The 57,437-nt window shown below is 38.4% G+C and carries 61 protein-coding genes (1 of these 61 running past the window's edge); 31 read left to right on the forward strand and 30 right to left on the reverse strand.

Going from position 1 to position 57,437, the window contains the following annotated elements; all coding sequences use genetic code 11:
* Positions 1 to 529, reverse strand: the 5' portion of a protein-coding gene (locus DV942_RS04485) for a sigma-70 family RNA polymerase sigma factor (RefSeq protein ID WP_145855631.1). 71 nt of this gene lie to the left of the window's left edge; only the first 529 of its 600 coding nucleotides appear in the window; it begins with the start codon at positions 527 to 529; its stop codon lies off the left edge, out of view.
* A 202-nt stretch (positions 530 to 731) separates the two neighbouring features.
* Between DV942_RS04485 and DV942_RS04490 the strand changes: the two genes are divergently transcribed.
* From DV942_RS04490 to DV942_RS04540, 11 genes are all read left to right on the forward strand, one after another.
* A complete protein-coding gene (locus DV942_RS04490) occupies positions 732 to 962 on the forward strand; it encodes a hypothetical protein (protein WP_090982290.1) in 231 nt (76 codons plus the stop codon).
* Positions 963 to 1,225: 263 nt separating this feature from the next.
* Positions 1,226 to 2,335 carry an XdhC family protein gene (locus DV942_RS04495; RefSeq protein WP_145855633.1) on the forward strand — a complete coding sequence of 370 codons (1,110 nt, stop codon included), beginning with the start codon at positions 1,226 to 1,228 and terminating at the stop codon, positions 2,333 to 2,335.
* 7 nt (positions 2,336 to 2,342) lie between these two features.
* Positions 2,343 to 2,933 (forward strand): nucleotidyltransferase family protein, encoded by a 591-nt coding sequence (locus DV942_RS04500; RefSeq protein WP_145855635.1) that lies wholly within the window; start codon positions 2,343 to 2,345, stop codon positions 2,931 to 2,933.
* Positions 2,930 to 3,910 carry a GTP 3',8-cyclase MoaA gene (gene moaA, locus DV942_RS04505; RefSeq protein WP_145855637.1) on the forward strand — a complete coding sequence of 327 codons (981 nt, stop codon included), beginning with the start codon at positions 2,930 to 2,932 and terminating at the stop codon, positions 3,908 to 3,910. Before DV942_RS04500 ends, moaA begins: the two co-directional genes overlap by 4 nt.
* Before the next feature lie 7 nt (positions 3,911 to 3,917).
* Complete coding sequence (locus DV942_RS04510) at positions 3,918 to 5,096, forward strand: molybdopterin molybdotransferase MoeA (protein WP_145855639.1); 1,179 nt, start codon at positions 3,918 to 3,920, stop codon at positions 5,094 to 5,096.
* A 3-nt stretch (positions 5,097 to 5,099) separates the two neighbouring features.
* Complete coding sequence (locus DV942_RS04515) at positions 5,100 to 5,840, forward strand: sulfite exporter TauE/SafE family protein (protein WP_145855640.1); 741 nt, start codon at positions 5,100 to 5,102, stop codon at positions 5,838 to 5,840.
* A gap of 198 nt (positions 5,841 to 6,038) precedes the next feature.
* Positions 6,039 to 6,272, forward strand: a complete 234-nt coding sequence (locus DV942_RS04520; protein WP_145855642.1) for a MoaD/ThiS family protein — start codon at positions 6,039 to 6,041, stop codon at positions 6,270 to 6,272.
* Positions 6,273 to 6,277: 5 nt separating this feature from the next.
* A complete protein-coding gene (locus DV942_RS04525) occupies positions 6,278 to 7,384 on the forward strand; it encodes a ThiF family adenylyltransferase (protein ID WP_145855644.1) in 1,107 nt (368 codons plus the stop codon).
* 1 nt (position 7,385) lies between these two features.
* Positions 7,386 to 7,829 carry a molybdenum cofactor biosynthesis protein MoaE gene (locus tag DV942_RS04530; protein ID WP_145855646.1) on the forward strand — a complete coding sequence of 148 codons (444 nt, stop codon included), beginning with the start codon at positions 7,386 to 7,388 and terminating at the stop codon, positions 7,827 to 7,829.
* 1 nt (position 7,830) lies between these two features.
* Positions 7,831 to 8,739: a bifunctional molybdenum cofactor biosynthesis protein MoaC/MoaB gene (gene moaCB / locus DV942_RS04535; RefSeq protein WP_145855648.1), complete on the forward strand. Its 909-nt coding sequence runs from the start codon at positions 7,831 to 7,833 to the stop codon at positions 8,737 to 8,739.
* Positions 8,740 to 8,920: 181 nt separating this feature from the next.
* Positions 8,921 to 9,280, forward strand: coding sequence for a hypothetical protein (locus tag DV942_RS04540; protein ID WP_139222284.1), 360 nt, complete (start codon positions 8,921 to 8,923; stop codon positions 9,278 to 9,280).
* 1 nt (position 9,281) lies between these two features.
* Here the strand turns inward: DV942_RS04540 and DV942_RS04545 are convergent, their stop codons facing one another.
* From DV942_RS04545 to DV942_RS04580, 8 genes are all read right to left on the reverse strand, one after another.
* Complete coding sequence (locus DV942_RS04545; protein WP_145855651.1) at positions 9,282 to 9,863, reverse strand: hypothetical protein; 582 nt, start codon at positions 9,861 to 9,863, stop codon at positions 9,282 to 9,284.
* 335 nt (positions 9,864 to 10,198) lie between these two features.
* Entirely contained in the window at positions 10,199 to 10,387 is a 189-nt protein-coding gene (locus DV942_RS04550) for a cold-shock protein (protein ID WP_090982267.1), read from the reverse strand.
* Between the two features lie 158 nt (positions 10,388 to 10,545).
* On the reverse strand, positions 10,546 to 10,821 hold the full coding sequence (locus DV942_RS04555; protein WP_090982380.1) for a hypothetical protein: 276 nt from the start codon (positions 10,819 to 10,821) through the stop codon (positions 10,546 to 10,548).
* Positions 10,822 to 11,390: 569 nt separating this feature from the next.
* The gene (locus tag DV942_RS04560) at positions 11,391 to 11,804 is read right to left on the reverse strand and encodes a luciferase domain-containing protein (protein WP_145855652.1); all 414 of its coding nucleotides are present in this window, start codon (positions 11,802 to 11,804) and stop codon (positions 11,391 to 11,393) included.
* Complete coding sequence (locus DV942_RS04565; RefSeq protein ID WP_145855654.1) at positions 11,804 to 12,712, reverse strand: hypothetical protein; 909 nt, start codon at positions 12,710 to 12,712, stop codon at positions 11,804 to 11,806. Before DV942_RS04565 ends, DV942_RS04560 begins: the two co-directional genes overlap by 1 nt.
* 72 nt (positions 12,713 to 12,784) lie before the next feature.
* Positions 12,785 to 13,675, reverse strand: a complete 891-nt coding sequence (locus DV942_RS04570) for an SMP-30/gluconolactonase/LRE family protein (protein ID WP_145855656.1) — start codon at positions 13,673 to 13,675, stop codon at positions 12,785 to 12,787.
* A 71-nt stretch (positions 13,676 to 13,746) separates the two neighbouring features.
* Positions 13,747 to 15,507: an ABC transporter ATP-binding protein gene (locus tag DV942_RS04575; RefSeq protein ID WP_145855658.1), complete on the reverse strand. Its 1,761-nt coding sequence runs from the start codon at positions 15,505 to 15,507 to the stop codon at positions 13,747 to 13,749.
* On the reverse strand, positions 15,491 to 17,227 hold the full coding sequence (locus tag DV942_RS04580) for an ABC transporter ATP-binding protein (RefSeq protein WP_145855660.1): 1,737 nt from the start codon (positions 17,225 to 17,227) through the stop codon (positions 15,491 to 15,493). The genes DV942_RS04575 and DV942_RS04580 overlap by 17 nt, the downstream gene beginning before the upstream one ends.
* Positions 17,228 to 17,427: 200 nt before the next feature.
* Here DV942_RS04580 and DV942_RS04585 point away from each other — a divergent pair, with 200 nt between their 5' ends.
* Positions 17,428 to 18,273, forward strand: coding sequence for a CvfB family protein (locus tag DV942_RS04585; protein ID WP_090982255.1), 846 nt, complete (start codon positions 17,428 to 17,430; stop codon positions 18,271 to 18,273).
* An 82-nt stretch (positions 18,274 to 18,355) separates the two neighbouring features.
* On the opposite strand, the gene DV942_RS04590 is transcribed toward DV942_RS04585, so the two are convergent.
* The 3 genes from DV942_RS04590 to DV942_RS04600 form a co-directional block, all read right to left on the reverse strand.
* Positions 18,356 to 19,030: an MCP four helix bundle domain-containing protein gene (locus tag DV942_RS04590; protein ID WP_145855662.1), complete on the reverse strand. Its 675-nt coding sequence runs from the start codon at positions 19,028 to 19,030 to the stop codon at positions 18,356 to 18,358.
* A 73-nt stretch (positions 19,031 to 19,103) separates the two neighbouring features.
* On the reverse strand, positions 19,104 to 20,537 hold the full coding sequence (locus DV942_RS04595; RefSeq protein WP_145855664.1) for an ATP-dependent DNA helicase: 1,434 nt from the start codon (positions 20,535 to 20,537) through the stop codon (positions 19,104 to 19,106).
* A 251-nt stretch (positions 20,538 to 20,788) separates the two neighbouring features.
* Positions 20,789 to 21,928: a putative sensor domain DACNV-containing protein gene (locus tag DV942_RS04600; RefSeq protein ID WP_090982249.1), complete on the reverse strand. Its 1,140-nt coding sequence runs from the start codon at positions 21,926 to 21,928 to the stop codon at positions 20,789 to 20,791.
* 552 nt (positions 21,929 to 22,480) lie between these two features.
* Here DV942_RS04600 and DV942_RS04605 point away from each other — a divergent pair.
* The 3 genes from DV942_RS04605 (at position 22,481) to coaD (ending at position 24,951) form a co-directional block, all read left to right on the forward strand.
* A complete protein-coding gene (locus tag DV942_RS04605) occupies positions 22,481 to 23,215 on the forward strand; it encodes a DUF3822 family protein (protein ID WP_244950827.1) in 735 nt (244 codons plus the stop codon).
* Positions 23,206 to 23,742 carry a 16S rRNA (guanine(966)-N(2))-methyltransferase RsmD gene (gene rsmD, locus DV942_RS04610; protein WP_145855669.1) on the forward strand — a complete coding sequence of 179 codons (537 nt, stop codon included), beginning with the start codon at positions 23,206 to 23,208 and terminating at the stop codon, positions 23,740 to 23,742. The genes DV942_RS04605 and rsmD overlap by 10 nt, the downstream gene beginning before the upstream one ends.
* A 747-nt stretch (positions 23,743 to 24,489) precedes the next feature.
* Positions 24,490 to 24,951 carry a pantetheine-phosphate adenylyltransferase gene (gene coaD, locus DV942_RS04615; RefSeq protein ID WP_090982243.1) on the forward strand — a complete coding sequence of 154 codons (462 nt, stop codon included), beginning with the start codon at positions 24,490 to 24,492 and terminating at the stop codon, positions 24,949 to 24,951.
* A 261-nt stretch (positions 24,952 to 25,212) separates the two neighbouring features.
* On the opposite strand, the gene DV942_RS04620 is transcribed toward coaD, so the two are convergent.
* Positions 25,213 to 25,824 (reverse strand): NUDIX hydrolase, encoded by a 612-nt coding sequence (locus DV942_RS04620; protein ID WP_090982238.1) that lies wholly within the window; start codon positions 25,822 to 25,824, stop codon positions 25,213 to 25,215.
* Between the two features lie 434 nt (positions 25,825 to 26,258).
* Between DV942_RS04620 and DV942_RS04625 the strand changes: the two genes are divergently transcribed.
* Complete coding sequence (locus DV942_RS04625; protein WP_145855671.1) at positions 26,259 to 27,134, forward strand: hypothetical protein; 876 nt, start codon at positions 26,259 to 26,261, stop codon at positions 27,132 to 27,134.
* 78 nt (positions 27,135 to 27,212) lie between these two features.
* On the opposite strand, the gene DV942_RS04630 is transcribed toward DV942_RS04625, so the two are convergent.
* Both DV942_RS04630 and nudK read right to left on the reverse strand, forming a co-directional pair.
* On the reverse strand, positions 27,213 to 28,256 hold the full coding sequence (locus DV942_RS04630) for an NAD(P)-dependent alcohol dehydrogenase (protein WP_145855673.1): 1,044 nt from the start codon (positions 28,254 to 28,256) through the stop codon (positions 27,213 to 27,215).
* A gap of 97 nt (positions 28,257 to 28,353) precedes the next feature.
* Complete coding sequence (gene nudK / locus DV942_RS04635) at positions 28,354 to 28,932, reverse strand: GDP-mannose pyrophosphatase NudK (RefSeq protein WP_186462427.1); 579 nt, start codon at positions 28,930 to 28,932, stop codon at positions 28,354 to 28,356.
* A 54-nt stretch (positions 28,933 to 28,986) separates the two neighbouring features.
* Here nudK and DV942_RS04640 point away from each other — a divergent pair, with 54 nt between their 5' ends.
* From DV942_RS04640 to DV942_RS04655, 4 genes are all read left to right on the forward strand, one after another.
* A complete protein-coding gene (locus tag DV942_RS04640) occupies positions 28,987 to 29,739 on the forward strand; it encodes a DeoR/GlpR family DNA-binding transcription regulator (protein ID WP_145855675.1) in 753 nt (250 codons plus the stop codon).
* A 285-nt stretch (positions 29,740 to 30,024) separates the two neighbouring features.
* Complete coding sequence (gene pyrE, locus DV942_RS04645) at positions 30,025 to 30,690, forward strand: orotate phosphoribosyltransferase (RefSeq protein ID WP_090982229.1); 666 nt, start codon at positions 30,025 to 30,027, stop codon at positions 30,688 to 30,690.
* Positions 30,691 to 30,723: 33 nt separating this feature from the next.
* Complete coding sequence (locus tag DV942_RS04650) at positions 30,724 to 31,122, forward strand: SRPBCC family protein (protein ID WP_090982227.1); 399 nt, start codon at positions 30,724 to 30,726, stop codon at positions 31,120 to 31,122.
* A 380-nt stretch (positions 31,123 to 31,502) separates the two neighbouring features.
* Complete coding sequence (locus DV942_RS04655) at positions 31,503 to 32,162, forward strand: ankyrin repeat domain-containing protein (RefSeq protein WP_317614797.1); 660 nt, start codon at positions 31,503 to 31,505, stop codon at positions 32,160 to 32,162.
* 95 nt (positions 32,163 to 32,257) lie between these two features.
* Here DV942_RS04655 and DV942_RS04660 read toward each other — a convergent pair whose 3' ends face one another.
* From DV942_RS04660 to pyrF, 6 genes are all read right to left on the reverse strand, one after another.
* Positions 32,258 to 32,476 (reverse strand): PspC domain-containing protein, encoded by a 219-nt coding sequence (locus DV942_RS04660; RefSeq protein ID WP_090982223.1) that lies wholly within the window; start codon positions 32,474 to 32,476, stop codon positions 32,258 to 32,260.
* A gap of 129 nt (positions 32,477 to 32,605) precedes the next feature.
* Entirely contained in the window at positions 32,606 to 32,821 is a 216-nt protein-coding gene (locus DV942_RS04665; protein WP_145855676.1) for a hypothetical protein, read from the reverse strand.
* 51 nt (positions 32,822 to 32,872) lie between these two features.
* On the reverse strand, positions 32,873 to 34,156 hold the full coding sequence (locus DV942_RS04670) for a DUF2851 family protein (protein WP_145855679.1): 1,284 nt from the start codon (positions 34,154 to 34,156) through the stop codon (positions 32,873 to 32,875).
* A 36-nt stretch (positions 34,157 to 34,192) separates the two neighbouring features.
* Positions 34,193 to 34,519, reverse strand: coding sequence for a hypothetical protein (locus tag DV942_RS04675; RefSeq protein WP_134203883.1), 327 nt, complete (start codon positions 34,517 to 34,519; stop codon positions 34,193 to 34,195).
* The gene (locus DV942_RS04680) at positions 34,510 to 34,764 is read right to left on the reverse strand and encodes a hypothetical protein (protein WP_090982215.1); all 255 of its coding nucleotides are present in this window, start codon (positions 34,762 to 34,764) and stop codon (positions 34,510 to 34,512) included. The genes DV942_RS04675 and DV942_RS04680 overlap by 10 nt, the downstream gene beginning before the upstream one ends.
* Positions 34,765 to 35,419: 655 nt before the next feature.
* A complete protein-coding gene (gene pyrF, locus DV942_RS04685) occupies positions 35,420 to 36,250 on the reverse strand; it encodes an orotidine-5'-phosphate decarboxylase (protein ID WP_145855681.1) in 831 nt (276 codons plus the stop codon).
* 424 nt (positions 36,251 to 36,674) lie between these two features.
* Here pyrF and rho point away from each other — a divergent pair, with 424 nt between their 5' ends.
* Together rho and pssA are read left to right on the forward strand one after the other, a co-directional pair.
* Entirely contained in the window at positions 36,675 to 38,420 is a 1,746-nt protein-coding gene (gene rho / locus DV942_RS04690; RefSeq protein WP_090982208.1) for a transcription termination factor Rho, read from the forward strand.
* Between the two features lie 65 nt (positions 38,421 to 38,485).
* On the forward strand, positions 38,486 to 39,181 hold the full coding sequence (gene pssA, locus DV942_RS04695) for a CDP-diacylglycerol--serine O-phosphatidyltransferase (protein ID WP_145855683.1): 696 nt from the start codon (positions 38,486 to 38,488) through the stop codon (positions 39,179 to 39,181).
* Between the two features lie 53 nt (positions 39,182 to 39,234).
* On the opposite strand, the gene folK is transcribed toward pssA, so the two are convergent.
* Entirely contained in the window at positions 39,235 to 39,741 is a 507-nt protein-coding gene (gene folK / locus DV942_RS04700; protein ID WP_145855685.1) for a 2-amino-4-hydroxy-6-hydroxymethyldihydropteridine diphosphokinase, read from the reverse strand.
* 38 nt (positions 39,742 to 39,779) lie between these two features.
* Between folK and sppA the strand changes: the two genes are divergently transcribed.
* A complete protein-coding gene (gene sppA / locus DV942_RS04705) occupies positions 39,780 to 41,546 on the forward strand; it encodes a signal peptide peptidase SppA (RefSeq protein ID WP_145855688.1) in 1,767 nt (588 codons plus the stop codon).
* Positions 41,547 to 41,630: 84 nt separating this feature from the next.
* Here sppA and DV942_RS04710 read toward each other — a convergent pair whose 3' ends face one another.
* Positions 41,631 to 42,260, reverse strand: coding sequence for a hypothetical protein (locus DV942_RS04710; protein ID WP_145855690.1), 630 nt, complete (start codon positions 42,258 to 42,260; stop codon positions 41,631 to 41,633).
* Between the two features lie 89 nt (positions 42,261 to 42,349).
* On the opposite strand from DV942_RS04710, the gene DV942_RS04715 reads away from it, so the two are divergent.
* The 6 genes from DV942_RS04715 to murA all read left to right on the forward strand — a co-directional run bounded on the left by DV942_RS04715 (position 42,350) and on the right by murA (position 49,030).
* Positions 42,350 to 44,026 carry a helix-hairpin-helix domain-containing protein gene (locus DV942_RS04715; RefSeq protein ID WP_145855692.1) on the forward strand — a complete coding sequence of 559 codons (1,677 nt, stop codon included), beginning with the start codon at positions 42,350 to 42,352 and terminating at the stop codon, positions 44,024 to 44,026.
* A gap of 208 nt (positions 44,027 to 44,234) precedes the next feature.
* Entirely contained in the window at positions 44,235 to 44,837 is a 603-nt protein-coding gene (locus DV942_RS04720) for a DUF4254 domain-containing protein (protein WP_145855694.1), read from the forward strand.
* A gap of 120 nt (positions 44,838 to 44,957) precedes the next feature.
* Positions 44,958 to 45,989 carry a glycosyltransferase family 9 protein gene (locus DV942_RS04725; protein ID WP_145855696.1) on the forward strand — a complete coding sequence of 344 codons (1,032 nt, stop codon included), beginning with the start codon at positions 44,958 to 44,960 and terminating at the stop codon, positions 45,987 to 45,989.
* A complete protein-coding gene (locus tag DV942_RS04730; protein ID WP_145855698.1) occupies positions 45,982 to 46,479 on the forward strand; it encodes a SixA phosphatase family protein in 498 nt (165 codons plus the stop codon). Before DV942_RS04725 ends, DV942_RS04730 begins: the two co-directional genes overlap by 8 nt.
* 446 nt (positions 46,480 to 46,925) lie before the next feature.
* Positions 46,926 to 47,612 carry a DUF4290 domain-containing protein gene (locus DV942_RS04735; protein ID WP_090982192.1) on the forward strand — a complete coding sequence of 229 codons (687 nt, stop codon included), beginning with the start codon at positions 46,926 to 46,928 and terminating at the stop codon, positions 47,610 to 47,612.
* Positions 47,613 to 47,704: 92 nt separating this feature from the next.
* A complete protein-coding gene (murA, locus tag DV942_RS04740) occupies positions 47,705 to 49,030 on the forward strand; it encodes a UDP-N-acetylglucosamine 1-carboxyvinyltransferase (RefSeq protein ID WP_090982190.1) in 1,326 nt (441 codons plus the stop codon).
* Positions 49,031 to 49,547: 517 nt separating this feature from the next.
* Here the strand turns inward: murA and DV942_RS04745 are convergent.
* From DV942_RS04745 to DV942_RS04775, 7 genes are all read right to left on the reverse strand, one after another.
* Positions 49,548 to 50,909, reverse strand: a complete 1,362-nt coding sequence (locus DV942_RS04745; RefSeq protein ID WP_090982186.1) for a pyridoxal-phosphate dependent enzyme — start codon at positions 50,907 to 50,909, stop codon at positions 49,548 to 49,550.
* A gap of 253 nt (positions 50,910 to 51,162) precedes the next feature.
* Positions 51,163 to 52,257 carry a DNA-processing protein DprA gene (gene dprA, locus DV942_RS04750; protein ID WP_145861602.1) on the reverse strand — a complete coding sequence of 365 codons (1,095 nt, stop codon included), beginning with the start codon at positions 52,255 to 52,257 and terminating at the stop codon, positions 51,163 to 51,165.
* Between the two features lie 52 nt (positions 52,258 to 52,309).
* On the reverse strand, positions 52,310 to 52,576 hold the full coding sequence (locus tag DV942_RS04755) for a hypothetical protein (RefSeq protein ID WP_090982182.1): 267 nt from the start codon (positions 52,574 to 52,576) through the stop codon (positions 52,310 to 52,312).
* A gap of 146 nt (positions 52,577 to 52,722) precedes the next feature.
* A complete protein-coding gene (locus tag DV942_RS04760) occupies positions 52,723 to 54,228 on the reverse strand; it encodes a S41 family peptidase (RefSeq protein ID WP_145855700.1) in 1,506 nt (501 codons plus the stop codon).
* Between the two features lies 1 nt (position 54,229).
* On the reverse strand, positions 54,230 to 54,838 hold the full coding sequence (locus tag DV942_RS04765; RefSeq protein WP_145855702.1) for an HAD family hydrolase: 609 nt from the start codon (positions 54,836 to 54,838) through the stop codon (positions 54,230 to 54,232).
* Position 54,839: 1 nt separating this feature from the next.
* Complete coding sequence (locus tag DV942_RS04770) at positions 54,840 to 55,319, reverse strand: ATP-grasp domain-containing protein (protein WP_145855704.1); 480 nt, start codon at positions 55,317 to 55,319, stop codon at positions 54,840 to 54,842.
* A 74-nt stretch (positions 55,320 to 55,393) separates the two neighbouring features.
* The gene (locus DV942_RS04775; protein WP_090982176.1) at positions 55,394 to 56,044 is read right to left on the reverse strand and encodes an ABC transporter ATP-binding protein; all 651 of its coding nucleotides are present in this window, start codon (positions 56,042 to 56,044) and stop codon (positions 55,394 to 55,396) included.
* Between the two features lie 311 nt (positions 56,045 to 56,355).
* On the opposite strand from DV942_RS04775, the gene DV942_RS04780 reads away from it, so the two are divergent.
* Both DV942_RS04780 and DV942_RS04785 read left to right on the forward strand, forming a co-directional pair.
* Entirely contained in the window at positions 56,356 to 56,991 is a 636-nt protein-coding gene (locus DV942_RS04780) for a hypothetical protein (RefSeq protein WP_145855706.1), read from the forward strand.
* Positions 56,992 to 56,993: 2 nt separating this feature from the next.
* The gene (locus tag DV942_RS04785) at positions 56,994 to 57,290 is read left to right on the forward strand and encodes a winged helix-turn-helix domain-containing protein (RefSeq protein ID WP_090982174.1); all 297 of its coding nucleotides are present in this window, start codon (positions 56,994 to 56,996) and stop codon (positions 57,288 to 57,290) included.
* The last annotated feature ends 147 nt before the right edge of the window (positions 57,291 to 57,437 follow it).

Below are 57,437 nucleotides of genomic sequence, written 5' to 3' on the forward strand. Positions count from 1 at the left end.
CATTTGTAAGCTTCAATTCGTTACAAATCTGCTCCGAAGCAAGATCGTCCATGTGTTTCATTGAAAACACTGAAAACCATAACCCTGGAAGTTTAGCCAAACATTTATTCAATACAAATCCTAGTTCTTTCATCATCAAAGGGTTATACATCTCCAAACCAAATGCCCGCGGATAATCTTTTTCGGTCCAATGCCCTGATTCAGCATCAAAAAAATCCTTCAGTTCACCTTCAACATCCATTTCTCTTAAATCTTTTACACTATTACCTGAACGTTTTCGATAAAAATCGGCTATTTTGTTTTTAAGAATAGCTGTTAGCCATGTTTTCTCCTGACTATTGCCTTCAAAACCGTCTAATCTCTGCAGAGCTGCCAAAAAGGTGTCCTGAACTAAATCTTTAGCCACCTCTTCATCTCTTATTCTCGACATGGCAAAGCCATACAGGTAATCAGCATATTTTTCTACCCAGCTTATTGGGTCTGAATGAAGGCACTTTTCTCCAAATTCCTGGTCCGTTTTGTTTAGCATGTTCTCGTATTATCTCATTATAAATATACTGCTTAATTGGTTAGTCGCATGAAATCAAATGTCCTTACAAATTATTTTATGTTTTTAGAAAATGAGCTTAATTAAATGAGCCGAATAAAAAATTAAAAAAAATCCACCCGATTTAAAGTAATTTCTAAAGTTGTACGTCTACTGCCAATAACAAACCTAAAAACTTATCTATATGATAGCCGTTTTCAAAACAAATGTATCGACTGATAGCGAGTTAAACACCATCAGCCCACTACTGAACAGCCATTTCAAAGAAATTAAGTGGAACATTGATTTGTGGGATGCCGACAAAATCCTTCGGGTAGATTCACCAAAAGATTGGACTAAAGAAATCACCGAACTTTTTAACAGCATTGGATTGCATTGTATCAACCTGGAGATTTTTCATTCAGCGCCTTTTTAACCACGTCATTCAAAATAAGAACACTTTATTCATCAGTCAGATGGTAACATCTGACTGCACATATATAAGAACACTTTATTCAATCAGTTAGATGGTAACATCTGACTGCACATATATAAGAACACTTTATTCAATCAGTTAGATGGTAACATCTGACTGCACAGTTTCCCAACCACCACTTTAAGTATTATATCTTTCCTTTTACATTTAACCATTTGTAATAGATTATCATTAATTTGCCGTTTCCACGGCATCAATCCCTTATGAAAGAAATTACCGATATTATAAAAGCGTATCAAAAAGCGATCAAGGAAGGAAAAAGCGCTGCGCTCGCAACGGTAGTTAAAGTAGAAGGCTCTGCTTACCGCAGGCCGGGTGCAAGGATGCTCGTTACCGAGGATGGCCAGTTAACTGGAGCCATTAGCGGCGGTTGCCTTGAGGGCGACGCACTGCGCAAAGCGCTTTCGGCAATAGTACAACAGGAAAACAAGCTTGTTACTTATGATACGACTGATGAAGATGATGCCAAATTTGGCGTTCAGCTGGGCTGTAATGGTATTATCCATATCCTGTTCGAGCCTGTTACAGAGGTGGATGAATTGAATCCAATCGCTATTTTAACGGCCTTGCAAAGCAAAAGGGAAAGTGCCGTACTGGCAACTTTTTTTTCGCTGGGAGATAGGTTTCAATTGGGCACCGGAATGCTTTTTAGAAATGAACCTGTTCTTTCTAAAATTCCAACTTCAATAAGCGATAAGGTAATCGGAGATATCGAAGAGGTTTTTGAAAATAAAACTTCAGCATTTAAGGTTTATGAACATAATGATCTGCAAACTGATGTCTTTTTGGAATTTATAAAACCACCTATTTCATTAATAATAGCCGGTGCGGGTAATGACGCACAACCTCTTGCTGAAATGGCCTATCTGTTGGGTTGGGAAGTAACCGTAATCGATGGCAGATCAACCCATGCTACGCCTCAACGTTTTCCAAATGCGATCAGAATTTTGGTAAGTAAACCGGAAAATATACTGTCTCATATTCAGATAGACGGGCAAACCGCTTTCGTATTAATGACACATAATTACAATTATGACCTTGATCTACTTAAATATCTGTTGGATACAAAAGCAACATACATTGGTACCTTAGGCCCAAAGAAAAAGTTGCTCAGGATGCTGGATGAACTGGATTTAGCAACACCTGAAAACGAAACTCGGGTACATGGTCCAATCGGACTGGATATTGGCGCAGAAACTGCAGAAGAAATAGCCATTTCTATCCTCGCAGAGATTAAATCTGTTTTTTCAGGTGCTTCGGCCATGTTTTTAAAAGAGAAGAAGAAACCGATCCACGTTTACGATAAAATGTAACCAGGCATTGAGAACGGGCATCATCATATTGGCAGCCGGCAGTTCCTCACGTTTGGGGAAACCCAAACAGCTATTGGATTACAATGGAAAAACACTCCTGCAAACGGTAATTAATGAGGCTTTAGCAACAGACTGCAAACCTGTTATTGTTGTTTTAGGCGCATACGCACAAGAAATAGCTGACCAGCACAGGCATAACGGGATTAACGTGGTTATAAATCAAAGCTGGGAAGAAGGAATGGGCTCAAGTATTGTTGCAGGCCTGTCAACGATCGTCAAAAATAATAGCGAAATAGAAAGTATTATTATTGCTGTGGCCGATCAGGCTTTTATAAAAAAGCGTAACTTTAATAACTTAATCGCAAAGCAAAAAGAAACAGGCAAAAAGATTATTGCCAGTTCATATAACGAAACAATAGGCACACCTGTCCTTTTTAAAAAAGATTACTTTGAAGCGCTTTTATTGCTCAAAGGCGCAGAAGGAGCAAAAAATATATTAAAACAATATTCAGAAGATCTGGAAACAGTGGTTTTTGAGCGAGGGGGAATTGATATTGATACAGAAACAGATTATAACCATTTAATTAGCCGGCGATGATAACAGATTCTTTTGGAAGAGTACACAACTACCTGCGGATATCGCTCACCGATAACTGCAATTTTCGCTGTTTTTATTGCATGCCTGAAGAAGAATACGATTTTACGCCTGCCTCACGATTAATGCAGACAGACGAGATCATCAAACTGGCGGAGATTTTCGTGGCCAATGGGGTAAAAAAAATCAGGCTTACCGGTGGCGAACCTTTGGTGAGAAAAGATGCAGCCCAAATTATTGCGGCGATGGGTAAACTTCCGGTTGAACTGGTGATGACCACAAACGGCACCCGCATTGCAGAAATGTTGCCTGTACTAAAGGCAGCAGGGATTAAAACCGTTAATATCAGTCTGGATACCTTACAACCTGAAAAGTTTTTTATGATTACAAGACGGGATGTCTTTCATCAGGTACGCAGCAATATTGAACTGCTTTTACAGCATAAAATCAAGGTAAAAGTAAATATGGTGGTGATGAAAGGACTCAACGATAATGAAATCAACGATTTCATCGGTTGGACCAAATTTAATCCGATCCAGGTCAGGTTTATCGAGTTTATGCCTTTTAGTGGTAATAAATGGACAAGTAACCAGATGTTTTCTTTGGATGAAATACTGACTGTGATAGAACAGGATTTTTCGGTATTACCTGTTAAAGGAGATGCCCACGATACGGCCAAAAGCTTTATGATTCCCGGCCATGAGGGTTCTTTTGCCGTGATCAGCACCATGACTCATCCTTTTTGCAGTAGCTGTAACCGCATGCGCCTAACAGCGGATGGGAAACTGAAAAACTGCCTTTTCTCGGATAACGAAACCGATCTGTTAACTGCATTGCGAAAAAACGAAGATGTAATTCCGTTAATTCAATCGGCTATTTGGAGCAAAAAGGAAGCATTGGGCGGACAAATGGTAAGCGATTTCAAAAAAATTGATGCAACGACCATTCAAAACAGAAGTATGATTACCATTGGAGGATAACATTTTCATGATTAGCGTTAAAGAAGCAAAAAACCTTATCTCTCAACACTCCACCACATTAAATCCCATTTCAGTTGATCTGGCGAACGCGTCAGGACATATTCTTGCAGCCAATGTTTATGCTAAATATGATATTCCGGCGTTTAAGCAATCATCAATGGATGGCTATGCATTAAAGTTTGAAGATCATCAACAAGAACTCCGCATAATTGGGGAAATGGCTGCCGGAGCGGCAACCGAAATCGCCATCCGAAATGGCGAAACAGGTAGAATATTTACAGGCGCTCCGTTGCCTACAGGCGCCGATACGGTAGTGATGCAGGAAAAAATTACGAGGAGGGATGGAAATATCACTTTAAATGACCCAAATTTAAAACCAGGCGCAAATGTCCGGGAAAAGGGCTCTGAAATTAAAACCGGTGCATTGGCAATGGAAAAAGGAGATTTGCTTAGCCCAGCGGCTATCGGCTTTCTCGCAGGCATCGGTATTAACGAAGTTAGTGTTTATCCCATGCCAAAGATTTCTATAATTGTAACAGGAAAAGAATTACAACATCCGGGGAAAGTTCTCGAATTTGGACAGGTATATGAATCAAATTCCTATTCACTATGTGCTGCTTTACAACAGGAAGGGATTGAACAGATTGCAGTTTTCGAAGCCGATGATGACCTCGAAATCCTTAAGAAAGTATTACAAACTGCAGTGGCAGACTGCGATGTTGTGCTGCTTACAGGCGGCGTAAGTGTTGGCGATTATGATTTCGTCATCGAAGCCGCCTCATATTGCGGCATCAAACAGATTTTCCACAAAGTAAAACAGAAACCCGGCAAACCTTTGTTTTTTGGCACAAAGGATCAAAAACTCATATTCGGACTTCCCGGAAACCCATCATCTGTACTCAGTTGCTATTATAATTATGTATTACCGGCCGTCAAAGCTTTATCCCTTAAAAGCAACAGTATAATTGAAGTTCAGGCCCGGCTTACACATGCCTATGCTAAACCTTCAGGGTTAACACATTTCCTGAAAGGCAAATATGAAAACGGAATGGTTACTCCGCTCCATGCACAGGAATCTTATCGGTTAAGCTCCTTTGCGCAGGCCAATTGCCTTATATGCCTTGATGAAACAAAGGCGTATTTTACAGAAAATGAAATCCTAAACGTATTGATTTTACCGGCCTAAACTATGCAAGAAAGCTTCATGCTATTTTACTGTTTACTTTTTGTAGTGGCTTTTTTGTATGCGTCGGTTGGGCATGGTGGAGCAAGCGGCTATTTAGCGCTTATGGCTATTTTTGCCATTTCACCATCCATCATGAAACCCACGGCATTGCTGCTCAACCTGTTTGTTTCTTCCACCTCATTTATCCAGTTTTACCGTGGTGGTCATTTTAAATGGAAAACCTTTTGGCCTTTTGCACTGGCCTCTATCCCACTTTCGTTTGTTGGTGGCATGATGGTTATCCAAAGTGCTGTTTATAAGAAAATTTTGGGATTGCTCCTACTGATTCCGGTTATCCGTTTTTTCTTTTTTAAAAATACCGACCCTAAAGATTTCAAGCCATCAAATATTTCACTATCGCTCACTATAGGAGGCATTATCGGCTTACTTTCGGGCATGATTGGTATTGGGGGTGGAATAATCCTTTCACCAATCCTGTTGCTGTTAAAGTGGACCGATCAAAAACAGACCGCAGCCATTAGTGCAGCATTTATTTTTGTTAATTCGCTTGCTGGTTTAGGCGGCCAGCTTATTAAGGGATTCGAATTTAACATCCACATGCTCGCTTATGTTGCGGTAGCCTTTGCCGGAGGGATTTGCGGCGCTTATTTTGGTGCCTTAAAATTTCCGCAAACCGTTTTAAGAAATGTATTGGCCTTTGTACTTGCATTAGCTGCGTACAAACTGCTCTTTACACAGGCATAATTACTCAATGGGTTTTTATTATTTATATTTGATGCAAATGATACAAAATAATTAATTGTTGATCGAAAAGAGATTTATCAGTTCATTAACTCGCACCGCAGGCAATTTAAATACTTATAAATCCGTTATTTGCAAAGAATGACAATTTTCAGCCCCTCATAGTACATAAAAGTAGCATCTTAAGAGTAAATTAGCAGCATGGAAATTGAAATCATCAGTTTTGGACAGATTACCGAATTCATCAATAATCAAAAAATTGAAGTAGATGGCATTACTGACACCGATGCTTTTAGCAAATACCTCGAAAATCGGTTTCCAGCCTTGAAAAACTTAAAATACAAACTAGCCCTGAACAAAAACATTGTTCAACACAATACTGAAATTACAAACCAGGCTACAATAGCCATCATGCCACCTTTTTCTGGTGGTTAAACAATATGGGTGCAGCGCGATACAACAGACAGATTATCCTTAAAGGATTTGGGGAGGAAGCACAGCAAAAGCTTTTAAGAGCAAAAGTTCTCGTTATTGGCGCCGGTGGCCTGGGCTGCCCGGCATTGCAATACCTGGCTGCTGCCGGCATCGGCCATATCGGTATTATTGATGATGATGCCATTTCATTATCCAATTTACATCGGCAGATTCTTTTTACTACTGCCGATATTGGGAAGCTAAAGGTAGAGGTAGCGGCAAAGCGACTACAAGAAATGAATCCCCAGATCGGGATTATCCGTCACCCCATCCGTTTACAGAAAAATAATACCCTCGATATTTTATCCAGATATGATTACATATTGGACGGTACAGACAATTTTGAATCGAGATACCTGATTAACGACGCCTGCGCCCTATTAAATAAACCGCTCATATTTGCCGCAGTATCAGGTTTCGAAGGCCAGTTGGCCATATTTAATGTTCCTGACCAGTTAACCCCCGGCACCAATTACCGTGATCTTTTTCCTGTTCCGCCAGATAAAGATGAAGTGCCTAATTGTTCTGAAAATGGTATTATAGGTGTTCTACCAGGTATTTTAGGAACAATGGCTGCCGCAGAAACCATTAAACTGATCGCTAAAATCGGATTACCTTTGACCAACAGAATATTAAATTATAATTTACTTACACAAGAACAGTATACCATCAGCATTACTCATGGTGACGGTTATGTCATCCCCAAAACCGTTGATGAATTTTTAAATATGGATTATCAGGATACGAGCGAAGGGCCGCAAGGCTATATAGAAATTGATGCCGACGAACTGGTGAAACTTCAGCAATCGGAATCGACAATATTAATTGATGTTCGCGAAAGACATGAAGTACCGGTATTGGATAAACAAATCTTTACACAGGTACCGATGTCGGAATTTGGTGCCTTTATAGGCAAGGAATTTTATCAAAAAAATGTGGTGTTAATTTGCCAACATGGCGTTAGAAGCGTAGCTGCAGCAGAGGCCATGCAAGAAAAATATGGCGATAGCAAAAAGATTTATAGTTTAAAAGGTGGCATCATCAAATGGAGAGACCATTTTCTCAAATCTTAACATGAGCAAAAAAAAGATAAAAAACATATTTGTTAATGGCCCGATAGCACCCGCTTTTATAGCAGATAGCATTGCCAAACATAATAGTAAAACCGCTATTGGCGGACACAGTATTTTTATGGGCCAGGTGAGAAAAGACGAAATTGACGGCAAATTTGTTGCGGCGATAACATATACTGCATATGAGGAATTGGCGCTTGAAAAAATGCATCAGATCAGGGAAGAAATTTTTGAAAAATATCCGCTCAGCTGCATGCATATTTACCATAGTTTAGGCACCGTTAAAGCAGGCGAAATCTGCCTTTTTGTTTTTACCTCTTCAGTTCACCGCAAGCCCGCAATATTAGCCTGTAGTGACGTGGTAGATCGGTTAAAAGTAGAATTACCAATCTGGGGTAAAGAAATATTCGAAGACGAAACCCACCAGTGGAAAGAAAATATTTAACATGGTAAACATCACAAAAAAATCCAATACCTTAAGAATTGCCGTTGCAACTGCTACTGTGAAAGTATCGAAACAGGAAACCATTGATGCCGTTGAACAGCGCAAGATACCAAAAGGCGATGTATTTGAATTTGCCCGGGCAGCAGGTTTATTCGGCGTAAAAAAAACGAGCGATGTTATTCCGGATTGTCACCCGCTTCCGATTGAATATACGGCTATTAGTTATGAAATTGAAGGTTTATCCATCATTATTAATGTTGAAGTACACACCATTTACAAAACAGGCGTAGAAGTTGAGGCAATGCACGGTGCATCAGTTGCCGCCTTAACGATATATGATATGTTAAAACCGATTGACAAAGGTGTTGAGATAGAAAATATCCGCTTACTAAAAAAAGCAGGTGGAAAATCAGAATTTAAAAATGCCAAATTCCCTGAAATCAAAGCTGCCGTTGTAGTCTGTTCTGATTCTATTTTTGAAAATAAGGCACAGGATACTGCAGGAAAAGCCATTATCTCGCGCTTGGAACAATGGGGCATCCATACCGGGAAATATGAAATCGTTCCGGATGAAATCGATGTAATCGGAAATAAAGCAAGCGAATTAAGTGAAGTTGGCTATAACTTAATCATTTTTACAGGCGGAACAGGCCTTTCACCACGCGACGTAACTCCGGAGGCCATTGCACCGCTAATCGACAGGAATATTGATGGGATTATGGAAACCGCCAGGCATTATGGTCAGGAGCGTATGCCCTATGCCATGCTTTCGCGTGGTGTAGCCGGTTTTATCGGAAAAACTTTAGTGCTTACTTTCCCAGGCTCTAAAAGCGGCGCTGAAGAAAGTATGGATGCACTCTTCCCACAGGTTTTGCATTTATTCAAGGTAATTAAAGGCGAGAAACATTGATATTAACCTGATGTCATTCTGAACGCAGTGAAGAATCTTTAAACCATTAGCCATATTTCTAATCTTCAAAACAATAGATTTAATCAGATTAATTCGTAGTTCCATGGTCAGGATCCTAGACCAATATCACTATTGACAATATTAAATTTAAACCGCAAAAATCTTTTTTGTGATCAAATTTATGTTCTATTTTTGCGCCATGTCGCCTAAATATAAGATTTTATACTTTTTCCAAAATTCTGATACCACTATCCTCGAAATTCAGCGTCTTGGCCTGCCTGAAAATGCAGATGCAGAGGCGACTTACCATTGGCTCTACTTTGATAAAATTACAGGATCACTAATTAAATTATGGTTTAGGTCAATGGATTCATCTACTGAAATTGAAGAACGCTATTTTGAACAGGGTTATCTTAAATTTAATAAAACAGAGGCTACTTATATCGAAAAGCATAATTCTTCGCAACAGAAACTCAATAATATGGGCAGTAGAGCTGTGGGAGAGGATATAAACGCTTTATTAGAGAATTACCTGAAATAAGTTAAGCCGTTTCAGGCAATTCTGCCGCTAAGCCAACTTTACTTAAAGGATAACGCGAAGCATGAAAATCATGAAGAGACTGATTGAAGTCGACATACCATTCCTGTTTTTGCATACTTTCTAAAAGTTGTGTACAAGCGAATATATCTGTGTCAGAATGGCGAAGTTTATCTGCAACAAAACTAACTACATCCCAAATACCATCCATCATTAAAAACCGAAAAACGGATAAGATTGCAGACCATTGTACTTTTTTAGTGTGCAGCAAAAAAAATCGCGATATCGGGCTGCACAATCGTTTAAATGCCATATAATCTTCTTCTGCACCTGTTAAGCTTAAAAAGCCTTCACTGTAAGGAAGATTTATAATTTCTGAAGCCATTTTATCAAGACCGTGGTTATAAATACTTCCTGCACAGATAGATGATATTGAGATCAATGCCAAATGATCATAAATTCCGGGATGCATTTTAAGTTTGCCATTACGCACAAATACCAATCCACCCTTTTTGGCAACACCAGGCCGGTTGTTAATAGCCGATAAACTTAAAAGCTCAAATTCGTGAGCAAAATTAAGAGCCATAACAAATTGCGCAGCGGCCATAAAGCTGCCTCCATCAAGGGGTTTGCTGCAGTTAGCAGGTTCCTGAATTGAAAAATAGAAAGTTGCAAAAATATTTAATTTGTTGGTTCTGGCCGAATTGCTCCGGCATTGGCAAAAATAAAAATCCCGATTAAGAAACGATAATCAGGATTGTGTATAAAAAACACCCGGATCAGTAACCCACTAGAAATGAGCAGGAAATTTTTCATCTTTTTATTCAGTACTGCTGGTGATTAAATTTTCATTAAGCAAAAAAAATTCGAGGCAAAAAAAAAGCAGGACTAAATCCTGCTCAAAATCTTTTGGGGGAAGAATTAAACAACTCTTACTTTCACTGCATTAAGGCCTTTTTTGCCTTCTTGAACATCATATTCAACTGTATCATTTTCTCTGATTTCATCAATCAGGCCTGATGCATGCACAAAAATCTCAGATCCGCCTTCTTCTTTGATAAAGCCAAAGCCTTTTTCTGAGTTAAAAAATTTTACTGTTCCGTTTTTCATTATACTGGATGTTTTAAATTAAAAATCAAAAATAGGATTAAAACCCAAAAACCAAAATTACTGGCAAATAAAATTACGTTTTATCTGTAAAAAGATTCAAAAAACTAAAATTATAACAAACATCTCAATATAAGTAAGACATCGACAATTGATCTTCCCTACCTAAGCGTCGAGTACCAGTTGATAGGATGCGATCTTAAGTTCATGCCATCACTTTCAATATGGTATAAGATAATCGGCTTACTGAAATCCACAAAACGTTCAACCTGTCTGGAAAGTTTACCCAGAAAATCCATGCTCGATATGCCTTCTTTTAAATGAACATAAATCACACTGCCAGTTTTAAACTCAAAGCGTTCTACCACTCCCGGCCACTCTGCTTTTATCCTGTTAAGAAAAGCCTTGATTTTGGTTTCTTCCTTTAGATTTTCCATAAGCTTATCAGGTTTTTTAATATATGCTAATTTAAAAAAATATTCCAAATTAGATTAATTGTAACAGTACCTATACAATCAATTAAAATTATTAAAATTTGCTCAAGCGACAAGAGTCCTATTCATGGAGAACACTTCTCCATAGTGTTATTGCTGCTTAGGAGAGAACATTATTGCTTAGCAAAAAAACTACCTAACATACAATCGCCATAGTGCTTGGGATAACGACATCTTACATCCATTTCAGTACCACACTGGCGGGGGAATTCTAATACAATTACCTGCCCGATAAAGTGTTAACATCGATGCTCGTTAAGGTAAGAAACGGCTGTATCCTTTGCGTACATTAATGATAGCAGTATCTATAAAATAAAATGCAGCAGTATAAGATCATATTTTTCCAGGATTGGAGTAAATAAAAAAGCCCTTCAATCCTGAGAGGGCTTTTTCATAGTCGTCTATCCCTATAAGTAGGAATTTCAAAGCTAATTATTGTAATTTATATTTTTGGCGTCTGAATAAACTGAACAGAAAAAAATGGCATTATATTTTGAGCTTATTAAAGGTAGCTAAACCCTGCTTCGATAAGCCTCATTCAATAAATACTTTGCGTTTATCAGGTCTTGTTCAGTTGCAATATAAAAACTGATCCAGCCAGATTTTTTAAAAACATGATGCACTTCTGCCTTTCCTGAAGCAAGTAACTTTTGCTTAACCTGCCTGGTGAATAAAATATCCAGCAGCCCATTACTGTGTAAATGACCGATCTCTTTTTGTCCGTAATTAAACTGCATTCCTCCAAATTTATGCAAGCTCACGTGTGTTCCGTCCCAACTTAGTACCTCGTTTTCAATTTCGTCAAACCAGGCTAGTCTTTCGGGCGCAACCAGCAACATTGCAATTTTTAAACAGCTATCATAAATCAGTGCAAACAGTGGTATGCCTTTGAGGAAATTGAGCCGATAAACGATAAACCGGAACATTATTGTTCGCTAAGGGTTTTAATATGTTCCATTACCCTTAAATGTACATTTCTGGTAATGCTTTCGGCCCATAAATCGTAATACCAGGTTGGAAAAACGTGCAGTTTATACCAGCTATTTCCAATCAAAGTTGTGGTTCCATCACCATTATTATATAATAAAAACTGCCCGCGTTCAATATCAATATGCACCATTATTTCAGGATCTTTAGGTTGGTTGACAATATCAAAAGTTAAGTTTTTATTTTCTTCGTAGGTTACTATCTTTTCGTCGAAAGTATAGCCATTGCTAAAAATACATTTGCGGCCCGCACCATTTTTGTATCCGGAAACTGTTGTTTGCATAGGACTTGGCATCCCTACTTTAAAAAGCCAGTAGTTGTTTGGTTTATTGATTTTATCAAAAGCAACCACATGTTTCCAGATTTTTTCAGGCCTGGCCTTAATAATCACCTCATCAGAAACCATATTTTCATAATGATGATCTGATATCGAATCGACAACAAAAACGGCAAAAAGCAATGAAACAAAGCTTATGTTTAATGTTTGTTTGTTCTTTTTAAACATAACCTTTCCAATAAAAGTACCCGTGGTAACAAAAGCAAAAATGAGTGGCGACACAATAAGCAGGCAGATGGTTCCTTCACCAAGAAAGAAAAAACTCAGTACAATAGCAAAAAAGCCGTTCAATATAGAATTCCAGATCAGCTTTTTACTGCTGAATTTCAAATCACGCCAATACCATGCGGCTAATATCCCCATCAATATCGGAAGGATAATGAATTCAGAAAAAACTAAAATACCCCCACTTCCAGGCTGGAGTACAAATCTGTTTATTCCGATAATGCTAATAATTAAAATATTGGGAACCAGAAAACCTAAAAATTCTTTATCTACAGATGCTTTCATTATTTAATATTTTATAATACCAAACATAAAACAAAAATATTAAACTTTCAAAATTTACTGAAAATAAAAAAACTACTCAACCCCTCTTGTATTCATCGGGATGGTATAAAGCGATTTTGAAGCCGTGATGAAAAGTATATTTTTATTTTTCCCGCCAAAACAAATGTTACCGCACCACTCCTCAGGCACATCTATATGGGCGATTTTTTCGCCTGTAGGTTTGTAAATATTTACTCCCTTTCCTGTTACATAAATATTCCCTTTATTGTCCAAAGTCATCCCGTCAGAATGCTGGTTAAGAATGAGTTGTTTATCTGTTAATCTGGCATCGGCACCAATACGGTAACGGTATGTTTTATTTGCCTCCATATCGGCCACATATAAAAATTTCCCATCAGGAGTACCTACAATTCCATTAGGTTTAATCACATCATCTGCAACTACAATTGCCTCTTTTTTTCCTTTGGGGATATAATAGACCTTTTGGCCTTTAATTTCGGGCGATTTCCGCGTCCAATAATCTCGCTGATAATAAGGATCGGTAAAATATATCCCACCTTTCTTATCCAGCCAGATATCATTCGGACCATTTACTTTTTTACCTTCATACTCACTGAAGAGTACCTTTATGTTCTTGTTTTGATCAATAGACCAGATCTCGTTATTTTCGTCAGCGCACACAATTAAGTTGCCCTTCTGATCAAAATAAGTACCATTTGCCCTTCCTGATTTATCCATATACAGGCTCAGCTTACCATGAATATCGTATTTCCAGATTTTGTCGTTCGGTTGGTCTGTAAAAAAAACGTTTCCCTGTTTATCAACCGATGCACCTTCTGTAAACTTAAACTGTGAAGAAATCAACTTTAAACTATCCTGAACAAACAGGTTTTGTTCAGCACTTTGTGCAAAGCAAGCCAAGCTTAGGGCCGAACAGGCCATAAAGAGAAAATATTTTTTCATTTGTGTTTTTTAATTGTTTGATCAGACCTCACAGGTTTTAAAAACCTGCGAGGTCTGTTTCAGTAAATATATCAACTTACCCGCTTCCCTTTGAGTAACATATTTAATGCATCATCCAGCGTCCCGGCCTTCTGCACTTCACCTTCGTTTACAAAATAGATTTCATCGGCATTTTCAATGGTATTCAGGCGGTGTGCAATAATCACCAATGTAGTTTCTTTAGAAAGTTTATTTAAAATACTGCCCAAAAGTTGTTCGGTTATGGTATCAATGTTGGCTGTAGCTTCATCAAGAATCAACAATTCAGGATTTCTAAGCACCGCACGCATAAAGGCAATCAACTGTTTCTGTCCTAAACTGATACTGTCTGATCCTGAAGTAATCTGTGTACTCAATCCTTCATCAAATATGGCTAATAGCGCATTCAGGTTTGCTTCTTCAATTATTTTTTGCAGTTCAGCATCTGTAACCGATTTATACTGACTGTTGCCATATAAAATATTCTCTTTCACCGTTCCGGTAAACAAAAATGGCTCCTGCAATATAAAACCTATTTTTTGTGTTCTTTCTGCTGCAGAAAACGACCTGATATCTTTACCATTTAACAAAACCGTTCCTTTGGTAGGATCGTATAAACGGGAAATGAGTGAAGCTGTTGTCGTTTTTCCGCCGCCGGTTGGCCCAATTAAGGCATAGGTTTTTCCTTTCTCAAACCTTAAATTGATATTATGCAAGATTTCTTTACTGTCATCATAAGAAAAGTGAACGTTCTTGAATTCTATCAATGCAGTTGAAGTAGCTGTCTCATTCAATGCCAGTTGTTTTAAATTGCTTTCCAAGGATAAAATCTGCGAAATTCTATCCCAGCTGGCCATAGCCACCTGAAAACTGGTCCAAAGCGCGGCCAATTGCCTTAACGGATTATAAAAATTGGTGGTATAAGAGATATAACTCACCAATAACCCCAAGGTAAAATGGCCCTTCGCAATTAAATGAATACCAAATAGCAAAGTAATTAATTGCGCAATGCTGGATAACAGACCGTAAACAGGCACAAAAGTATTGTTGGCTAAACCCGCATTGATAGCCGTTTTATAATTCTTGGTATTGGCTTCGTTAAAACGTTTCCTAAAATAATCCCTGCGGTTAAAGGCAATAATAACTTTAAAATTGTTCAGACTTTCCTGTATCTCGGCACTCATGCCGCCAACGCTTTTTAAATTTTTAGCATTTTTGGCTTTTACCCAGGGCGATAAAGCCACCGTAAAAAGCACAATAATTACGGCGGGCGCAAGCGTAGCGGCACCCAATTCAACGTTAATGGAAAGGAGGAAAATGCCGGCTCCGATCATGGTAACGATACTGCCGATAAACTGCATTAAAGATTGTGAAAAAAACTGATTCAGTTTGTCAGTGTCGTTATTTACCCTCGAAATGAGGTCTCCAACCTTATTCTGGTTAAAAAAAGAAACCGGTAACTCCTGTAATTTATTAAAAATGGCATTTCTCAAGGTGTATAACATTCGCTGCCCTACCCCGCCCATTAATCTTGTTTGCGTGTAACCCGTAACCATAGCAATCATATACATCACCAATAGTACTCCGCCAAAAATCAGAACACCATGAAATTGTTTGGTACGGACATAGGTATCGATGGTATGACCTACCAGTAACGGACCCAAAAGCAATAATCCTGAGTTCACCAAAATAGCGATCAGTGCCAGCCAAAGGTTTTTATGCTCGGTAGAAATGAGTTTTAGCAGGCTTTTCAGCGCTTTATATGTAGATTGCTTTTCCCGCCCGCTATTAAGCTCGTTAAGATTGTAGTTCATAATTACTGGTGCTCTGTTGTGAATTGTAAATCTGAACATATTCAGGACTGCTTTTTAACAACTCCTGATGGGTTCCTTCCGCAATAATTTCGCCTTGCATCAGCAAGATCACTTTATCATAATGTTCAACAGAAGCTATTTTTTGGGTAATGGAAATTAAAGTTAAACCTGGATAATTTTGCTGGATATTCTCTAGGATCTTTTTCTCTGTATGGGTATCAACCCGGGCGGTGAAATCATCCAGCAACAGGATCTTCGGATTCACTGCTAAGGCCCTGGCCAGCATAATCCGTTGTTTTTGTCCGCCGGAAAGGCTATTTCCCCGCTCCGACACAATTGTATTTAGCTGATCGGGCAAGGCATTTACAAAATCTTTCAATTCTGCAGTAGCAATGGCTTTAGCCAGCCACTCGTCTGTAACCGTATCACTAAAGGCAATATTCTCCCTGATGCTCATGTTAAACATAATGCTATCCTGAAATACAAAACCAACCTGTTTATGGAAATCTTCCTGTTTGTATTGTTGAATCTCCTGCCCATCGTATAATACAGATCCGGCATCAGCATCGATCAAACCTGTCAAAATATAAAGGAGTTGTGTTTTCCCAGCGGCTGTAGGACCAATTATAGCTGTTCTTGAGCCTGCCTGGGCAGTGAAAGAAATTGATTTCAAAACTGGTTTTTGGCCAAAGCTTAAGCTGATATTTTTCGCCTCCAAATCGCCTTTTAAAGAAATGCTTAACGTTCCGGGATGGATAATTTCCGCAGCATTGAGCACATTTTCAATCCTCTGGTAAGATGCTGTAGCCTGTGCAATAACATTACTCATAAAACCGATTACCAAAATGGGAAATACGATGAGCGTAAGGTAGCTGTTAAAAGCAGCAAACTCTCCCAATGTCATCGAATCAGTAATGACGAAATGACCACCCAGTACCAAAATGCATAAACCAGATAAATTGGCTGTAAAAACAATAACCGGAATTAAAGCTGCAAACATCCGGAGGATGGATATGCCCAAATCCCTCGCTTTTGCATTTGCATCCAAAAACTTGTTGTATTCCAGCATCTGCGAATTGATGATGCGAATTAAAGCTGACCCCATAATGCTTTCGCTAATCACTTTATTGAGCCAATCGATTACTTCCCTGCTCTTTTTAAAAAGCACCTTAACTTTGCTCAACACATAGAAAAATGCCCCTCCAATAATTGGTACGATGGCAATTACACAGAGCGCCAGTTTCCAATTGATTGTAAGCAGTAGAATACTTGCCCCGACAATTAAAAAAATAGATGAACAAATGGATACGATAGCCTGCGAAACAAACATTTTGATCGAATCGGCATCAGCTGTGAGGTTGGTCAGCAGTTTTGAGGGGTTAGCCTGAATAATGTAAGCATGGCTTTGTCGCGAAATCTGATCAGACAACTTTGTCCTCAAATCTCTGGCCACCCGTTCAGAAGCATAGGTTTGCACAATGCTCTGTAAATAAGTAAAAATAAAAACAAAGGCTATGGCCAGCGAAAACTGAAGCAGAATGGATTGCAGGTTGAAAGTTTTATGGGTGTAAGCATCAATACCATGGGCAATAATCTTCGGTAAAAGTAGGTTGATGCCGTTACTGAGCAACGCAAACAGGATCAGCATAAAAATTAAGCCTTTATAATTTCCAAGTAGACTGAAAATACCTGGTTTTTTGGCTTCTTTGGTTTTTCTCATATCAATGAAGATACCTTAATTTGTAGTTTCCAAATTTAGCCGAATTAATTGACATCGTTTGTAAGAAAGATATTAAAGAAGAAAGATATTTATAAACGAACAAACCAGGTTGTTTACTTATGATTTAAAACCCATTTACCACTAAACATTACTACCTTTGCAATAAAAGCCATTGGAGAAAATGGTTAAACCCAAAACAAATGATTGAAATAGGAAAATACAACGAGTTAAGGATTTTAAGTAAAACAGAAGCCGGATTAAACTTAACGGACGGTGATAAACTGGTCGTGCTCCCCTACCAATACGTTCCGAACGGAGTAGAAATTGGTGATAACATTAATGTTTTTGTATTTATACAAAAAGATGGCCGCTTAACTGCCACTACTCAGAAGGCCTATGCTGAAGTTGGCGATTTTGCCTTTTTAAAGGTAGTTTCTGATGGCGAGGACGGGGTTTTTATGGATCTTGGAATCGATAAAGACGTGTATGTACCTAAACGCGAACAAAAAAGGCCTATGCAAAAAGGCTACAAGTATGTGGTTTACCTTTATTTAGATGAAAATAACGATCGCCTTTTGGCTTCATCTAAATTGTATGATTTTGTTGAAGAAGATGGTTTTGATTTTGAAGAAGGTGATGAAGTGAGTTTATTGATTACCGAAGAAACCGATCTTGGTTACAATGCCATCATCAACAATACTTACATTGGTTTACTGTACAATAATGAAGTTTTCGATAATATCCAACCGGGCGACATGCGTAAAGGCTGGATCAAGAAAATCCGCGTAGAAGGTAAAATTGATTTAACCTTGCAACCTAGCGGATACGGCCATATTCTTGATTCGAAAGAGATGATTCTGAAAGAACTTAAAAAAAGTGGCGGTGTGATTGAACTGGGCGACAAAAGCTCCCCTGAAGATATTTACCACCGTTTTCAGATCAGTAAAAGTGCATTCAAAAAAACGATTGGCTCCTTGTACAAAGAACGTTTGATTCTGCTTTCCGACGACTCGATCAGATTGCTGTCAGACGAAGACGCTGAATAACCTTATTTTCTGCTGGTTGGTGCGACACGAACCAGCAGAGCTTTTTTTTATCGGTTGGTGTCACAACTACCGAAAGACGAATCTAATTCAGATTGAATTTATCGTTTGTAATCTTAACCATGTTGGAAGCCGAAACGATGTTGACAATCATAATTCCGATCACAATAGCCAAAATAACCTGCAATGTGGAATAAACTTTCGTCCCCGAAACAAAAATCCTTGAACCTTTAATCAGTTCATTACCCACCTTAGACTGTATTTTAATCAGTGCTGATAGCTTGACCAACGTTTGATTCACTGCTTTTTTTCCTGTCGATTCGTAAATTGACCTTCCTTCTTCTGCACTGGCTATATTCAACATTTTGGCTTCTATACGCTGCTGAACAAGTAACGCCTTTTTGAACTCATTTAAATAGTTTTTTTCCTGTTTTACCAAAAAAGTAAGTTCGTATTTATTAATTACTGAATCAATTTTCCGGTTATGGTTATTCATATTTACAAGCATTGTTAAACCTTCGGCAGCATCGTTTCCAAGCAACAGTTCCTGCAGGATGGCATTTTTATAATATAGATTTTCAGCAATGAAATATAAGTCTGTAGCCGGAACAAGCCTGTCGTTATACATCGAAATGAAAGAGTCATTGATTTTTTCTACACTTTTATCTTCCAAAAAACGGATCATCAAGGTGCAGCACATAATACAGAAAAGCAAAAAAGCAGTTTTTAGCTTATTTTTAAGGCTAAAGGCAAATTTCATAATATAACCGGTTAATATGTTACAGGTAAAGGAAAGTAGATCCTTGCAATCCTTAAATCTATGTAATCAGGTGTTAAAAATAATCCTCCTGTGCCGTTTTCGCGAAAAGCTGTGGCGCAAAATTGACTAAATATAACTCTTTTTTTGCCCGGGTTACAGCGGTATACAACCAACGTAAAAAATCAACATCGATCATTTCTTCTGTAAGGTAACCCTGATCGGCAAAAACAGCATCCCACTGGCCGCCCTGTGCTTTATGGCAGGTTACCGCATAAGCAAACTTGATCTGGAGTGCATTATAGAAGGGATCAGCTTTAATTGCCAACATTCTCTGCCGCTTATTGGCAATATGTTCGTAATCTTCATTAAGGCCATCAAAAAGCTTTTTATTCTGTTCGTAAGGCAGATTTGCACTTTCTAAATTCAAAGTATCCAACATCACCTTACAACTAATCTGACCCGCGGCCGGAAAATCCATAAACTCTAAAGTGGCATCAGCAAAACGGAAACCATAACGTTCTTCTTCTCCCCTTACACGAATCACTTTGGCCATGTCGCCATTGGCAATAAAGGCAGTATCTTCGTTTTCAGGCAGCCAGAAATAATTATTCCGCACCACCATAATCTGGTCACCGCCAGTTAATTCTTCTTCACGGTATAATAACCTTGCCCTGATCTGTTGGTTATACACATTGGCTGATTTATTGGAACGGCAAACCACCAGGGTATTTTCCATACCAAATTTCCGGTAAGCATACTCCAGGCCTTCTACCAATCGTGCACCAGCCATGTTGTAAATATCGGTGTAGTTTTTGGTCAGGAATTTAGGTAACGGATGTTCAGGGTTTTTGGCAATCTGGTTCCGCAGCATGGTGGCATTGGCCAGAATACCCGACTTCTTACCCTGACGAACCACTTCCTTTAACTCCACCGATGAAACCGTTAAGGCGAATTTATCTTTTAAGTATTGTTCGTTTAGTGCCGGGCTGTCTAAACTTCCTACCGGAGGCAATTGAGCGGTATCACCCACAAAAAGCAGAAAACAGTTTTTGGTATTGTACACAAACTCCAGCAGATCACGTAATATCGAAGAGCCAGTCTCATTAAATTCATCAGCGATCATCGAAGCTTCATCGATAATAAACAGCGTATTTTCGGAGAGGTTCGGCGCCAGCTGAAACTGCATCTCCGGCGATGCTGCTGAGCGTTTTCTATAAATCCTTTTATGTATGGTTAAAGCTTTACGAAATGAATATTGACTCATTACTTTTGCCGCCCTTCCGGTTGGGGCAAGCAGTTCGCTTCGCAGGTTAAACTGCCTTAACACCTTTACCAAAGCTGCTACCGAGGTGGTTTTACCCGTACCGGCATAACCTTTCAGTACAAAACAGCGGTACTCATCGTCCTGTTGCAAAAATGCCGACATCCTTTGGCAAAACAGCATTTGCTCCTTGGTCGGCTGATGTTCGTATGCTGAAGCGATAAGCTGGCTTTTGTCGTAGATCATCTCTAATGGTTAATTGTTTAAACGGTTAATCGGTTAACTGCTTAGTGTACATGAAACAGTAATTGAGGTTTCCAGCACAGCCCTATTTAACTAAACCGTATTGAAGCGATATCTCCCGATCTCAATAGTCATTTGTTTTTTAGCAAAAGTGTGATCGGGAACTTAACGGAAAGACGGACTACAGCATCCGATTAGCAGTAAGCTACCTTTCCAAGTAATTGCAATCGCGCTATGCCCTATGCTTTCTGCTATTACAAAAGTAGCGTTTCAATACGATGAGCCATTACCATGTTTTGTTTTTTGCTGTAGCTGAAAATGGTAAAATGGCCATCCTGAGAGGCTACCAGACCAATAGACTGAGGCTGATCGTTTACAAACTGGGCAACAGAAAAATGGCGGGTGCCGCCAAGTTGCCCTGGATAAAGAATTGTATCTTCTCCACCAACAATCGGCTCCGAAAAAGCAATCTGTTCTACAGTAGGTTTTCCCTTTGCGCGGCCTATTTTGGCCCCAAATGCAATCAGTTCGAATTCTTCGTTGATAATCGTTGCGCCGTCAACCGCGGTTAAACCAGCTAAATGTTCCACCTCGCGGCGCACAGCCCCTTGCGAGAAAATCTCGCTTTGGTTACCATTTTGCTTTGCCAGGTTGGATAATCCACAGAATGGAGGTTCAACCAGATACTGGATAGGGTGAATAATGGATTCCTCCCATTTTACATCACCCTTAGGCACAATTAACAAAGCTCCGCCCCTGCCGTGCGCCCGCATAGAAACCGAAAACTGAATTAAAATATTGATCGGGTCGTTCCAGCTTGCCAATACAGTTAAATCCAGTAAGGCTTGCAAAATAGGCGGACAATCTCTATTGTTACAGCTCCTATCATCAACGATTCGGATCTGTTCGCCCTTTAACACAGCCACATTGGTAAATTTACCAATACCATAAATCCTGCGGTGCTTGATCACAATTAAGCCGGGCTCAGAAACATCTACTACAAAACAAAAGTTAGGAATATTAAGGGTTGTACCCCAGATATAAAGCTCACCGTCTTCCTCCCACACACCCAGATGTATTCCCGAACGCTCAATTCCAGGGGCTATTTTGGTTAAATTATTTGCATTTAAGGATAATTTTTTAGCAAAACGCAATGGTTTTGAGGTTTGCTCAGGAGGTAAAAAAGCAATCGAAATCCTGGGCGAATGCCCCTCCTCCTTACGTAAACTGCTCCAAAAAGCCACATCAATGATCGCTTCAATATTTTTTTGATCTGGTTGAGTAGCCAAATCTATTTCGCCTTGCGCAATTGCATTCTTATGCAGTTTGACAAAATGTTCTTCTATTGTTGCCGCAATGGTGTTTGCCGCTTTATAGGTAGGCTTATAACTCATGTTCCGAATTTAAGCCGAATTTTCCGATTTTTGAATAACCTAAAAGTTTGATTTTGGTAAAAAAACACAATCTCTTTACCACAGATTTTCACTGATAAACACAGATATTATTGATATACTTTTAATTGCAAATCAAAAAAGGGTTAAATACAAAGTTATTGTATATTCTTGCCTTTAAATTCATTTATTAGGCAAACTTAGGCTGTAGAACAAGTCTCATGAATTAATTTATCCCCTGTGCAAATAGTGATCAACGTGTTAAAGAATTATTTCTATGCCTTCTTTGTTTTCGTGGCTAATGAATATCAGTTTATTTATTAAGTTAGTTTACACAAGCAATCTGTGTTTATCCTTTTTATCTGTGGTAAAAAAACAAAGTAGCAAGCTACCTTGTAAACTATCAGCCAATAATTCTGTGGTAATATCAAAAATTTAACCTCATTTTACCTTTAATCCTCAAAAAAGTCTATTTTTGTTTCAATGCGTAACAATAGTCTCTTATTGGCTGACCCAAATTTCAAAGCTGACACATCTGTAAACTGCCATTTATTATTGAAAATAACAAATGATAGCTTTTCTTATGCCGTGGTTAACCAGGATACTAAAGAGATTCATCTCATTTTTGATACACAGGGATGCAAAGATCTTGAAAAAGACCTTAAAACCGCCTTTGAAACCGACCATTATCTTTCTTTAAATTATGGAGCCGTTAAGGCTGCTATCCATACATCAAACTTTATTTTTATACCTGATGAATGGTTTGACAGAGAAAATCTGGCTGTTTATGCGCAATACTTGGGCTCTGACGCTAAAGTTTACACTAAACGCAACGAAAAGCTGGGTTTTAACACTGTTTTTTGTCTAGATGAGGATTTAAAAGCAAATCTGCCAGAACAAACCGATCTTTATCCGCAATCCGAACCATTAATGGTTTTATTTGATCACCTTGCAGACGAATCTTTATTAGTCGATTTTACGGCAGTATCGTTTAATGTACTCTATTTGAAAGATAAGAAGGTCATTTTTCAAAACCACTACGAATCAGAAAATGCTGAAGAATTTAATTATTTTCTATTACTGATGATCGAACAATTGGGCCTTAATGACACTATCCCGGTTTACTTACAAGGTATCATTAACGAAGATGATGAGCACTACACCTGTTTATTAAAATACTTTAACCAACTTTATTTCTTTCTTCCCGCTGGTAAACAAAATAGCGAGTTACTGGCAGACATGCCTAAACACTATTTCAGCGGCCTTCTTGCTTTAGATTTATGCGGATAATTGGTGGCAAATTAAAGGGAATCCGTTTGCAGCCCCCTGCAAATTTACCGGTACGCCCCACAACGGATATGGCCAAAGAAGCACTCTTCAATATCCTAAACAATAAATACGATTTCGAAACCTGTGCTGTATTGGATTTATTTTGCGGCACCGGAAATTTAACTTTTGAGTTTGCTTCACGTGGCGCAGAAAGTATTTTAGCGGTTGATATGGATTACGGCTGCGTAAACTGGGTAAAAAATACAGCTAAACAATACCAGTTTGATCAGATTGATGTACGTAAGGGGGATGTTTTTAAATTATTGAAACAAATGACCGGCAGTTACGACCTGATCTTTGCCGACCCACCCTACAACATGCCTAATATTCCGCAGATTCCGGTAATGGTTGAAGCCCAACAGTTGCTAAAGCCCAATGGTTTATTAATTGTAGAACACCAAAGTAATATGAAACTGAACAGCCAGCCGGGTTATACCGAAACGAGAAAATACGGCAATTCTTCCTTCAGCTTTTTTGAGTTTAGTTAGATTGGTCATTGGTTTGTTGGTCATTGGTAATGGTTTATTGGTCATTAGTCAGTGGTTTATTTGTTATTTGTTATTGGTTCGTTAGTCATTAGTCATTGGTTTATTTGTATTTGTTATTGGTTCAATTTGCTACCAACTACAAGTTAAATTTTATTGGTCATTAGTCATTGGTTTATTGGTCATTAGTCATTGGTAATTAGTCAGTGGTTTGTTGGTCATTAGTTTATTGATAATTGGTCATTGGTAATTGGTAAGTGGTTTATTGGTTCAATCTGCTGCCAACTAAAAGTTAAAGATTGGTTTGCTAATTATTATTAGTTGATTATTGGTAATTGACTTATTCAATTAATCCGCGCTTCCCAGTGAGAATTACGGTTCTGGAGAAGGCCCCCCACAGGGACTCACATTTGTTTATAAACCCGATCGTCAGCGGTACGAAGGCTTTTTCATCCGAGTTTAGCAGAGAGCGGGACTGAAACACCCCAATTATCTTCCCCCCTTTCATTTCCAAACCCCTTTTATATCCTCAACCTTTTTTCTTCAATTCCCCTTATTCTCCCTTAGTTTTTTCTCATCTCCATACCTTTAGCCTTGCCTTTTTTTTCTTCCGCCAGCTTAGATAATGTATTTATTACTGCTTCACCTGTTTCCATACTGTGTTTTACACCTGTTATATACACCACGCTAACCGCTAAACCCTCAGCGCTAAACTATTCCGCTTTTAACTATTATACCTATATTTGAATCATGAAGATAGCGCTATTTCCAGGCTCATTTGATCCGATCACGATTGCCCACGTCAATATTTTACAACGGGCCACTCCACTTTTTGATAAAATTATAGTAGGCATTGGACTTAACAGTTCTAAACAGAATTTTTTAAGTGCTGAACAGCGTCTTCAGATCCTACAGACCGTTTTTAGCGGTTATCAGAACATCGAAATCCAAACTTATGAAGGTTTAACTGTAGATTTCTGCCGGAAAATAAATGCCACCCATATGGTGCGCGGAATCCGCTCAGCTGCTGATTTCGAATATGAACGGGCTATTGCGCAGATTAATCAAACCATGATGCCTGAAGTAGAAACCATCTTATTGTTAAGTAAACCGGAATACTCTGCCATCAGTTCGACAATTGTCCGCGATATTTTAAGAAATCATGGCGATGTTAGTCCATTTGTACCCAAAGAAGCATTGGCATTTTTATAGTTATTAACCACAGATCTATACGGATAAACACAGATTTAAATCCAGGTTCATCTAAGTTATATCGTTCTCCTTTTCCAGAGGGAATAACTAACCGCATAGAACGGGGATTTGTATCAGTGTGCGTAAAATATTAGTGACTGATCAGCTATATCTTAAGCCATACCTACCTCAACGGATCTGTTCCTACCGAATGCAACGCGGTCGACAATCTATTTAGTAGCGTTCTCCTGCGAGAATTGAACATTTCGCTTCAAACGAGCGCTATAATATTTTACCTGCCCTTAACACATCCATAATAGATGGAAAAGTATTCTGAACAACAGGTGAAATCTGTTTTTTATTTAACCAGACAGCTTCATCGATGCCTTCTTCTTTTTGCGGAACCAATTTAGGCTCGCCTTTAACTTTCATTTTGTACCAGTTAGTTTTCTTGATTACCATTTTATTGCCCATCGGATAAACGTGGTAAGTTTTACAAAGCTTTTCTTCCCGTTTAAAAACCCTGATTCCACACTCCTCTTCTACCTCGCGCACAGCAGCTTCCTTCATTTTTTCACCGTCTTCCAGCTTTCCTTTTGGCAGATCCCATTTTTTGTTCCTGAAAATAAAAAGATAATTGCCATTTGCACTTTCTACCAAACCGCCGGCAGCTTTTATAACGGCGCAATCTTTCTTTAATTTTTTAAAAGTTTCCTGAGGATTTTTTGTCAAGAATATATAGCTCTTTTTAGATCCGTTTTTCAATTTTTTATAGAATGTTTCAAGATTGAAATCCTGAAATTCCAGCTGTTGAATTTTTTCCTTTTGCTCAGGCAAAAAGTCCGAGATAAACAAAGTATTATCGTTGATGTAAATTCTATAGTTTCTTGGCATGTAGTTTAAAGCATATTAAAATGGAGGCGTAAATGGCCCTATGGCAAAATCGGTATTTCTTCTAACCTATCAAAGGATTTTTTAATACAGCAATATATTTGCTTGCCCTAAAGTAAAAAAATTGCTGAGTTATTTATAGGATATAAAAAAAGGTTACAACAATTAATGTTGTAACCTTATCTAAATTAACGCTCTCAATCAAAGATTGATGCAAGGCTCTCACCCCTTGCTTGCTACAAATATATAACAATTTATTAAAGTGCAGAAAAAAAAACAGCGATTAATTAAAAATAATCTTAAACGCTTATTTACCAGGTATTTTATTTGTAAAAACTAATGATAATTGTCATCTGGAAGAACATTCAGGTAGGAACAACGGTTAATAATTTCCCGGCGATAACGTTTTTTTTATAATTTTAACTTTTTAATCTGCCATGTCCATACCTTTATTATCAGAAACAGATCTGGAAATATACCGAAATGATCTTTCTAATCCGGAAAAATCAACTGACGAACTCTTTAACAGATTAAATGGGTTGTACCAGCGTTTTGCGACCAATGAACAGCTGCTTACAGATTTTGAATATATTTCAGCGCTTAACAGCCTCGAAAGTAGTTACACCTCGAAAAAAGAGCATTTCAACGAAGAAATCGCTGAACTGAAAAAACAATTTAAACAACTTGATAACCGGATTGTTGCGGCCGAACAAAAACTCAGACATGGCATTCCGGAAGATCTTCTGGTCATGGACAAAATTATTGCCGAACAGGAATCTATTATAGCAGACCAGGAAAAGCTGAATAATGCTGAAACCTATATTGTGGAGGAAGTGAGGAAAATCGATATTGAGCATGGTAAGGCGCTTCAAAAACTAGAAGAACAAGAGAGAAACAGGGAAACCCCGCTCAAAGGCAAGTTTTCAGCCTTTAAAGAACAAATTAAAATTGCTGAAAAAGGAATTACTTTAAAAGTAAGGTCGCTTTCACTCCTTGCTATCATCGGTATTCCGCTAATTATAGATTTATTTTTCGGTTTGGCTGGTTCTCCTACTTTCTCGAAGAGTTCCAATAATATTATTTTCAATCACTATATTTTTATAATCTGCCTGATATTGATTGAACTATTTCTTGCCGATAAAATCAGGAACAGGATTTCATATGTCTTATCGATAACCTATCTTAAAGATTCGCTGAAGACATTAGATAACCTGTTAATTGAAAACAAAAGAAAGCTAGCTGAAATAGAATCAGCGCATCATATCTCGCTAGCCGAATTTGTAAAGAAAAACGGAGATGCTTTAAATTATTAGTTATTCTTTAAAAGAAAGGGATTCAGAAATATCGCTATCGCTGAACCCCAATCATCAGTTTGATCTGATGGGTTCGACCTATAGTGTAGCCATATCAATCACGAAACGATAGCGTACATCACCTTTTTCCATACGCTCGTAGGCATGGTGAATATCTTTCATATCGATGATTTCAATCTCCGAAACGATATTATGCTCTGCACAGAAATCTAACATTTCCTGAGTTTCGGCAATACCGCCAATACCAGATCCAGCAAGGCTTTTTCTACCTCCGATTAAGCTGAAAGCTGCAATTTCCGCCGGTTTAGGTGGAACACCCACACAAATATGTACGCCATTTGTGCTTAATAACGAAAGGTACATGTTGAAATCATGTTCTGCTGAAACCGTATCCAATATAAAGTCGAAAGTACCTCTTGCTGCTTTAACCTGTTCAGCATCGGTGGTTACAACGAAGTGATGGGCACCAAGTTTTTTGGCATCCTCTTCTTTTTTGGGTGAAGTACTTAATACGGTAACCTCAGCCCCAAAAGCTACGCCAAACTTCACCGCCATATGGCCCAAACCACCTAAGCCTAATACAGCCAGTTTATGCCCTTTACCTACTTTCCAGTGTTTTAGCGGAGAATAAGTGGTAATACCTGCACATAACAAAGGTGCTACAGCGGCCAGATTTAATTTATCGGACACATGAAGTACAAATTCTTCTCTCACTACAATTGTATCCGAATATCCACCATAAGTTGGTGTTTTACCATCTCTCGCTAAATTATTATAAGTTTGCGTATTGCCCTCCAAACAATATTGTTCCAAATCCTGCTTACAGTTTTCGCAAACCTGACATGAATCGACCATACAGCCTGTTCCGGCCAGATCTCCTACTTTAAATTTCTTCACGTGATCTCCAACCTTCACTACGCGACCTACTATCTCGTGACCAGGAACCATAGGAAATATTCCCTCAAACCAGTCATTTCTGATCTGGTGCAGATCTGAATGGCAAACCCCGCAGAAAAGTATTTCGAACTGAACATCATGAGGTCCTACGTCCCGACGTTCAAAATTCCAGGGTGCAAGATCCGTTTCGGCATTTTGTGCCGCATATCCTTTTGTTGCTATCATAAAAATTTAAATTAATTAGGGGTAACAAATGTAAACAGCTATTTGTTATAGATAATTACGCAAATCAAATTAATCATTACAAAATTCAAACAATCAGCTACAACATCAACCCCTTTAACTGTGCATACTGCAGCAGCATAATTGTTTTTCCATCCCTTATCTCACCAGATTTCATCATGTTAAGTGCCTTTTCGAAAGGCAATTCCAGCACTTCTATATCTTCATTTTCTTCCTGCAATCCCCCTCCATCGTGCAATTTCATATCACTTGCGTAAGCCGCAACAAAAAAATATAGTAGTTCTGTAACTGAGCCGGGAGACATATAAGCCTCGAAAACTTTTTCTACCTGATCAATCCTGAAACCGGTTTCTTCTTCCGTTTCCCTTCTGATACAATCTTCCGCATTATCCTGATCCAATAATCCGGCGCAGCACTCAATCAGGTAACCGGTATCATTTCCATTAATAAAAGTCGGTAACCTGAACTGACGCGTGAGTACAACCGTTTGATTTTCTTTATTATATAATAAAATGGTTGCACCGTTTCCCCGATCATAAGCTTCGCGTTCCAAAATAGACGTGGTACCATTACTGTCGATCGTTTTGAAAATGACTTTTTTGAGGGTATACCAGTTATCAGATAGAATTTGAGTATCCAGAATATTAATATTTTTCATGATGATCATTTTTGATTAATTATGATTAAATTTGACCGAATTAAATCATTATATATGACATTTCAAAAAAGAGCACATAAAATTCTGGAACTTTTAGAAACATATGGCGAAGTTGACATTCGCCAGTCAGCTAATTATATTGGTGTTTCTGAAGTAACGGTAAGGCGTGACCTGAACAGCATGGCTGCGAAGGGACTGCTCTACCGTACACATGGAGGGGCCATGAAAATAAGTGATGTGATAAAACCGGTTTCATTTGCCACTAAAGCCGAGGTTAATTTCAAGGCAAAAGATGCAATCTGCAAAAGGGCGGCAGCAGATATTATTGATGGAGATGTTATATTTATTGATTGTGGCAGTACAGCCTTTAGATTATGCCAGTTTATTAAAAACAAAAACATTAAGGTAATTACCAATTCGCTACCGGTCGTAAATGAATTGCAGCACAGTGCAGTAACTATAAACCTGATTGGAGGTGAAGTTGACGTAAACAGACAAGCTGTTCATGGCACTATGGCACTCGAACATATTTCCAGATACCATGCTTCTAAAGCCTTTTTAGGTGTAGATGGCATTACCGCCGAAGGATTGTATGCCGGTAGTGAGCACGAAGCTAATAATACTTTGGCAATGGCAGCACAAACCAGTTGCACATATATGCTCTGTGATGCCAGTAAAATAGGAAAAACTTCGTATTTGAAATTTAATGATCTATCAATTGTAGATATTATAGTCACCAATTATAACGGCCCTGAGGTAAACAAATTCGAATCAAACGGGATATCCGTATACTCGGTAACCGTTTAATAAATCAATATGAAGATGGCCGAACGATCAATTGTCAACCTTTCCAACGCCTTCAGCAGATCGTTAGTTATTTATAATCCTTTTTTCAAACAAACTATTCTTTATCCAACTGATTTACAGCAAGTGACAATAAAGCGCTTTTAGCATCCATCAAAATTTCCAATATTTGTATTGTTGAAATGTCTGAATCAAATCCGGATTCTGACATTTTCTTATCCCAAACGCAAAATAATGGGGTTTTAATAAACGTTATGACAAACACAAATAAATCTGTAATTTTGAGCCATGTATAATAAAAGTGATATTGAATTAAAAGTAGCGGAATTTTTATTACAGATAAAGGCAATCAAATTACAACCAAATAACCCTTTCACATGGGCATCTGGTTGGAAATCGCCAATTTATTGCGACAACAGAATTACCCTTTCCCATCCTCAGGTTAGGACTTACATCAGGCAAAAACTTGCTCAAGCCATACAAGAAGAATTTGGCTCAGTAGATGTTATTGCAGGTGTTGCAACTGCCGGAATCCCTCAAGGCGTGTTAGTTGCTCAGGAACTGGGTTTACCATTTATCTATGTGAGAGCGAAAGCCAAAGAACATGGTACAGGAAGTTTAATCGAAGGTGAAGTGGTTGAAGGTCAACGTGTGGTGGTTATCGAAGATTTAATTTCAACCGGAAAAAGCAGTTTACAGGCTGTTGAAGCGCTTAGAGCAGCCGGATTATCAGTAGCTGGCTTAGCGGCAATTTTCACCTATGGTTTCGAAAAAGCCGACGAAAATTTTGCGGCTGCGAAATGCCGTTACTTAACTTTATCAAACTATGGCGCATTGATCGATTATGCTGCCGAACACAGTATCATTGCCAAAAGCGACATGGAGTTATTGGGGAAATGGCGCCTGAATCCTTCAGAATGGGGAAAAGGACAGGCTCTAAGTTCAGGCTCTTAATTCGGAATAAAAACAATTTTATACAATTATACAATGACTGTTATCGATAGCACAGTAGAAGTTAATAAACCGGTTGCTGAGGTTTATACTTTTCTATCCAATATGAACAACCACCAGCAGTTGATGCCAGAAAACATCTATAACTGGGAATCAACCGAAGATGATGCACGGTTTACCATTCAAAATATGGCAAAATTGGCCATTAAAATTTCGAACAGAATAGAGAATCAGGAAATAACAGCAATTCCGAGCGAAAAAGCGCCTTTTGATGTAGAATTAAAATGGACGTTAGCAGATAACGGAAACGGAACCACTACAGCAAAACACATCATTTCAGCTGATTTAAATATGATGATGAAAATGCTGGCATCAGGCCCACTTCAAAAACTGGCTGACCACCAAACCGAAAAACTGAAAGAGATTTTGGGATAGTAATTGATTACAAGATTTCCGTGATTTCACATAACTAACAAGACGAATTAAACTTCGTCTTTTTTTATTTCCAAAGTTCTTATGCAATCGCGAAAAGAACTCAATAAAAGCGCAGCTATCATACTGATCTGATCGCTAACTGTTAAATTTCATATTATATACAGCTTGCTGAAATCTAGAAATTCAGCATTTTCTTTAATACCGTGCCAGGGGAAGTGAGGGTTTAGTTCCGTCTTTCGTCGCAATCAGGCGCTCTCTAACGATTTTAAGTACCTTTTATTTGCAGAAGCTTTTGGCATATTGCGTTGCACGATATATATTTAGCCATTAAACTTTAAAGTTCCCAATTTTTCTTAATTTAAAGCGATTTTTAAAACATTATGATGAGTATAGCGCAACTTGAGGAACAAATTGAAGCTGGAAATTTTCACGCAGTAAAAGAAATTCTGCTTGAAAACCCAAAACTGGCAAATGTGGATACTTCTCATCACATTTCACCACTTCTATTGGCCTGCTATTATAAAAAAAGAGAAATAGCTGATCTGATTGCCGAATTTGTAGATCAATTAACCCTATTTGAAGCTTGCGCTATCGGAAAATTTGATGTGGCTACCCTCTTGATTTTTCAAAACCCTGCCAGTATCAATGAATTTTCCAAAGATGGCTTTACCCCGCTTGGTTTAGCCTGCTACTTCGGACATGAGGAATTGGCCCGTTTTCTTGTTTTAAAAGGGGCTGATGTTAATCTGGCATCCAAAAATGGCTTTAACGTATTTCCCATCCACTCGGCAGTTGCAACCAACAATTTCAATATCACTAAAATGCTTCTGGATGCCGGCGCATACCCAAATGTTTGTCAGAAAGCGGGCGTAGCTCCTTTACACACAGCTGCTCAACTGGGAAACATTGAATTAATTATTTTATTATTGGAACATGGTGCTGAAGTTTCTCTACGGATGGAAGGCGGAAAAAAACCTGCTGATCTAGCTGCGGAAAAAGGCTTTAATGAAATTGCAGAAATTTTAAGAGACGATGATTAGAGAGTCCTGAGTCTAAAGTCGTAAGTCTCTAGTCCTGACAACTGGATAATGACGACTGTCAACTGCAAATTGAACACTGCCAACCGAAAACTGAATTATTCCCAGATCCGCAATCGCATTCTTTTCATATATGTTCTGATATCAAGCACCACAGCGGCTAAAAAATAGAATAATATGGGAAAACCTACCGCCAAAAATGACGAGTAGATAAAAAACAGGCGGACTTTTGCAGTACTCATATTTAGCTTATTAGCCAAATACGTAGAAACACCAAAACTCTGCTGTTCAAAATAAGTCACAATTCTCTGGAACATTTTAAGCTTATTTTAAAATCTTATCATTCGGCACTAAGTAAGAACGCTCCAAAACACGAGCTATTATTTGCTTACTCATTCTAATTTAGCAAAATTAATTGATTAAGCACAATCGCAAAATTAAAGCATTTATTCCAAAATCAGTTTTTCAAAATCCTGTTTATCTTGGTGTTTGATAAAAAGCGTTTGTTGCTCTTCCAGTCCTGAAAACCTTTTAATCAACTCTGCTTTAAACCGATGCATATCAACATCCTTATTTAAAATAATTGTTAAGGCATCAGCATTCCCCCTTACCTCGATAATCTGATCAGGATATAATTCTTTTAGTTCGTGTGGAAATTCCATAATACAAAAACAAAATTTAATGTATAAAGTTTTGCAAAAACGGGAAACAGCTTAGGCCTGTTTCAAAATTTTAATTCCAATGCCGCAGGATAAGCATTTTTTCTCATCGCAATACCGCTTTTTTAGCTGCAAAATTCCTTGAGAGGCAAATGCGTTTGCGATCTTCACTCCAGCCCCGGTAAATTTATCTGTGATAGCATTTTGTTCAGCAGGCAAGCTTTCCAACAGTTTTATCGCCCTGTTGATAAAATATGGTGTTGCGGTATGTTTTCCATAAGCAAATAGAAACAAGGCCACAGTATTTAAAAGAATATTATCTACTGATGCCTTTCCTATCTGAATATTTACTGAAGATGCTACCTTTTTAAAATGGTAGTGCGTTTTCCAGTACTCGTTTACAGGCAGATTTTCAAATAAGGTATGCAACTCAGCCACCTGCTTTATTTCCATAACCTTAGAAAAAAGATGATTGGCTTTGGTAATTAATGCAGCAAATTGTGCCAAACGTATGGTTGGAAAATTCTGTGGGCGCATGCGCATAAACTTCCACATTGAAACATCAATGGGTTTAATATTGTATTTCTTTTGGAGAAACTGAAACTCTGCTTTCAACTTTTGTGGATAAGCTTCTTCAAAATGATCGTTTAAAAACCCTGCTGCGCCAAAAACCAATGCTTCTATTTGGTGCGGATTGTTTTTATGCCGGCCATAAATTTGCTGCGGAACTGCTTTGGCAAAAAGTTCAAAAGGCAAGGCATTTATCTTGAATCCGAAATTACGCGCCATAAAACGGTAGAATGTCTCATCCCAATTCCCATTTAGTTCGTTTAAGGTCTCTGTAACCGCACTTGTTTTCTGCTCAAAACGTTCAACCAATGTTCTCGATAAAAAGGAATCTATAATCAACTCGTCTACTCTCCCAATCTGGGCAATGCAGGGAAAATCTGTTAAGGTGAGGAAAAGGTTTTCGTATCTTCTGATCAGATCAGCAGAAATTCGGTCTTTAAGTTCCAGAACAGGCAAAATGGTTCCATCCATCCGGGTTATTTCGGCATCATGCTGGTAAACAACATGTAAAATTACATTTTCATATGCGGGATTAACCTGGTGGTTGTGCTTTAACCAATCTGACGATTTTAAATGAATTTCTACATTTCCGGCCCAGGTGGTTTCACCTATCTTAATTTTGGCGTGATTAAAATCCGGCCCCGCATTTAGATTAAGCAATCCGGTATTGATGATTTCCAGTTTTTCACCATCGCAGGTCTGCAGTCCGTTATAATCAAACGACCTGAACTGCCATACATAATGAAGAAAATCTTCTGGAAAATTCATCCTTGAAGATAATGAATTTATCTGGCTATAACTAACTTATAAGTTTAAATTTTGGGCTTCTTTGGAATAATTGTTAAAAACATAAGTAATCAAATAATGGTTCCCACTTTTTTCAAATAGAAAATACCAGGTTGTTTTCTGACTGATATTAAAATGGATGAACCAACTGCCCCGGTGTGCAATAACCTTTGGAGCAATGTGATATTGCGCTTTGGCGATTTTGCTTTCAACGGTATCAATCAGTCTGGTTACATAATCTATAGCACTTTCGCGGATACTGAAATAGTTTTCATAAAAAAGCACATCAACCAATTCGTTAAGATAAAGTAAAACCGAGGGATGGAAGCGTACCACTATTTCCAAGGCAAGGCATTAATATGCCGAATGGCTGCTGCTTTAAATTCAGAAGACGATATACTTTCTTTCCACTTTTCATCAAAAGAGGTATCCTTAACCGACGTCTTAACATAAGCTATCTGCTCTTCATTAACCACTGGAAGTTGGTCTTGACTTAAAACCTGTATCAGTTCCTTTTTTTCGGCAGCTGAAAGTTTTTTTATATGCTCTAGTAATGACTTAAAGTCCATATTATCGAAAGGGTTAGTCATAAGCCAGGTCTAAACAATTAAATATAAGGATTTTTTCGTAAAGAAAAAGAATGAGCTATAGGCAAAATAATCAATTATATATTATTAGAGCCTGTTTAAAGTCTATTACATTACTTCTTCTGGTTTGTCACACTGAGGGATAATTAAATTGTTTAAAATCAATACGAGTGACGTAAAATTGTCTTCTCTTATCCTGCTCGCGGTCTTGCCTCGGCTCGCCGCCGCCGAAGGGCTCTTTCTTTTTGATATCAAAAAGAAACAAAACCGAGGCATTGCCGAGCTCATTAATACAAATGAAAACCATGAAAAACTATTAATAAAACACCGGCTGAAAATTTTTCTTTCAAAGCCAGTGGGATGGCTTGGTCAGTGGAGCCCGAAAAATTTGTTAGGCCGGATTTAAGCCGAACGGAGATATGGTGCTACAACCTAGCTATGCGGAAATGCATAGATTCTACATGTCGCTCATTAATAAATCATTGCAAAATAACGTCAATGGTAGCCTGTCGAAGTGCTTCTCTTAACTATAAAAAGATTGTCTTCAACTAGGCTCAGACTGACATACGAAATAAATTTCACTTAATTTTAAACAGGCTCTTAATACTGAATTGTATACGATAAATATTTCTCAAGTAACAAGCGATATTCAGTTTCCTTACACCAGCCCCGCCTTAACCAAAATCTGCTCCATTTCCTGTTGCAGTTTTAAGGCCTCTTCTCTTGCCTTTTCGGCAAAGTCTTCACCCTGGCTGGCATAGATAATTCCCCTTGATGAATTGATCAATAATCCACATTGAGAATTTAATCCATACTTACACACTTCACCTAAATCTCCACCTTGTGCACCAACTCCGGGCACCAAAAGGAAATGATCCGGGGCAAGTTTGCGTACATCACCAAATGCCGCACCGCGCGTAGCACCAACTACATACATCATCTGCTCATCTGTAGCCCAGGTTTGTGAGATTTTAATCACTTTTTCAAACAGCCTGTCTTCTCCAACTTCCTGCAATTGAAAATCGGCATGCCCTGCATTTGAAGTTAAAGCCAGTAGAATTACCCATTTATCTTTAAAATTTAAAAACGGACTTACCGAATCGCTCCCCATATACGGCGCAACAGTAACCGAATCGAAACTCATCTCAGATGATGCCTCATTAAAAAATGTTTCCGCATACATGGCAGAGGTGTTGCCAATATCGCCACGTTTAGCATCTGCAATAGAAAAAATATCGTTTGGTATATATTTCCAGGTTTCAGTTAAAGTTTCCCAGCCTTTTTTACCATAACACTCATAAAAAGCGGTGTTTGGTTTATAAGCGACACACAAATCTTTCGTAGCATCGATAATCTGCTTATTAAATTCCAGAATTGGATTTTCGTACCTTAACAAGTGTTGTGGTATCTTATCTAGCGAAGAATCTAGTCCTACACATAAAAAAGAACGTTTGTTTTGTATCTGCTCGAAGAGTTGTTGCTTGGTCATATATGTGCTTATTTGCTGCAAATATGAAGATTTTTAAGTTTTCCGAGCGACAAAATAATGTTCACATTAATTATTTTTATAAACATTTTAAACTTTTGCTTGCAGATTACGTTTCAAATACATACAATTGCACCATAATTTCTCAATCGTTTATCTGAATATCCCAGAAAAATTTATCAAGACTTGTTTTTTGTTACCATTTTTTAAAAGCAAATATTGCTTTTTATTCAGCTTGTAAACAATTATGAAACAATTTGAGCACTATCTCTAGTGACCTCAATTAATGTTTTATAGCCTTAAGAACTTATGCACAATGAAAGCCGGGCTTGCGCTAACACAAATATTTTTTAAGCCTGTGCAAATTTATAACAGAAAACATCCGTTATAAACAAATGAAAAATTTCTTGAAACATATATATTTAGAATGTTTAGTAAAACAGAATTAAATGATAAGCTCACAACAGAATTACGTGAGCTGGCAAAAAGCTATGGCATTGAAGGTGCCGACTCCCTAAGAAAAATCGACCTTGTTGAAGTACTTTTACACCAGCAAGAAATTATAAATGCTGCTAAATCAGGTGCAGATCCTTATAGTGAAACTGAACCTGTTACAGCCACACGTGCACCTAAAACCAAAGCCGCAAAAGCACCGAAAGTTGCCGCAGCAGCAACAGCAGCTTCTTCGGTAATCGCTGAAAAAGCCGCTACTACAGATGAGAAGCCTCTCGCTAAAGATGAAAAGCCGGTTAAAAAAAGAACAAGGTTAACAAAAACTGAATCCGCAGCACCAGTTGAAAAAAGAAGAGATGCGGTTACTTTGTTTGACGAGCCTCAGCATGAGAAGCAGCCCGACAGAACCAATGATAGTGAAGAAAGTGTAAAACCGATTTCGGCTTTGATAGAGGAAAGTGCAGAAGTACTTCCGGTAGCACCAAAGCAAAAACAAGAGCCTAAAGAAAAACAGGAAAAGCCACAACGTGATGAAAACCGCCAGCAAAAGCAACCCGGCGGTGGCAATCATCATAAAAACGAAAACAGTTACTCTAACCTGGATTTCGATAACGTCATCACAAACGAAGGTGTTCTGGAAATTATGCCTGATGGATATGGTTTCTTACGCTCGGCAGATTACAACTATTTAACTTCTCCTGATGATATTTATGTATCACAGTCTCAAATCAAGCTCTTTGGATTAAAAACCGGTGATACCGTAAAAGGTAGCATCCGTCCGCCTAAAGAAGGAGAAAAATATTTCCCGTTGGTTCGTGTAGAAACCATTAATGGCAGGATCCCTGCTGAAGTACGTGACCGCGTTCCTTTTGATTATTTAACACCACTTTTCCCAACAGAAAGATTAAACCTGTTTACGGATACGAACAACTATTCTACCCGTATTATGGATTTATTTACGCCAATTGGTAAAGGACAGCGTGGTTTAATTGTGGCACAGCCTAAAACAGGTAAAACCAATTTATTGAAAGAGGTGGCCAACGCCATTGCCAAAAACCATCCGGAAGTTTATTTAATTATCTTACTAATAGATGAGCGTCCGGAAGAGGTGACTGATATGGCTCGCAGTGTAAGAGCGGAGGTAATTGCCTCAACCTTTGATGAGCCAGCTGAACGACATGTTAAAATTGCCAACATTGTTTTAGAGAAATCGAAACGTTTGGTAGAAAGCGGACATGATGTAGTTATTCTATTAGATTCGATTACCCGTTTAGCCAGAGCATATAACACTACAGCACCTGCATCTGGTAAAATATTATCAGGTGGTGTTGATGCTAACGCCCTGCACAAACCAAAACGTTTCTTTGGTGCGGCACGTAACATCGAAAACGGTGGTTCATTAACCATTTTAGCTACCGCATTAACCGATACCGGTTCTAAAATGGATGAGGTAATTTTCGAAGAATTTAAAGGAACCGGTAACATGGAACTTCAGTTAGATCGTAAATTATCTAACAAACGTATTTTCCCGGCTATCGATATTACAGCATCAAGTACCCGTCGCGATGATTTATTGCACGACAGAGATACGTTACAGCGCGTGTGGATTTTACGTAACCACCTTGCTGACATGAACAGCCAGGAAGCAATGGAATTTGTTCAATCTCAAATAAAAGGAACAAAAAGTAACGAAGAGTTCTTAATTTCGATGAACAGCTAAATAAGTTTGGCGTTTGGGGTTTGGAGTAATGCGTTTCAAACCCCATGCGCTTAGCGCCTAACCCCATGTTAAAAAAAAATCTTCCTAATGCGATTACCTGTGCAAATCTTTTTTCTGGCTGCATCGGGATCGTTTTTGCATTTAAAGGTCATTTAGAAACCACAGCTTATTTCGTTATTTTATCCGGAATATTTGATTTTTTTGATGGTATGGTTGCCCGTTTATTAAATGTTAAATCGGCCATAGGGAAAGATCTGGATTCTTTGGCGGATATGGTGAGTTTTGGCTTTTTACCTGGGGTGATTATGTTTCATTTACTAAAAGCAAGTGACTATTCTTCTGAATACCTTCCCTACCTGGGCTTTATCATCACAGTTTTCTCTGCAATCAGATTGGCAAAATTCAACAACGATAGCCGGCAAACGGAAGATTTCATTGGCTTAAATACGCCAATGAATACCTTATTCATCTGTTCGCTGCCTTTTATTGCGCATGATTATCCACAGATTATTTCCTCCAGCATTTTGCTGATTGCTATTACGGCGATCACCAGCTTTTTACTGGTAAGCGAAATAAAAATATTCTCTTTAAAATTCAGCAATTTGAGTTGGGCGAAAAATAAAATCAAATTTATTTTCCTCATCCTCTCGGCCATATTAATTGCATTTCTACAATTTGCGGCGATACCTTTTGTACTGGTACTGTATATTGCTTTATCTTTTCTTCATTTTAAAGGAACAACACCAGATCAGAAGATTTAGTCTTTCCCTTAAGTAAAGGATTGGCTGAATGATTTAGCTATATTCTTGACCAATTAAAACTTTTTAACCTCAAGCGGATCGCTTATATTTCGGCAGATCGACAACATGGTTTCTCCAAGCACAGGATGCAAAACATCAGGGGCAATCTCAGCCAAAGGTTCCATTACAAATTTTCTATGCTGCATATGCGGATGAGGCACCTGAAGTTTATCGGGAATGTTGATCACCTGATCTCCAAAAAGGATAAGATCAATATCAATTAAACGCTCCCCCCATTTATCTTTCCTCACCCTCCCCAGCTCCTGCTCAATATTTAATGCAAGATCCAAAACTTCCAAAGCACTTAAACGGGTTTGCAAAGCAACAGCCTGGTTTAAAAATGCCGGTTGGTCGGTTTTGCCCCAGGCAGCCGTTTCATAAAGGGAAGAGACAGATAAAACCCCGCCCACTTTATCAGTCAACAGTTCAATGGCTTTTTTCAGATTTGCCACTCTATCGCCTAAATTCCCACCTAGTAACAAATAAGCCGTATGGTACTCTAAAGCTTGATTAAGCATCATGTATTTTTATATCTTTACAGCACAAAATTAAAATTTAAATGAGAGAATTCTTTAAGTATTTATTTGCCTCCATGTTGGGCTTTTTCTTATCAATCATAATCGTTTTTGTAATCTGCTTCATCGTTGTAGTGGGATTAGTATCTTCTATTGATACTGACAAAACCATTACGGTTTCTAACAATTCAGTACTATTTCTGAATCTAGATCAAGCCATTACAGAACGTACGCCAAAAAAAACATTTGGTAACCTGCCAATTGTTGGTGGTGATGAAAAAGATGCGATAGGCCTGAACGACTTCCTAAAGGCGTTGCAAAAAGCCAAAACAGACGATAATATTAAATGTATCTACCTGAATGTAAGCAGTCCGAATGCAGGTTTTGCTACTTTACGCGAGGTTAGAAATGCACTGATTGATTTTAAAAAATCGCATAAAAAAATCATCGCTTATAGCGAAGTATATACTCAGGGAGCCTATTATTTGGCTTCAGTTGCTGATAAAGTATATTTAAATCCTGAGGGCGCATTAGAATTTAAAGGTTTCAGCTCAGAACTTACTTTTTTTAAAGGCACATTAGAAAAAGTTGGTGTAGAAATGCAGGTGATTCGTGTTGGAAACTACAAAAGTGCAGTTGAGCCTTTTATTTTAGATAAAATGAGCGATTACAACCGTAAGCAGGTAACGGCTTATGTTGGTGGATTATATAACACATTCTTAAGTGATATTGCCGAAAGCAGAAATATCCAGAAAGATAGCCTGTATAACATCGCTGATAATTACAAAATACGACAGCCGCAAGATGCAGTAAACTTTAAAATGATCGATGCTTTAAAATATAAAGATCAGATTTTAGAGGAATTAAAAGGATTATCCGGCAGAACCAGAGGAGAGAATATCCGTTCTGTTTCGATTAACGATTATGCGAAGAATAATAGCGATACCGGAGAAGGTAAAGACAAAGTTGCGGTAATTTACGCCAATGGTGAAATTAATGGCGGCGAAGGTTCTGACAACCAGATCGGCTCGGAGCGCATTTCCAGGGCAATCAGGAAGGCACGTTTAGATGATGATATTAAAGCAGTTGTACTCCGCATCAACTCACCCGGAGGCAGTGCTTTAGCTTCTGACGTCATATGGAGAGAGGTTGTGTTAACCAGAAAAGAAAAACCGGTTATTGCATCTTTCGGCGATGTGGCCGCTTCAGGTGGTTATTATATTGGTTGCGCTGCCGACAGCATTTTTGTACAGCCGAATACCATTACCGGTTCGATAGGGGTGTTTGGCATTATTCCAAATTTCCAAAATTTAATGACCAACAAACTGGGCATTACATTTGATGGTGTGAAGACGGGTAAATATGCAGATATCATGGCCACTAACCGCCCGATGACTGAAGGCGAAAGATTTATTATTCAAAATGAACTGAACAGGGTTTATAGTGGTTTTGTAAGTCGTGTGGCCGATGGTAGAAAGAAAAGTAAAGCCTATATCGACAGTATTGGCGGTGGACACGTTTGGATTGGTACAGATGCCGTTCAAATTGGATTGGCTGATAGAATCGGAGGTTTTAAAGATGCAATTAAGGCCGCTGCCAAAAAAGCAAAACTAAAGAATTATAAGGTAGTAGAATATCCGGATGTAATAGACCCATGGAAATCGTTATTGGATGAAGGTACAGACAAGATTAAAACCTATTATACCAAACAGGAACTGGGCGATAATTATATGCTTTACCAACAGATGAAAAAAGTGATGGCAAGCTCCGGAATACAGGCCAGGATGCCGTTTGAAGCGGTCATAAGATAATATAAGATGAAGATGATGTAAGACGGAGGATGTAAAATGGAAGACGGAACTACCCCCTATTCCATTTTACATTTTACTTTATCCCTAATTAATCAGTTTCCATTCCGGGTGCAAGGTCAGATAAGTTTGGTTAAGCGCAATATTTGCCGGATGTACAGTTAAGGCAATGCTTTTCCCTTTTAAAAACTCAAAACCGATCCCCTCTTTTTTCGCATCATAAACAACTACCGTATCTTTTTTTTCATTCAGATAAGCGTAAAGTTTGTTGATACCCTGGATTTTCAGCTTAGTGTCCTCCAAACTAACGCCGGTAGCTAGACCATCCCTTGTTTTAAATTCATTTGAAGTGATCCTGATCTGCTTTACATCTTTCACCTGCATACTGGTATCCCGGTAAGAAGAATAAATAGCCACCTCATTCTTTCCGTTGGCTGTTGAATCGCTGCTGTACCAAATTCCCCAGGCTTTGCCCATGGCTGCATCGCTAAAATCAGGTCTTCCAAGTTTTGCGCTTACCTGCTGCATATCTTCGCCAAGACTTATCTCTCCTATTGAATGACCTGCGACAACCAGGAACCATTCATCAACCGCTTGTGCGGAAACAGAAGTAGTGCCTGTTAACGAATCTGGTTTATTTTCATCAGTTTTCCTTTCAGATTGACAAGCAAGGATACTTATGCTTAGTCCTAAGAGGACAGTTTTTGTAAATTTCATGAGTGTAAAACAACGCTTTAATAAAATTGTGTTTAGAAACTGATCAGCATGATCAAAATTTGAGGCATTATTTCCTAATTTTACCCTTTATGGAAAACAAGACCATCGCCCGCACCTTACGCCTCTTATCGCAGCTCATGGAACTGCATGAAGAAAATCCCTTCAAGATAAAATCAGTGGCCAATGCTTACTTTAAGGTAGATAAACTGCCTTTTGCCTTAAAAGACAAACCTCTGGATGAACTGGATAAAATAGATGGTATAGGTAAAGGGTTGGCTTCTAAAATCATAGAACTTCTTCAAACCGGAGAACTACAAGAGCTTAATGAAATACTCCAAAGAACACCCGAAGGTGTGGTAGAAATGCTGGGTATAAAAGGCATCGGACCAAAAAAAATATTCATCATCTGGCGTACGCTGGGAATTGAAAATATCGGTGAACTATATTACGCCTGCAATGAAAACCGATTGATTGAAGCCAAGGGTTTTGGTTTAAAAACGCAGGAAGAAATTAAAAATGCCATTGAATTTAAACTGGCTGCCAACGGCAGATTTTTATATGCACAGGTAGAAGGATTTGCTAAAACCTTGTTTACACAACTTGCAGGTTGGGCCGAAAAAATTGACCATGCTGCACTTTTAGGCTTTGCTGGTCAGTACCGCCGTGCATGTGAGATCATTGATGAACTCGAAATGGTGATTGGTACAGAACATATTGACGCCATTAAGCAAAATTTACCTTCGTTTGAACAACTTTCTCTGATTGAAGCGGAGCAATCTTACATTTGGACCACTGAGGCCGGACTCAGGATCAAAATCTATGTGACGGAAAGATCAGCCTTTTATTTAGAATGGTTTGCCTTAACCGGAAATAAAGAACACGTTGAAAAAGTACTGGCTTTAGCAGGCAACGGCCCTTTCGTAAATGAAGAAGAGATTTACAGTAAGGCTGGATTAGCTTTTATCGAGCCCGAGCTACGTGAAGATTTCAATGAAATTGAACTGGCTAAAGCAAATAAACTTCCAGCATTAATCCAATATGAGGATTTGAAGGGTAGTTTGCATAACCACTCTACCTGGAGCGATGGTGTGCATACACTAGAGCAAATGGCGCTGTATTGTAAGGATAATTTAAACCTGCAATATCTCGGTATCTGTGACCACTCTAAAACCGCAGTTTATGCGAAAGGATTAAACGAACAGCGTGTTTTTGCGCAACACCAGGAAATTGATGGATTAAATAAAAAACTTGCTCCATTTAAAATTTTCAAAGGGATTGAAAGTGATATTTTAAGCGATGGATCGCTCGATTATTCAGATGACATCCTTAAAACATTCGATTTTGTGGTAGCTTCTGTGCACAGTAACCTCCGTATGGATGAAGCCAAAGCAACTGCCCGTTTATTAAAAGCAATTGAAAACCCCTATACCACTATCTTAGGACATCCCACCGGACGTTTGTTATTGAGCAGGGCCGGCTACCCTATTGATTATAAAAAAATTATCGACGCCTGTGCGGCCAATAGCGTAGTAATCGAAATCAATGCCAATCCCTTACGTTTAGATTTAGATTGGCGCTGGCACCGCTATGCGCTTGAAAAAGGTGTATTACTGTCTGTAAATCCCGATGCCCACCGTACCGAAGGTTTTCATGACATGCATTACGGTATTTCAGTAGCCCGCAAAGGCGGTTTAAGCGCCGACAAATGTTTGAATGCTTTCACCTTAGAGGAGATTACTGCATACTTTAATAGTAAGAAGGTTTAGGGTTTAGGGTTTAGGGTTTAGGGTTTAGGGTTTAGGGTTTAGGGTTTAGGGTTTAGGGTTTAACAGAACTCAAGAAAGCTTGTTTAAAATATCTTCAAAAACATCGGTGGAATCTCCTAATCTGTGTAATCATCCCGTCAGGAAAAAACTGTATGTTCCCCAAATCTTCGTATTTAAACCATAAGAAATCTTTTAATATCTTTGCCCCATGATCAGTGAAATTGCCAACCGCATATTTAATCAGGTTATTACAGACTATCACAAATTTGATGATATTGACCATCCGGTTGAAAACCCTTACGATGCCGAAACTTTAGAGCATCTTTTTTATATCAAAAACTGGATTGATACCGCTCAGTGGCACATGGAAGATGTAGTGCGCAATCCACAGATTGATCCTGTTGATGGTTTGAGCTGGAAGAGACGCATTGACGCCCAAAACCAGGTACGTACCGATATGGTAGAGTTTATTGATGGCTATTTCTTAAACCTATATCAAGGGATTACGCCTTTGCCAGATGCAAAAATCAATACGGAGAGTCCGGCATGGGCAATAGACAGGCTTTCTATTTTGGCCCTGAAAATTTACCATATGCAGGAAGAAGCTGAACGCGAAAGCGCATCTGCTGAACACCGTGCGCAATGCCAAACTAAACTCAATGTACTTCTAGCTCAAAAAGCAGACCTTTCGACCAGTATTGATGAGTTACTCGCAGATATCGAAGCTGGCAAAAAATACATGAAAGTGTATAAACAAATGAAAATGTATAACGACCCGAGTTTAAATCCGGTGTTGTATAATAAAGCATAATAGTTCAAATCGTCATTGCGAGGCACGAAGCAATCTTAATGCGCACGCTAGTAGCGATCGTTTTAAGATTGCTTCGTCGGCTGAAAAAGCCTTCTCGCAATGACGACCTACTTGAAAAACATGTCAACAACCCAAAAAATAATCGTTTTACGTTTTTCAGCAATGGGTGACGTAGCCATGGTGGCATCTGTTTTACAAGAATTTAGAGCGCAGAATCCTGCGGTTGAGCTCATTATGGTTAGCCGACCAGCTTTTAAACCTTTTTTTGAACATATTCCCAATTTGCTTTTCCATCCTATCCAACCAAAAAACATCCATAAAGGGATAAGTGGACTATTTCAACTTTATCAGGAGCTCCGCCGCTACAAGCCAGATGCTATAGCCGATTTACATGATAATTTAAGAAGCAGGGCAATTTCTACTTTTTTTCGTTTAACAGGGACAAAAATTAAACGCATAGATAAAGGAAGAGCGGAGAAAAAAGCCTTAACCCGTGCCAATAAAAAGATATTTAAGCCGCTCAGACAAACTGTTGAGCGTTATGCCGATGTTTTCCGCGAATTAGGTTTTAGCATTAAACTCAGTCACAGAATCAACAAGTCAGCACAGGCTTTACCCGAAAAGGCAAAAGCATTGTTTAGCGATCAAACCACAAAAAAAATCGGCATCTCTCCTTTTGCACAGCATATCTATAAAGTATATTCGTTTGAAAAAATGGAAGTAGTAATTGCCTTATTAAGCCAATCAGGTTATGAGCTTTTTATATTTGGAGGTGGTAAATCAGAGCAGGACATTGCCGAAAAATGGGCCAAAACGTATCAGAACACTTATAATTTAATTGGAAACTTTAATTTAACGGAAGAACTTGCCATTATCTCCAACTTAGATTTAATGTTAAGCATGGACTCCTCTGGCATGCATATGGCGTCACTTGTCGGTATACCTGTCATATCTATCTGGGGGCCAACCCATCCTCACGCTGGTTTTTTAGGATATGGACAGCTAGAAAATGATTGCATCCAGATCGATCATCCCGCAAGGCCAAACTCTATTTATGGAAACAAACCCTGCCTTTGCGGTGTTGAAAACTGTATGGACTTAATTAAGCCTGAAACCATTGTTAACAAAATCAAAGAGAAATTAAATGGCTAAACAATTACTTCTCGTCCGCCACGGTAAATCGGATTGGGGAAATACAAATTTACGTGATTTCGATCGCCCATTGAACAAACGCGGCAAAGAAAATGCACCAGAAATGGCCGAAAGATTAATTAAACGCGGTTTTAACGTCGACCTGATGGTGAGCAGCCCGGCAAAAAGAGCCAAATCTACCGCTAAATATTTTGCAGAAGCCTACAATATAGACCACATTCAGTTCGAAGAATCTATTTACGAGGCGAACACCACAGCTTTACTTCAGGTAGTTAATCGTTTGAATAATGGCGCGGATCATATCGTGATGTTTGGTCATAATCCTGGTTTTACAGATTTTGCGAACGAGTTATGCGATGCCGATATTTATAACATTCCAACTGCAGGTATGGTATTAATTTCTTTTCCTTTTGACTCATGGCAAATGGTAAGTAAAGGAACCGGAAAACTGGTGTTTTTTGATTACCCGAAAAATAGTGATGAGGTTTAAGGCACTTATCACAAATATTCCTCATTTAAAACGAGGATCAGCGAGATCCGCATTCGCTATGCGGTTGGTAGCATTAAGGCAATAAAATTGCCATTCTCTTCCTTCATCGTTACAAACGAGGACGATAGACAAGCTGGCCAGGTTTCTCAGACGAGCAAAACACCTGGTTTAATAAACCCGGTAGTAGCGGCAGCTCCTGATCCTTCATCAGGACTATAGCGGATAACGGGGCTGAACAAGCCAAGAACTATGAACGAACATTTCCAAAAAATAAACTAAAAGATCCCAATTTAGATAAGAATAACACGAATCAAATAATTTTACTAACTTTGAAGATATAAAACGAAAGTCCGGCAATAGACATTTCGGTGAATTCATAACCTAAACTCCTCTGGTTATTTCATAATTCGTATCGCCGGAAAATTTACCCATTAATTTATCTGTACATGAATTTTGACTATAATACTACGCGTAGCCATTTAATTTTATCTGAATATGGCCGCAACGTACAAAACATGGTGAAGTATATCTGCGAATTGCCCACCATAGAAGAACGTAATAAATATGCCCAGGCAGTGATCGACCTGATGGGGTTCTTGCAACCACATCTGCGTGATGTTGCCGATTTTAAACATAAGCTTTGGGATCACCTGCACATTATCTCTGGTTACCAGATAGATGTAGATAGCCCATATCCAAAGCCATTAATCGAAAATGCCTATATTAAACCAGCTCCTCTGGCCTATCCTCAACAAAGAATTACCTACAAACATTATGGTAAAACGGTTGAGAATCTAATCGAAAAAGCCATGCGCGAGGAAAATCCAGAAATTAAGAAGGCAATGGTTCAAAGCATTGCAAATTTTATGAAAATGGCTTATGTTACCTGGAATAAGGATAACGTGAGTGATGATACCATTATTAAAGATCTAAAATATCTTTCTGGCGGACTGTTATCATTAGATGAAGGCGTTAATTTGGCAAAAGTGGAGTTTAGAGCGCAAAATCCACGTCAAAATAATAATAACAATAACCGGGGAAGAAACAACAATAATAACAATAACGGTAAAAACCGCCAGAACAACAATAACAATAATAACCGTCAACGCAACAACAATAAACCCAAATATTAAGAAACGGTAAAAGTGAGAAGGTGAAAAGGCGGAAGGTTAAATGTCTACCTGACCTTAATACTTACTACTTGATACTAATTACTACAAAATATATGAACGCATTTGAGATAACCGGCGGAATTAAATTAAAAGGCGAAATCACTCCACAAGGTGCCAAAAACGAAGCTTTACAGATTTTATCTGCAGTATTGCTGACCGAACAAAAAGTAACCATCAGCAATATTCCTGATATTAAAGACGTAAACAAACTGATTGAATTACTTGGCGATTTGGGCGTTATTGTTGAACGCATTAATAAAGATACCTATTCCTTTGAGGCTAAAAATATCGATTTAAATTTCTTTGAATCTGATACTTTTAAAGCCAAAGGCGGTGGCTTACGTGGTTCGATCATGATTGTAGGACCATTATTGGCTCGTTTTGGCAAGGCTGCTATCCCCAAACCAGGCGGCGATAAGATCGGTCGCAGAAGGTTGGACACCCACTTTATCGGTTTCGAAAAACTGGGCGCAAAATTTGTTTACGATAGCAAAAAGGCTTTCTTTAATGTAGATGCCACCAATTTACAAGGTGCCTACATTCTGTTAGATGAAGCATCGGTAACCGGAACGGCAAACATTGTTATGGCGGCAGTTCTGGCTAAAGGTACCACTACCATTTACAATGCAGCCTGCGAACCGTATTTACAACAGCTTTGCAAAATGCTAAACCGCATGGGTGCAAAAATTTCGGGCATTGGTTCTAATTTACTAACCATTGAAGGTGTAAAGGTTTTAGGTGGAACCGAGCATAGAATGCTGCCCGATATGATCGAAATTGGTTCTTTTATTGGTATGGCAGCGATGACAGAATCGGAAATTACCATTAAAGATGTTTGTTACGATGAACTTGGCGTGATACCAGAGGTTTTCAAAAAACTGGGTATTAAATTAGAGCGCCGTGGTGATGATATTTACATACCATCTCAAAAACATTACGAAATTGACACTTTTATTGATGGCTCTATCTTAACCATCGCCGATTCTCCATGGCCGGGTTTTACCCCTGATTTATTGAGTATTGTGTTGGTTGTAGCTACGCAGGCAAAAGGGAACGTGCTGATTCATCAGAAAATGTTTGAAAGCCGCTTATTCTTCGTGGATAAACTGATTGATATGGGCGCACAGATTATCCTTTGCGATCCGCACCGTGCTACGGTTAATGGTATCGATAAAAAATACAAACTCCGTGGGATCAGCATGACTTCTCCGGACATCAGAGCAGGAGTTTCCTTGCTGATTGCAGCTTTATCTGCAGAGGGTAAATCGACCATTTATAACATCGAACAGATTGAGCGGGGTTACCAGGATATCGACACCCGTTTGCGTGCTTTAGGCGCTCAGATTAAACGAGTAAATGCCGATGCGCCGAGCCATTAAGCTTAAAGCAGAAAGACTAAAGCTTAAAGCCAAAATAGCATATACTAAAACGTCCGGGTAATAATTATCCGGACGTTTTTTATGGTTACCTTATAATTAGAATCGTCATGCTGAATTTATTTCAGCATCTATTATTCTTAACATTAAGACCCTGAAATTAATTACCTTCGGTGAGCTCGCTAAGGCTCGGTTCAGGGTGACCGCCACTTGATCAAAAAGCCGATATAAGCTATCAAGAAGAAATATTATATCGAACTTTAGCTTATAAAGATCCTGAAACAAGTTCAGGATGACGATCGTAGGAACTGCCTTGCTCATCGTTACCCACTGAAAGAGTTAAAAACGTAGCGTCATCTCGACTGAAGCGCAGTCCCGAACGTTCGGGAGAGAGATCTATTCTCGAGACAGATTTCTCGACTGCGTTACACTCCGCTCGAAATGACGGTAAATTAAAGAGTTAAGTACCGAAACTTTCTATCTTACATCATCCATCCTATATTTTCCATCTTACATCCCCTTATCCTGATATCGCATTAATAATATCATACTGGGTGATAATTTCGATCTTTCCAGATTCATCTTCCACCAGAACTGCTGAATTTTCTTTATTGATCAGTGAAGAAATTTTATCAATAGAAGTATTCAGGTCTACAAAAGGAAAAGTAGCGGTCATAATTTCTGAAATCGGCGCCGATTTCAATCCCGGATTTTCCAACAAGGCACTTAAAATATCACTTTCAGCAACTTTACCTACAATCATTCCCTGTTGGGTTACCGGAATTTGAGATATATTCATTGATTTAATGGTATTTATGGCTTCAAGCACAGATTTTTGTGCATCAAGGGTTACAATCTCTGTACTTTCTTTTTTAGACAAAATTGATTTTGCCGTTAGTTTTTCGTCCTGTAAAAATCCGCGTTCACGCAACCAGTCTTCATTATACATTTTACCCATGTAACGGCTACCGTGGTCATGGAAAATAACCACCACTACATCTTCCGGCTTTAGTTGATCTTTTAACTGGATTAAGCCCCCAATTGCAGCGCCGGCAGAGTTACCTACAAAAATTCCTTCTTTGCGTGCAATATCACGGGTCATTAACGCAGCATCTTTATCTGTAACCTTTTCAAACAGGTCAATCACGTCAAAATTTACATTTGCAGGAAGGAAATCTTCGCCAATGCCTTCAGTGATGTAGGGATAGATTTCATCCTTGTCAAAAATACCCGTTTCCTTATACTTTTTAAAAACTGAGCCATAGGTATCAATTCCCCAGATTTTAATATTCGGATTCTTTTCTTTCAGATATTTCCCTGTTCCGGAAATGGTTCCACCTGTACCTACGCCAACCACCAGGTGCGTAATTTTACCTTCTGTCTGTTCCCATATTTCGGGACCAGTCTGTTCATAATGAGCCTGTGAATTGGCTAAATTATCATACTGATTAGGTTTCCAGGAATTTGGAACCTCGCGTTCCAAACGTGAGGAAACAGAATAATATGAACGGGGATCTTCAGGATCAACATTTGTAGGACAAACAATTACCTCGGCACCAAAGGCACGTAAGGCATCTACTTTTTCTTTCGATTGTTTATCTGTTGTGGTAAAGATACATTTATAACCTTTAATAATGGCCGCCATGGCAAGGCCCATCCCGGTATTTCCTGATGTACCTTCTATAATAGTTCCGCCTGGTTTTAACTTCCCGCTTTTCTCGGCATCTTCAATCATTTTAACCGCCATACGGTCTTTAATCGAATTGCCCGGATTAGTCGTTTCGATTTTTGCCAGAATTGTTCCCGGAACTCCCTTTGTTATCGTGTTTAATTTAACCAGAGGTGTATTACCGATGGTTTCTAGAATATTATTGTACCACATGTCACAAAATTAAGAAAAGGCATCAAGTATTTTATAAACTATATTTTATTCAAAACATAATTTTTAAAATTTAATTTTAAAGGAATTTAATTTCATAATCTATAATTATTATAGACATTATAGATTGATTATTGGGTAAAATGCGATTTAATTGTTCGTCCCAGCTTCTAAAAGGAGGTTATTTCTAAATTAAAAATTAGGTCTCAACATTCAACTTTTAACAAATAATAGGTTTTACCGCGAGGATATCGTTTTATGCCAGTTTATAAATTTTCCCGGGCAAAGAAACAATAATGCCCTGCATCTCCAGGGTAAGGATAACAATAGCCAGTTTACTTTGCTGAATATTTAACTGAAGGGAAAGTTCATCTATGGAAAGTTGACCATTTTGTAAAGCATCTACAACCCCCTGCTCATTAGCGGTAAGACTTAATTGCAGGGTAGTTTGCTTGACATGCTGTTTGGCCTTCAATTCTTCATCCCAGCCAAGGTAATAGATCAGGTCGTTGGCATTATTAATTAATCCGGCCCTATTGGTCTTAATTAGAAAATTACATCCTTCCGAAAACACATCGTTCGTTCTACCTGGAAAAGCATATACATCTTTATTATAAGAATTTGCTATTTCTGCAGTAATTAATGCACCTCCTTTAATGGATGCTTCAACTACAACCGTAGCATCTGCAATACCCGCAATAATACGGTTTCTTTGCGGAAAATTAGGACGGTCGGGATTGGTTAGGATTGGAAATTCGGTGAGCAGACCTCCATTCAGAACCATCTTTTGAGCCACCGCTTTATGGATTTTTGGATACATCCGATCTAAGCCATGGCCAAGTACGCCAACGGTTGGGATATGATGGGCCAGACATTCTTTGTGCGTGGTTACATCAATACCGTATGCCAGTCCGCTCACGATTAAAACATTGTATGGCGATAAAACTTCGCATAGTTCTTTGCATAGGTTTTTACCATAATTTGTTGCATTACGGGTTCCAACAACGCTGATGATCCGTTGCTGGTTGAAATCAACTGTACCTTTGGCATAAAGCAGTATGGGTGAATCGATGCAATTCTTTAGCCTTTTAGGATATTTTTCGTCAGAAAAAAACAATACTTCTATTCCATGCTTTTCAACAAAATCCAATTCTTGCCTGGCCCTCGTCAGCGCATCGCTACCACGAATGGCTTCAATTGTTTTTTCTCCAATGCCCGGAATCTGCAGAAGCTGCTTTTTACTTGCAGAAAATACATTTTCGGCGTTTCCACAGTAAGCCAGCAGGTTTTTTGCCGTTACCGGGCCAATAGACTTAATAAAAGTTAAGGCAATTTTATGTAGCGTGCTCATCATCTAATAAGGTTAAATAAATTCGGGATGATTTTATTTCCTTAAAGCAAGCTTAAAAATCTATATCTATTAAACTTTTTAATGGAATATGAATATTGTTTTTGAGCTGTATGTATTTTTCTGTGACTGCCCAAACGGTAGTATCAACACGTTTTGGTCCAATAGTCGTATTAAAAGTGATAACGGCTTTTGATTTAAATTCATTACCCAATCTTTGCGCTTCAGCAAGCTTGGTTTTCAGTTCCTGGGAATGATCTTCTTTTGCATTGATGATATTTAAATAACTAATGTGTTCCTTTTCTACAATTTCTATCGGCATGGATCTCTTTAACGATTAATGTTAAACAAGCTTATTAATTTTTTTAAAAAAATGCAATACTTATTTGATCAGATATTGTAATAAATATATAAAAATGGCCAGATTTGGAATACAAAACCGGCCATTTTGGTACAAAATATTATCAATTATTTAAACCTCAGTTTTCTGGTTTCGACCATTCCTTTAAACTCATGATCGAGTTTTTCGTTCGCTGCATCTATTTGTTGTCTACCTACACCCGAAGTACTGCTAATTACATTATCTTTAGCCAGTGCAGAGAAGTTATTGTTGGCAGAATAATACAAAGCCTGCGCGAGCATTTTTTCTGATGGGTCACCGAAATCTTTGGTCAGGTCATCTGCAACATCTTTATCAACGTTCATTCCCATAAAATAATCGCCCTGATTTAACTGGTTTTTGGTTTGAAACTGCGGAATATATAAATCGTTTTTATCAATTCGAATGGAAAAGAAACCTACAGGTTTGCCATAAGTGGTTTTACCGATTAATTTAACATCCACTACTGGCTTTAAGTTATTGATTAATAACTCACTGGCAGAAGCCGTGCCACTGGTAACCAGAAAATAAACGCGCGTTAACCCGTTTAAAGCTCCGCGCTTGGCGAAAATTTCCTGGTTGCCGGCTGCAGCCGTCGGTTTATAAGAATAATCAAAATAAGAATACATCCGCGTTACACCATCATTACCTTTGGCATAGAACTTCTGGTTTTGAAGAATAGTGGCCTGATTGTCCTGCATGGTTTGTGTCCAGTAAGTAGTATACATCACTTTACCGTTTTGCGCTGGCGGCGCAATTAAGTTGGTAAACAATTCGGAAGTAGCCACAGAACCTCCGCCATTGTACCTCAAATCAACTACCAATTCGGTAATACCATCTGTAGTAAATTTCGAAAAAGCAGCGTCCAAAGCAGCAGCAGCATTGGTGGTAAAACTATTAAATACAATATAGCCCACTTTTTTTGCACCTATAGTATAGGTATTGGTAAATAAAACAGGATTGATATTATAACTGGCGCGGTTGATAACAATATCCTGTGTGCCACCACCTGGTTTAACAAAGGTTAATGAAATTGAAGGATTGTCGCCAAATATAGAAGCATTCAGATTGGCAATATCAGTACTGCTTGATCTGGAAGTTCCGCCTCCATTAACCTTAACTAACTGATAACCACGTTTTAAACCTTTTAAATCGGCAGGAGAGCCTGGATATACATATTTAACCCGCAAAAGGTCAGTTGCGTCGAAATTTGCAGAAAAGCCATAATCACCCCCCACCCCACCAAGCTGACTGGCTACAGATCCATCATCAATAAATGAATATTTATCTTTTCCGCCGGTGCTTGGCAAAGCCTTAATTGCTGCAATAATTGCATTGTTTGAGCTATATTGCCTTGGATTAAAGGTATCGTAATTAGGCATGCCAACATTCCAGAAATAGGTTTGTTTAGCATATAAAAAAATCGAATCTCTGGTTAGTAGTGATCTATCGCTTGTTGGTGTCTGCAAAAGATTTGATTCCCCATTAATATTGCTATCAGGGTTATTATTCGCTTTTTTACAGGATGCTGTAAACCCAAGCAAAATAATCAAAGCACAGAAAAAGGTGTTCTGTGAAATAAACTTTCTAAGCATATTATTTGTAAATTTCTAATGATACAATATACTGCAAATTAATTGATTTGGATTGTTGCTCATCAAATTTATTTGCACCAACAACTAACGCCTGGCTGGCTAATAAATTGTTGTCGCTTAATATGTTCTGAAAAATTTCCGCTTTTGGCTGCCCCAGTTCCTCAACAAAGTACACGGTAAGATATTGCTCTAGTCCATTCCATTCGGTCTGCTTAATTTTATTAAGCTGTTGCTCAGGATTGCCAGTTGTTACAATTACAATTTTTTTACGGTCTACCACCAGCGCCTGCATAAATTCTAGCATATTTTTATAAAGCAAAAGCTTTAAGGGCAAACGGGCATTCTGATGCAGGAGGTTGAAGTTATATTCATATTTGGTATCAATGCCAAACTGGTTAGCTGTTTTCTGAAAAAGATTTTCAGTACCAATGTTTTCGTATTCGTTACGCATAAACTCCAGAATGGGCTGTGCGTTTTTTTGCTCGGTATACTCTATAAATTGTGAAAAAAGATAATAAACCTGTAGCAAATAATCTTTCTCCGGAAATAACACATCATCGAGCTCAAAAATTACCAGCTGCTTATCTTTAATGTATTCGCTTGCATCCATATTAAATAGTAAAAAGTTTCAGTTCATCATCAGCAACATTGTAGCCGAACACCCCGTTTAATTTTTCATCAGTGCTGACAAAAATTTCCTTTCCGCTCGCAAATATGCATTCTCCCTTTACAAAGACCGCAAAATTTTGAAAAGTAGTTTGTTCGTTAGCTATATAACCAGCTATTAAACTCGCATCAGGCAATAAAACCTGAATGCCATACTCACCAAAAAGTACAGCCGACTTAGCAACCGGCTCAACCTCAAATTGATGTAGCGGAATAATACTATCAATCCCCTCAGTAATGCAAAAATTTAATAAAATATGCGCTATGCTATCTTTATTGAGCAGTCCCAAAGATGAAAACGCATAGTTTTCAGTTACCATACCCGGTACATCACCATAATCGGCCAATAAAACAAAATGGGTAGGAAAGGCTTTCATCAGCTTTAAAGCTTTTGAATGATTGCCGCCTGTAATAAGTATTTTCAAAATTTAATGATTGAATGAATAAATTGGTGAATGACTGAGTTAGTGAATAACTGAATGAAAGAATAATTATAATCTTATACGATCAATCCATCCTTCATACTCACCACCCGATCGCTGGTTTTGGCCAGGTGTTCGTTGTGCGTAACGATTACAAACGTTTGATGGAAATTATCACGCAAACTCACAAACAATTGGTGCAATCCTGCTGCATTTTCCGAGTCTAAATTTCCCGAGGGCTCATCAGCCAATATAATTGAGGGACTATTGATCAATGCCCGTGCTATGGACACGCGTTGTTGTTCACCGCCAGACAACTGATTGGGCTTATGGTGCGCCCTATCCTTAAGTCCGAACAGATCTAAAAGTTCAAAAGCCCTATTTTCAGCCTGCTTTTTGCTCGTTTTAGCGATAAACGCTGGAATACAGATATTTTCAATGGCACTAAACTCTGGCAACAAATGGTGGAATTGAAATACAAAACCTATATTCTGATTTCGGAAATTACTCAACAAATCGCCATTCAGTTTATTTATAACCGTACCTTTTAATTCTACAGATCCCTCGTCAGGCCTATCCAATGTACCGAGAATATGTAACAAAGTACTTTTCCCGGCACCAGATGGCCCAATTATACTTACAATCTCTCCTTTTTGCACTTCAAAATTTACTCCCTTTAAAATGTGCAGATTTCCGTACGATTTTCTAATTCCAGTGGCTTTTAGCATGGTTCAAATTTAATAAAAAAGCGGAAAGACCAAAGCAGAAAGACTAATGACTAAAGCAGAAAGAGGAAAGACTAAAGCGGAAAGACCAAAGCAGAAAGCAGAAAGGCCAAAGCACAAAAGAAAAAAACTAAAGTGGGATAATTACGGCCAAGGCACAAAGCTGAAGGCATAGCAAAAATCAGAAACCAATCCTAACAGTTAAAAATTTAAATCTGTGTAATCCATTTATCTGTGCAATCCCCCCGAAGGAAAAAAAAGATTTGCAAATCTCAATTTTCTATATAACTTTGAAAAACAAAGCACTTTTAAAAATGAAAAGCCCGGAAGAACAACTAAGTACCTTAAAAGATATCAGAAATATGATGGACAGGTCATCAAGATTTATTTCTTTGAGTGGTCTATCAGGTGTTTTCGCAGGTGCGATAGCGTTAATTGGTGCTTATTTTGCAAATGATGAAATCAACAAATTCATTAATAAAAGAGGTTATGGTTATGGCGTGGATGGGGAAATGGATCTCGAATTTAACCTGATCAAACTAGGGCTCTTTGTTTTGATAATTGCTTTGGCTGGCGGTGTTTTATTTACCTACAGAAAAAGTCAGAAAAACAATCTCCCAATCTGGGATAAAACCTCTAAATCACTTTTAATCAACTTATTTATTCCTTTGTTTACCGGAGGATTATTTATCATAGCTTTATTAATTAACCACCCAAATACCTATAGCATTATCGCGCCGAGCTGCCTCATTTTTTATGGTTTAGCCTTGATTAACGCCAGTAAGTTTACCTACAGTGATATCCGTTATTTAGGCTTTTGCGAGGTGATATTAGGATTGATCTGTATGTTTTATGTTGGTTATGGATTAATTTTCTGGGCTTTGGGCTTCGGCATACTACACATTGTTTATGGTCTTTTAATGTATTTTAAATATGAGCGAGGTCAGTAACGATGAAAAACCCGATAGCAGATTTAAATAAAATATTCGATAGCCGGATCAGGCTGGGCGTTATGTCTATGCTGGTGGTAAACAATGAAATTGGCTTTAACGACTTAAAACAAATGCTCGAATTGACAGATGGCAATTTAGCTTCACACCTGAACACATTAGAACAGGCTGAATTTATCAAGGTACACAAAGGTTTTATTGGGCGTAAAACGAGTACTACCTACTCCATCACCGAATTGGGCAGGCAAGCTTTTAAGGCGCATTTAGATGCGCTCGAAAAAATGATCAGGAAGCTGTAAGCTATTTTTTTCGAACTTTAACTTTGAATTTCAAAGCACTTTTAAAACATTAAAATGAAAGAAATACCTGAACCTCAAATGAATTACTTAGGCAAAAAAATAGCTTACTATTCTGCGCTTGTTGGAACATTGATATTTGTAATCTAT

It is taken from the genome of Pedobacter suwonensis (genome assembly GCF_007833675.1).
Taxonomy (GTDB): domain Bacteria; phylum Bacteroidota; class Bacteroidia; order Sphingobacteriales; family Sphingobacteriaceae; genus Pedobacter; species Pedobacter suwonensis.

Excerpts from the sequence above, each read along its gene's own strand:
- folK (WP_145855685.1), bottom strand. The coding sequence starts at position 39,741 with ATGATGCTTAATCAAGCTTTAGAGTACCATACGGCTTATTTGTTACTA.
- rho (WP_090982208.1), top strand. The coding sequence starts at position 36,675 with ATGTTTAGTAAAACAGAATTAAATGATAAGCTCACAACAGAATTACGT.
- DV942_RS04545 (WP_145855651.1), bottom strand. The coding sequence starts at position 9,863 with ATGGCTCTTAATTTTGCTCACGAATTTGAGCTTTTAAGTTTATCGGCT.
- DV942_RS04565 (WP_145855654.1), bottom strand. The coding sequence starts at position 12,712 with ATGAAAGCATCTGTAGATAAAGAATTTTTAGGTTTTCTGGTTCCCAAT.
- DV942_RS04650 (WP_090982227.1), top strand. The coding sequence starts at position 30,724 with ATGACTGTTATCGATAGCACAGTAGAAGTTAATAAACCGGTTGCTGAG.
- DV942_RS04655 (WP_317614797.1), top strand. The coding sequence starts at position 31,503 with ATGATGAGTATAGCGCAACTTGAGGAACAAATTGAAGCTGGAAATTTT.
- DV942_RS04495 (WP_145855633.1), top strand. The coding sequence starts at position 1,226 with ATGAAAGAAATTACCGATATTATAAAAGCGTATCAAAAAGCGATCAAG.
- DV942_RS04720 (WP_145855694.1), top strand. The coding sequence starts at position 44,235 with ATGATCAGTGAAATTGCCAACCGCATATTTAATCAGGTTATTACAGAC.
- DV942_RS04600 (WP_090982249.1), bottom strand. The coding sequence starts at position 21,928 with ATGAGTTATAAGCCTACCTATAAAGCGGCAAACACCATTGCGGCAACA.
- DV942_RS04560 (WP_145855652.1), bottom strand. The coding sequence starts at position 11,804 with ATGTTCCGGTTTATCGTTTATCGGCTCAATTTCCTCAAAGGCATACCA.
- DV942_RS04525 (WP_145855644.1), top strand. The coding sequence starts at position 6,278 with ATGGGTGCAGCGCGATACAACAGACAGATTATCCTTAAAGGATTTGGG.
- DV942_RS04540 (WP_139222284.1), top strand. The coding sequence starts at position 8,921 with ATGTTCTATTTTTGCGCCATGTCGCCTAAATATAAGATTTTATACTTT.
- DV942_RS04620 (WP_090982238.1), bottom strand. The coding sequence starts at position 25,824 with ATGCCAAGAAACTATAGAATTTACATCAACGATAATACTTTGTTTATC.
- moaCB (WP_145855648.1), top strand. The coding sequence starts at position 7,831 with ATGGTAAACATCACAAAAAAATCCAATACCTTAAGAATTGCCGTTGCA.
- DV942_RS04660 (WP_090982223.1), bottom strand. The coding sequence starts at position 32,476 with ATGTTCCAGAGAATTGTGACTTATTTTGAACAGCAGAGTTTTGGTGTT.
- DV942_RS04755 (WP_090982182.1), bottom strand. The coding sequence starts at position 52,576 with ATGCCGATAGAAATTGTAGAAAAGGAACACATTAGTTATTTAAATATC.
- DV942_RS04575 (WP_145855658.1), bottom strand. The coding sequence starts at position 15,507 with ATGAACTACAATCTTAACGAGCTTAATAGCGGGCGGGAAAAGCAATCT.
- DV942_RS04590 (WP_145855662.1), bottom strand. The coding sequence starts at position 19,030 with ATGAAATTTGCCTTTAGCCTTAAAAATAAGCTAAAAACTGCTTTTTTG.
- rsmD (WP_145855669.1), top strand. The coding sequence starts at position 23,206 with ATGCGGATAATTGGTGGCAAATTAAAGGGAATCCGTTTGCAGCCCCCT.
- sppA (WP_145855688.1), top strand. The coding sequence starts at position 39,780 with ATGAGAGAATTCTTTAAGTATTTATTTGCCTCCATGTTGGGCTTTTTC.
- pssA (WP_145855683.1), top strand. The coding sequence starts at position 38,486 with ATGTTAAAAAAAAATCTTCCTAATGCGATTACCTGTGCAAATCTTTTT.
- DV942_RS04595 (WP_145855664.1), bottom strand. The coding sequence starts at position 20,537 with ATGATCTACGACAAAAGCCAGCTTATCGCTTCAGCATACGAACATCAG.
- DV942_RS04570 (WP_145855656.1), bottom strand. The coding sequence starts at position 13,675 with ATGAAAAAATATTTTCTCTTTATGGCCTGTTCGGCCCTAAGCTTGGCT.
- DV942_RS04775 (WP_090982176.1), bottom strand. The coding sequence starts at position 56,044 with ATGCTAAAAGCCACTGGAATTAGAAAATCGTACGGAAATCTGCACATT.
- DV942_RS04530 (WP_145855646.1), top strand. The coding sequence starts at position 7,386 with ATGAGCAAAAAAAAGATAAAAAACATATTTGTTAATGGCCCGATAGCA.
- DV942_RS04520 (WP_145855642.1), top strand. The coding sequence starts at position 6,039 with ATGGAAATTGAAATCATCAGTTTTGGACAGATTACCGAATTCATCAAT.
- DV942_RS04550 (WP_090982267.1), bottom strand. The coding sequence starts at position 10,387 with ATGAAAAACGGAACAGTAAAATTTTTTAACTCAGAAAAAGGCTTTGGC.
- DV942_RS04730 (WP_145855698.1), top strand. The coding sequence starts at position 45,982 with ATGGCTAAACAATTACTTCTCGTCCGCCACGGTAAATCGGATTGGGGA.
- DV942_RS04785 (WP_090982174.1), top strand. The coding sequence starts at position 56,994 with ATGAAAAACCCGATAGCAGATTTAAATAAAATATTCGATAGCCGGATC.
- DV942_RS04710 (WP_145855690.1), bottom strand. The coding sequence starts at position 42,260 with ATGAAATTTACAAAAACTGTCCTCTTAGGACTAAGCATAAGTATCCTT.
- moaA (WP_145855637.1), top strand. The coding sequence starts at position 2,930 with ATGATAACAGATTCTTTTGGAAGAGTACACAACTACCTGCGGATATCG.
- DV942_RS04510 (WP_145855639.1), top strand. The coding sequence starts at position 3,918 with ATGATTAGCGTTAAAGAAGCAAAAAACCTTATCTCTCAACACTCCACC.
- dprA (WP_145861602.1), bottom strand. The coding sequence starts at position 52,257 with ATGAGCACGCTACATAAAATTGCCTTAACTTTTATTAAGTCTATTGGC.
- pyrF (WP_145855681.1), bottom strand. The coding sequence starts at position 36,250 with ATGACCAAGCAACAACTCTTCGAGCAGATACAAAACAAACGTTCTTTT.
- pyrE (WP_090982229.1), top strand. The coding sequence starts at position 30,025 with ATGTATAATAAAAGTGATATTGAATTAAAAGTAGCGGAATTTTTATTA.
- DV942_RS04670 (WP_145855679.1), bottom strand. The coding sequence starts at position 34,156 with ATGAATTTTCCAGAAGATTTTCTTCATTATGTATGGCAGTTCAGGTCG.
- DV942_RS04765 (WP_145855702.1), bottom strand. The coding sequence starts at position 54,838 with ATGGATGCAAGCGAATACATTAAAGATAAGCAGCTGGTAATTTTTGAG.
- nudK (WP_186462427.1), bottom strand. The coding sequence starts at position 28,932 with ATGAAAAATATTAATATTCTGGATACTCAAATTCTATCTGATAACTGG.
- DV942_RS04555 (WP_090982380.1), bottom strand. The coding sequence starts at position 10,821 with ATGGAAAATCTAAAGGAAGAAACCAAAATCAAGGCTTTTCTTAACAGG.
- murA (WP_090982190.1), top strand. The coding sequence starts at position 47,705 with ATGAACGCATTTGAGATAACCGGCGGAATTAAATTAAAAGGCGAAATC.
- DV942_RS04680 (WP_090982215.1), bottom strand. The coding sequence starts at position 34,764 with ATGACTAACCCTTTCGATAATATGGACTTTAAGTCATTACTAGAGCAT.
- DV942_RS04725 (WP_145855696.1), top strand. The coding sequence starts at position 44,958 with ATGTCAACAACCCAAAAAATAATCGTTTTACGTTTTTCAGCAATGGGT.
- DV942_RS04715 (WP_145855692.1), top strand. The coding sequence starts at position 42,350 with ATGGAAAACAAGACCATCGCCCGCACCTTACGCCTCTTATCGCAGCTC.
- DV942_RS04625 (WP_145855671.1), top strand. The coding sequence starts at position 26,259 with ATGTCCATACCTTTATTATCAGAAACAGATCTGGAAATATACCGAAAT.
- DV942_RS04760 (WP_145855700.1), bottom strand. The coding sequence starts at position 54,228 with ATGCTTAGAAAGTTTATTTCACAGAACACCTTTTTCTGTGCTTTGATT.
- DV942_RS04515 (WP_145855640.1), top strand. The coding sequence starts at position 5,100 with ATGCAAGAAAGCTTCATGCTATTTTACTGTTTACTTTTTGTAGTGGCT.
- DV942_RS04630 (WP_145855673.1), bottom strand. The coding sequence starts at position 28,256 with ATGATAGCAACAAAAGGATATGCGGCACAAAATGCCGAAACGGATCTT.
- DV942_RS04745 (WP_090982186.1), bottom strand. The coding sequence starts at position 50,909 with ATGTGGTACAATAATATTCTAGAAACCATCGGTAATACACCTCTGGTT.
- DV942_RS04490 (WP_090982290.1), top strand. The coding sequence starts at position 732 with ATGATAGCCGTTTTCAAAACAAATGTATCGACTGATAGCGAGTTAAAC.
- DV942_RS04585 (WP_090982255.1), top strand. The coding sequence starts at position 17,428 with ATGATTGAAATAGGAAAATACAACGAGTTAAGGATTTTAAGTAAAACA.
- DV942_RS04580 (WP_145855660.1), bottom strand. The coding sequence starts at position 17,227 with ATGAGAAAAACCAAAGAAGCCAAAAAACCAGGTATTTTCAGTCTACTT.
- DV942_RS04735 (WP_090982192.1), top strand. The coding sequence starts at position 46,926 with ATGAATTTTGACTATAATACTACGCGTAGCCATTTAATTTTATCTGAA.
- DV942_RS04640 (WP_145855675.1), top strand. The coding sequence starts at position 28,987 with ATGACATTTCAAAAAAGAGCACATAAAATTCTGGAACTTTTAGAAACA.
- DV942_RS04665 (WP_145855676.1), bottom strand. The coding sequence starts at position 32,821 with ATGGAATTTCCACACGAACTAAAAGAATTATATCCTGATCAGATTATC.
- coaD (WP_090982243.1), top strand. The coding sequence starts at position 24,490 with ATGAAGATAGCGCTATTTCCAGGCTCATTTGATCCGATCACGATTGCC.
- DV942_RS04780 (WP_145855706.1), top strand. The coding sequence starts at position 56,356 with ATGAAAAGCCCGGAAGAACAACTAAGTACCTTAAAAGATATCAGAAAT.